Source organism: Neobacillus vireti (genome assembly GCF_036962465.1).
Lineage (GTDB): Bacteria > Bacillota > Bacilli > Bacillales > Cytobacillaceae > Neobacillus > Neobacillus vireti_B.
The window spans coordinates 52,641-110,154 of record NZ_JBALNF010000002.1; the positions used below are offsets into that span (position 1 = coordinate 52,641).

General features: G+C 38.7%; 66 protein-coding genes (1 of these 66 running past the window's edge). 14 read left to right on the forward strand and 52 right to left on the reverse strand.

Features of this window, described 5'->3' with window-relative positions; all coding sequences use genetic code 11:
• Window positions 1-28: 28 nt before the first annotated feature.
• From V7077_RS00790 to V7077_RS00805, 4 genes are read right to left on the reverse strand one after another with little or no spacing between them, the layout of a single operon-like run.
• Entirely contained in the window at window positions 29-928 is a 900-nt protein-coding gene (locus V7077_RS00790) for a 4Fe-4S binding protein (RefSeq protein ID WP_335497919.1), read from the reverse strand.
• 23 nt (window positions 929-951) lie between these two features.
• Window positions 952-1,539 (reverse strand): DMSO/selenate family reductase complex B subunit, encoded by a 588-nt coding sequence (locus V7077_RS00795; protein WP_335497920.1) that lies wholly within the window; start codon window positions 1,537-1,539, stop codon window positions 952-954.
• Between the two features lie 11 nt (window positions 1,540-1,550).
• The gene (locus tag V7077_RS00800; protein WP_335497922.1) at window positions 1,551-3,947 is read right to left on the reverse strand and encodes a DMSO/selenate family reductase complex A subunit; all 2,397 of its coding nucleotides are present in this window, start codon (window positions 3,945-3,947) and stop codon (window positions 1,551-1,553) included.
• Window positions 3,940-4,611 carry a TorD/DmsD family molecular chaperone gene (locus V7077_RS00805; protein ID WP_335497925.1) on the reverse strand — a complete coding sequence of 224 codons (672 nt, stop codon included), beginning with the start codon at window positions 4,609-4,611 and terminating at the stop codon, window positions 3,940-3,942. The genes V7077_RS00800 and V7077_RS00805 overlap by 8 nt, the downstream gene beginning before the upstream one ends.
• 210 nt (window positions 4,612-4,821) lie before the next feature.
• Between V7077_RS00805 and V7077_RS00810 the strand changes: the two genes are divergently transcribed.
• Entirely contained in the window at window positions 4,822-5,118 is a 297-nt protein-coding gene (locus tag V7077_RS00810; RefSeq protein ID WP_335497926.1) for a DUF6509 family protein, read from the forward strand.
• Window positions 5,119-5,153: 35 nt separating this feature from the next.
• On the opposite strand, the gene V7077_RS00815 is transcribed toward V7077_RS00810, so the two are convergent.
• Together V7077_RS00815 and V7077_RS00820 are read right to left on the reverse strand one after the other, a co-directional pair.
• Window positions 5,154-5,357, reverse strand: coding sequence for a cold-shock protein (locus V7077_RS00815; RefSeq protein WP_235740070.1), 204 nt, complete (start codon window positions 5,355-5,357; stop codon window positions 5,154-5,156).
• Between the two features lie 456 nt (window positions 5,358-5,813).
• Window positions 5,814-6,704 carry a Ku protein gene (locus tag V7077_RS00820; RefSeq protein WP_335497927.1) on the reverse strand — a complete coding sequence of 297 codons (891 nt, stop codon included), beginning with the start codon at window positions 6,702-6,704 and terminating at the stop codon, window positions 5,814-5,816.
• Between the two features lie 128 nt (window positions 6,705-6,832).
• Here V7077_RS00820 and V7077_RS00825 point away from each other — a divergent pair, with 128 nt between their 5' ends.
• Window positions 6,833-8,674, forward strand: a complete 1,842-nt coding sequence (locus tag V7077_RS00825) for a DNA ligase D (RefSeq protein WP_335498093.1) — start codon at window positions 6,833-6,835, stop codon at window positions 8,672-8,674.
• Window positions 8,675-8,693: 19 nt separating this feature from the next.
• On the opposite strand, the gene dapF is transcribed toward V7077_RS00825, so the two are convergent.
• The 4 genes from dapF to V7077_RS00845 all read right to left on the reverse strand — a co-directional run bounded on the left by dapF (window position 8,694) and on the right by V7077_RS00845 (window position 12,164).
• Window positions 8,694-9,671, reverse strand: coding sequence for a diaminopimelate epimerase (dapF, locus tag V7077_RS00830; protein WP_335497928.1), 978 nt, complete (start codon window positions 9,669-9,671; stop codon window positions 8,694-8,696).
• A gap of 71 nt (window positions 9,672-9,742) precedes the next feature.
• A complete protein-coding gene (locus V7077_RS00835; protein WP_335497930.1) occupies window positions 9,743-10,528 on the reverse strand; it encodes a hypothetical protein in 786 nt (261 codons plus the stop codon).
• Between the two features lie 105 nt (window positions 10,529-10,633).
• Window positions 10,634-11,488: a patatin-like phospholipase family protein gene (locus tag V7077_RS00840; protein ID WP_335497931.1), complete on the reverse strand. Its 855-nt coding sequence runs from the start codon at window positions 11,486-11,488 to the stop codon at window positions 10,634-10,636.
• Between the two features lie 352 nt (window positions 11,489-11,840).
• Window positions 11,841-12,164 (reverse strand): DUF4870 domain-containing protein, encoded by a 324-nt coding sequence (locus V7077_RS00845; protein ID WP_335497932.1) that lies wholly within the window; start codon window positions 12,162-12,164, stop codon window positions 11,841-11,843.
• A 178-nt stretch (window positions 12,165-12,342) separates the two neighbouring features.
• On the opposite strand from V7077_RS00845, the gene V7077_RS00850 reads away from it, so the two are divergent.
• Together V7077_RS00850 and V7077_RS00855 are read left to right on the forward strand one after the other, a co-directional pair.
• Complete coding sequence (locus V7077_RS00850; RefSeq protein WP_335497934.1) at window positions 12,343-13,470, forward strand: amidohydrolase; 1,128 nt, start codon at window positions 12,343-12,345, stop codon at window positions 13,468-13,470.
• Window positions 13,471-13,773: 303 nt separating this feature from the next.
• Window positions 13,774-14,331 carry a GNAT family N-acetyltransferase gene (locus tag V7077_RS00855; protein ID WP_335497936.1) on the forward strand — a complete coding sequence of 186 codons (558 nt, stop codon included), beginning with the start codon at window positions 13,774-13,776 and terminating at the stop codon, window positions 14,329-14,331.
• A 43-nt stretch (window positions 14,332-14,374) separates the two neighbouring features.
• On the opposite strand, the gene V7077_RS00860 is transcribed toward V7077_RS00855, so the two are convergent.
• Entirely contained in the window at window positions 14,375-14,530 is a 156-nt protein-coding gene (locus tag V7077_RS00860; RefSeq protein ID WP_335497938.1) for a hypothetical protein, read from the reverse strand.
• Window positions 14,531-14,637: 107 nt separating this feature from the next.
• Window positions 14,638-15,411, reverse strand: a complete 774-nt coding sequence (locus V7077_RS00865; protein WP_335497940.1) for an SDR family oxidoreductase — start codon at window positions 15,409-15,411, stop codon at window positions 14,638-14,640.
• A 169-nt stretch (window positions 15,412-15,580) separates the two neighbouring features.
• Between V7077_RS00865 and V7077_RS00870 the strand changes: the two genes are divergently transcribed.
• The 4 genes from V7077_RS00870 (at window position 15,581) to V7077_RS00885 (ending at window position 17,060) form a co-directional block, all read left to right on the forward strand.
• On the forward strand, window positions 15,581-15,823 hold the full coding sequence (locus tag V7077_RS00870) for a spore germination protein (protein WP_335497941.1): 243 nt from the start codon (window positions 15,581-15,583) through the stop codon (window positions 15,821-15,823).
• Window positions 15,824-15,836: 13 nt separating this feature from the next.
• A complete protein-coding gene (locus V7077_RS00875) occupies window positions 15,837-16,079 on the forward strand; it encodes a spore germination protein (RefSeq protein WP_335497943.1) in 243 nt (80 codons plus the stop codon).
• A gap of 22 nt (window positions 16,080-16,101) precedes the next feature.
• Complete coding sequence (locus V7077_RS00880; protein WP_335497944.1) at window positions 16,102-16,575, forward strand: Hsp20/alpha crystallin family protein; 474 nt, start codon at window positions 16,102-16,104, stop codon at window positions 16,573-16,575.
• A gap of 104 nt (window positions 16,576-16,679) precedes the next feature.
• Window positions 16,680-17,060 carry a hypothetical protein gene (locus V7077_RS00885; RefSeq protein WP_335497945.1) on the forward strand — a complete coding sequence of 127 codons (381 nt, stop codon included), beginning with the start codon at window positions 16,680-16,682 and terminating at the stop codon, window positions 17,058-17,060.
• 77 nt (window positions 17,061-17,137) lie between these two features.
• Here V7077_RS00885 and V7077_RS00890 read toward each other — a convergent pair whose 3' ends face one another.
• On the reverse strand, window positions 17,138-17,599 hold the full coding sequence (locus tag V7077_RS00890; protein ID WP_335497946.1) for a FixH family protein: 462 nt from the start codon (window positions 17,597-17,599) through the stop codon (window positions 17,138-17,140).
• A 121-nt stretch (window positions 17,600-17,720) separates the two neighbouring features.
• Here V7077_RS00890 and V7077_RS00895 point away from each other — a divergent pair, with 121 nt between their 5' ends.
• Window positions 17,721-17,963 (forward strand): DNA alkylation repair protein, encoded by a 243-nt coding sequence (locus V7077_RS00895; RefSeq protein WP_335497947.1) that lies wholly within the window; start codon window positions 17,721-17,723, stop codon window positions 17,961-17,963.
• Between the two features lie 45 nt (window positions 17,964-18,008).
• Here V7077_RS00895 and V7077_RS00900 read toward each other — a convergent pair whose 3' ends face one another.
• From V7077_RS00900 to deoD, 5 genes are all read right to left on the reverse strand, one after another.
• Window positions 18,009-18,830 (reverse strand): hypothetical protein, encoded by an 822-nt coding sequence (locus tag V7077_RS00900; RefSeq protein WP_420489596.1) that lies wholly within the window; start codon window positions 18,828-18,830, stop codon window positions 18,009-18,011.
• A gap of 85 nt (window positions 18,831-18,915) precedes the next feature.
• A complete protein-coding gene (locus V7077_RS00905; RefSeq protein ID WP_335497948.1) occupies window positions 18,916-19,836 on the reverse strand; it encodes a CobW family GTP-binding protein in 921 nt (306 codons plus the stop codon).
• Window positions 19,837-19,896: 60 nt separating this feature from the next.
• Window positions 19,897-21,408 (reverse strand): S41 family peptidase, encoded by a 1,512-nt coding sequence (locus tag V7077_RS00910; RefSeq protein WP_335497949.1) that lies wholly within the window; start codon window positions 21,406-21,408, stop codon window positions 19,897-19,899.
• 231 nt (window positions 21,409-21,639) lie between these two features.
• Window positions 21,640-24,036: a heavy metal translocating P-type ATPase gene (locus V7077_RS00915; protein WP_335497950.1), complete on the reverse strand. Its 2,397-nt coding sequence runs from the start codon at window positions 24,034-24,036 to the stop codon at window positions 21,640-21,642.
• 216 nt (window positions 24,037-24,252) lie between these two features.
• Window positions 24,253-24,957, reverse strand: coding sequence for a purine-nucleoside phosphorylase (deoD, locus tag V7077_RS00920; RefSeq protein WP_335497952.1), 705 nt, complete (start codon window positions 24,955-24,957; stop codon window positions 24,253-24,255).
• Between the two features lie 139 nt (window positions 24,958-25,096).
• On the opposite strand from deoD, the gene V7077_RS00925 reads away from it, so the two are divergent.
• Window positions 25,097-25,222, forward strand: a complete 126-nt coding sequence (locus V7077_RS00925) for a hypothetical protein (RefSeq protein WP_335497953.1) — start codon at window positions 25,097-25,099, stop codon at window positions 25,220-25,222.
• A gap of 56 nt (window positions 25,223-25,278) precedes the next feature.
• On the opposite strand, the gene V7077_RS00930 is transcribed toward V7077_RS00925, so the two are convergent.
• The 5 genes from V7077_RS00930 to V7077_RS00950 form a co-directional block, all read right to left on the reverse strand.
• A complete protein-coding gene (locus V7077_RS00930; protein WP_335497954.1) occupies window positions 25,279-25,587 on the reverse strand; it encodes a YodL domain-containing protein in 309 nt (102 codons plus the stop codon).
• Window positions 25,588-25,737: 150 nt separating this feature from the next.
• A complete protein-coding gene (locus V7077_RS00935) occupies window positions 25,738-26,508 on the reverse strand; it encodes a sporulation protein (protein WP_335497955.1) in 771 nt (256 codons plus the stop codon).
• A gap of 11 nt (window positions 26,509-26,519) precedes the next feature.
• A complete protein-coding gene (locus V7077_RS00940; protein ID WP_335497956.1) occupies window positions 26,520-27,233 on the reverse strand; it encodes a serine/threonine protein kinase in 714 nt (237 codons plus the stop codon).
• Between the two features lie 96 nt (window positions 27,234-27,329).
• Window positions 27,330-27,512 carry a hypothetical protein gene (locus V7077_RS00945; protein ID WP_335497957.1) on the reverse strand — a complete coding sequence of 61 codons (183 nt, stop codon included), beginning with the start codon at window positions 27,510-27,512 and terminating at the stop codon, window positions 27,330-27,332.
• 184 nt (window positions 27,513-27,696) lie between these two features.
• Entirely contained in the window at window positions 27,697-27,870 is a 174-nt protein-coding gene (locus tag V7077_RS00950) for a YozD family protein (RefSeq protein WP_215042916.1), read from the reverse strand.
• A 161-nt stretch (window positions 27,871-28,031) separates the two neighbouring features.
• On the opposite strand from V7077_RS00950, the gene V7077_RS00955 reads away from it, so the two are divergent.
• Window positions 28,032-28,199: a hypothetical protein gene (locus tag V7077_RS00955; RefSeq protein ID WP_335497959.1), complete on the forward strand. Its 168-nt coding sequence runs from the start codon at window positions 28,032-28,034 to the stop codon at window positions 28,197-28,199.
• On the opposite strand, the gene V7077_RS00960 is transcribed toward V7077_RS00955, so the two are convergent.
• The 11 genes from V7077_RS00960 to V7077_RS27700 form a co-directional block, all read right to left on the reverse strand.
• Entirely contained in the window at window positions 28,200-28,895 is a 696-nt protein-coding gene (locus tag V7077_RS00960; RefSeq protein WP_335497960.1) for a hypothetical protein, read from the reverse strand.
• Window positions 28,896-29,026: 131 nt separating this feature from the next.
• Complete coding sequence (locus V7077_RS00965) at window positions 29,027-29,248, reverse strand: YozE family protein (RefSeq protein WP_335497961.1); 222 nt, start codon at window positions 29,246-29,248, stop codon at window positions 29,027-29,029.
• 141 nt (window positions 29,249-29,389) lie between these two features.
• The gene (locus V7077_RS00970) at window positions 29,390-29,674 is read right to left on the reverse strand and encodes a YokU family protein (RefSeq protein WP_335497962.1); all 285 of its coding nucleotides are present in this window, start codon (window positions 29,672-29,674) and stop codon (window positions 29,390-29,392) included.
• 35 nt (window positions 29,675-29,709) lie between these two features.
• Complete coding sequence (gene ablA / locus V7077_RS00975; protein WP_335497963.1) at window positions 29,710-31,125, reverse strand: lysine 2,3-aminomutase; 1,416 nt, start codon at window positions 31,123-31,125, stop codon at window positions 29,710-29,712.
• Between the two features lie 128 nt (window positions 31,126-31,253).
• Complete coding sequence (locus V7077_RS00980) at window positions 31,254-32,636, reverse strand: sigma-54 interaction domain-containing protein (RefSeq protein ID WP_335497964.1); 1,383 nt, start codon at window positions 32,634-32,636, stop codon at window positions 31,254-31,256.
• A 74-nt stretch (window positions 32,637-32,710) separates the two neighbouring features.
• The gene (gene ablB, locus V7077_RS00985; RefSeq protein ID WP_335497965.1) at window positions 32,711-33,565 is read right to left on the reverse strand and encodes a putative beta-lysine N-acetyltransferase; all 855 of its coding nucleotides are present in this window, start codon (window positions 33,563-33,565) and stop codon (window positions 32,711-32,713) included.
• A gap of 168 nt (window positions 33,566-33,733) precedes the next feature.
• Complete coding sequence (locus tag V7077_RS00990; RefSeq protein ID WP_335497966.1) at window positions 33,734-35,008, reverse strand: peptidase; 1,275 nt, start codon at window positions 35,006-35,008, stop codon at window positions 33,734-33,736.
• A gap of 30 nt (window positions 35,009-35,038) precedes the next feature.
• On the reverse strand, window positions 35,039-35,704 hold the full coding sequence (locus V7077_RS00995; protein WP_335497967.1) for a 3-oxoacid CoA-transferase subunit B: 666 nt from the start codon (window positions 35,702-35,704) through the stop codon (window positions 35,039-35,041).
• Entirely contained in the window at window positions 35,689-36,381 is a 693-nt protein-coding gene (locus V7077_RS01000) for a CoA transferase subunit A (protein WP_335497968.1), read from the reverse strand. Before V7077_RS01000 ends, V7077_RS00995 begins: the two co-directional genes overlap by 16 nt.
• Window positions 36,382-37,737 carry an aspartate aminotransferase family protein gene (locus tag V7077_RS01005; protein ID WP_335498095.1) on the reverse strand — a complete coding sequence of 452 codons (1,356 nt, stop codon included), beginning with the start codon at window positions 37,735-37,737 and terminating at the stop codon, window positions 36,382-36,384. It abuts the gene before it with no gap.
• Between the two features lie 176 nt (window positions 37,738-37,913).
• Window positions 37,914-38,072, reverse strand: a complete 159-nt coding sequence (locus tag V7077_RS27700; RefSeq protein WP_420489597.1) for a YjcZ family sporulation protein — start codon at window positions 38,070-38,072, stop codon at window positions 37,914-37,916.
• A 119-nt stretch (window positions 38,073-38,191) separates the two neighbouring features.
• On the opposite strand from V7077_RS27700, the gene V7077_RS01015 reads away from it, so the two are divergent.
• Window positions 38,192-38,788: a DUF502 domain-containing protein gene (locus V7077_RS01015; protein ID WP_335497969.1), complete on the forward strand. Its 597-nt coding sequence runs from the start codon at window positions 38,192-38,194 to the stop codon at window positions 38,786-38,788.
• A gap of 40 nt (window positions 38,789-38,828) precedes the next feature.
• Here V7077_RS01015 and msrB read toward each other — a convergent pair whose 3' ends face one another.
• Window positions 38,829-39,260, reverse strand: coding sequence for a peptide-methionine (R)-S-oxide reductase MsrB (gene msrB, locus V7077_RS01020; RefSeq protein WP_335498096.1), 432 nt, complete (start codon window positions 39,258-39,260; stop codon window positions 38,829-38,831).
• Window positions 39,250-39,741 (reverse strand): peptide-methionine (S)-S-oxide reductase MsrA, encoded by a 492-nt coding sequence (gene msrA, locus V7077_RS01025; RefSeq protein WP_420489601.1) that lies wholly within the window; start codon window positions 39,739-39,741, stop codon window positions 39,250-39,252. The genes msrB and msrA overlap by 11 nt, the downstream gene beginning before the upstream one ends.
• Window positions 39,742-39,969: 228 nt before the next feature.
• On the opposite strand from msrA, the gene V7077_RS01030 reads away from it, so the two are divergent.
• On the forward strand, window positions 39,970-40,722 hold the full coding sequence (locus tag V7077_RS01030; protein WP_335497972.1) for a DUF4397 domain-containing protein: 753 nt from the start codon (window positions 39,970-39,972) through the stop codon (window positions 40,720-40,722).
• A gap of 24 nt (window positions 40,723-40,746) precedes the next feature.
• Here the strand turns inward: V7077_RS01030 and V7077_RS01035 are convergent, their stop codons facing one another.
• The 3 genes from V7077_RS01035 to V7077_RS01045 all read right to left on the reverse strand — a co-directional run bounded on the left by V7077_RS01035 (window position 40,747) and on the right by V7077_RS01045 (window position 42,925).
• Window positions 40,747-41,325 (reverse strand): YpmS family protein, encoded by a 579-nt coding sequence (locus V7077_RS01035; protein ID WP_335497974.1) that lies wholly within the window; start codon window positions 41,323-41,325, stop codon window positions 40,747-40,749.
• Window positions 41,326-42,156, reverse strand: a complete 831-nt coding sequence (locus V7077_RS01040) for an SGNH/GDSL hydrolase family protein (protein WP_335497975.1) — start codon at window positions 42,154-42,156, stop codon at window positions 41,326-41,328. It abuts the gene before it with no gap.
• 193 nt (window positions 42,157-42,349) lie between these two features.
• Window positions 42,350-42,925: an SCO family protein gene (locus V7077_RS01045; protein ID WP_335497976.1), complete on the reverse strand. Its 576-nt coding sequence runs from the start codon at window positions 42,923-42,925 to the stop codon at window positions 42,350-42,352.
• A 242-nt stretch (window positions 42,926-43,167) separates the two neighbouring features.
• On the opposite strand from V7077_RS01045, the gene V7077_RS01050 reads away from it, so the two are divergent.
• Entirely contained in the window at window positions 43,168-44,058 is an 891-nt protein-coding gene (locus V7077_RS01050; RefSeq protein ID WP_335497977.1) for an MBL fold metallo-hydrolase, read from the forward strand.
• A gap of 159 nt (window positions 44,059-44,217) precedes the next feature.
• Here V7077_RS01050 and V7077_RS01055 read toward each other — a convergent pair whose 3' ends face one another.
• From V7077_RS01055 to V7077_RS01115, 13 genes are all read right to left on the reverse strand, one after another.
• Complete coding sequence (locus tag V7077_RS01055) at window positions 44,218-44,442, reverse strand: hypothetical protein (protein WP_335497978.1); 225 nt, start codon at window positions 44,440-44,442, stop codon at window positions 44,218-44,220.
• 215 nt (window positions 44,443-44,657) lie between these two features.
• A complete protein-coding gene (locus V7077_RS01060; RefSeq protein ID WP_335497979.1) occupies window positions 44,658-45,179 on the reverse strand; it encodes a hypothetical protein in 522 nt (173 codons plus the stop codon).
• A 123-nt stretch (window positions 45,180-45,302) separates the two neighbouring features.
• Window positions 45,303-49,229: a fibronectin type III domain-containing protein gene (locus tag V7077_RS01065; protein WP_335497980.1), complete on the reverse strand. Its 3,927-nt coding sequence runs from the start codon at window positions 49,227-49,229 to the stop codon at window positions 45,303-45,305.
• Between the two features lie 644 nt (window positions 49,230-49,873).
• Window positions 49,874-50,875, reverse strand: coding sequence for a hydrogenase expression/formation protein HypE (gene hypE / locus V7077_RS01070; protein WP_335497981.1), 1,002 nt, complete (start codon window positions 50,873-50,875; stop codon window positions 49,874-49,876).
• On the reverse strand, window positions 50,875-51,987 hold the full coding sequence (gene hypD / locus V7077_RS01075) for a hydrogenase formation protein HypD (protein ID WP_335497982.1): 1,113 nt from the start codon (window positions 51,985-51,987) through the stop codon (window positions 50,875-50,877). Before hypD ends, hypE begins: the two co-directional genes overlap by 1 nt.
• Window positions 51,959-52,195, reverse strand: coding sequence for a HypC/HybG/HupF family hydrogenase formation chaperone (locus V7077_RS01080; RefSeq protein ID WP_335497983.1), 237 nt, complete (start codon window positions 52,193-52,195; stop codon window positions 51,959-51,961). Before V7077_RS01080 ends, hypD begins: the two co-directional genes overlap by 29 nt.
• Window positions 52,168-54,477: a carbamoyltransferase HypF gene (hypF, locus tag V7077_RS01085; protein WP_335497984.1), complete on the reverse strand. Its 2,310-nt coding sequence runs from the start codon at window positions 54,475-54,477 to the stop codon at window positions 52,168-52,170. The genes V7077_RS01080 and hypF overlap by 28 nt, the downstream gene beginning before the upstream one ends.
• Entirely contained in the window at window positions 54,462-55,121 is a 660-nt protein-coding gene (hypB, locus tag V7077_RS01090; RefSeq protein ID WP_335497985.1) for a hydrogenase nickel incorporation protein HypB, read from the reverse strand. Before hypB ends, hypF begins: the two co-directional genes overlap by 16 nt.
• Window positions 55,118-55,477, reverse strand: a complete 360-nt coding sequence (locus V7077_RS01095) for a hydrogenase maturation nickel metallochaperone HypA/HybF (RefSeq protein ID WP_335497986.1) — start codon at window positions 55,475-55,477, stop codon at window positions 55,118-55,120. Before V7077_RS01095 ends, hypB begins: the two co-directional genes overlap by 4 nt.
• Window positions 55,470-55,913 (reverse strand): hypothetical protein, encoded by a 444-nt coding sequence (locus tag V7077_RS01100; RefSeq protein WP_335497989.1) that lies wholly within the window; start codon window positions 55,911-55,913, stop codon window positions 55,470-55,472. The genes V7077_RS01095 and V7077_RS01100 overlap by 8 nt, the downstream gene beginning before the upstream one ends.
• Complete coding sequence (locus tag V7077_RS01105) at window positions 55,910-56,398, reverse strand: HyaD/HybD family hydrogenase maturation endopeptidase (RefSeq protein WP_335497990.1); 489 nt, start codon at window positions 56,396-56,398, stop codon at window positions 55,910-55,912. Before V7077_RS01105 ends, V7077_RS01100 begins: the two co-directional genes overlap by 4 nt.
• Complete coding sequence (cybH, locus tag V7077_RS01110) at window positions 56,388-57,182, reverse strand: Ni/Fe-hydrogenase, b-type cytochrome subunit (protein WP_335497991.1); 795 nt, start codon at window positions 57,180-57,182, stop codon at window positions 56,388-56,390. Before cybH ends, V7077_RS01105 begins: the two co-directional genes overlap by 11 nt.
• A gap of 11 nt (window positions 57,183-57,193) precedes the next feature.
• Window positions 57,194-57,514, reverse strand: the end of a protein-coding gene (locus V7077_RS01115) for a nickel-dependent hydrogenase large subunit (protein WP_335497992.1). It continues 1,401 nt past the right edge of the window; 321 of the gene's 1,722 nt are visible here — the last part of the coding sequence; the start codon falls outside the window, past its right edge; it ends in the stop codon at window positions 57,194-57,196.

The window sequence follows — 57,514 nt, forward strand, 5'->3', positions numbered from 1 at the left end:
TTAAAGGGAACCTCTTTTTTATAGAATATTAAGGACTTAACCATTCTGGATCTCGATCGTGACAAATAGGGCAGTTGTCTGCTTTTAGTTGGAATGTGTAGAATAATTTCCCGCAATTTGTACATTCATGCATCATAAGCGGGTAGTTTTTGTGTTGTTTTTTTGTAATTTTTTGTTTAATTTCTAAGGCACCTTCCGGGCAGATATCCATACAATCACAACAGTTTACACACTTTTCATTATCAACCCGTATTAAATGATCCTCTAAAGTAAATACCTTTTGAGTACAGAAGGAAAAGCACTGTTGACAAAGTGTACATTGGTGAAGATTGATTTCCACCTGATAGAATTGATAGTCACAATAATAACGAGTTATTTTCCATTCGTTTGCTTCTAACTTCCAAGCCGCAGGTGCCAAAGATTTTGCTAACTGTCTGCTCTCTGCTTGTAAAGAAGATAAAAAGGCTCTCCTAGACAATCCCTCATCTTTACGTATCTCCCTTATTTGGATGGGGCTTTCTTCCAGCATCTGCAGGATTTTATTGGCCTCATTAATAACCTCCATCCAATTTCGGTTAAGAGGGATGCTATCTGCCTTAATTTTGTTTACCCCTCTCTGTTTGTAGATAAGCAATTCTTTTATCTTTGGAATATAGGACTCATTATAGAGCAAGGTGTCCTGTTCATATTCCCTTGATGCAACAACACCTTCTATAGCGGAAAGCGGACAGGCAATCATACACTCTCCGCATGAATTACATTTCTCTGTATCTATCCTAATTGAAGTATGAGTCATGGCTAGCGCCCCAAATTGACAGGCATCAATACAAGCCGTACAAGTGGAGAGAAGGTGTTTCTTCCTAGAACATTTTTTGGTTATTTGGGCATCTACATGCATACTTTCAAGCCAATTAACAAGGAGCGACATATTATCACCTGCTGTTTTTTTTGTTAACTGCCAGACAGCTTTGCATCCTTATGCGGTGTAATGACAAGGTTTGGATGTGTAATGGCGCCACTCGGCATCCCTTTAATTTGATTGACGCTGTCATACTTTTTTCGAAGCTCTTCAATTGGCCCGAATTCAATTGCCCGCATTGGACAAGCAGCCACACACACTGGATCATCGCCTTTTTCTTGTAGATCCATACAAAAATCACATTTATTTGATTTAAACACCTTTTTATTGTATTGAGGAGATCCGTATGGACAGGCCTTAATACATAATTGCGCCCCTTGGCATACATCCTGATCAATGGTTACGACACCGTTTTGTTTATTTTTTACAACCGCACCGGTCGGACAGCTTGGGATACAGGCAGCGTTCTGACAATGATTACATGAAATGGAGAAATAAAATGCTTTTATATTTGGAATAAGTCCACTATTGGACTGTCTTATAAAGGTTCCTTCTTCATATGAGTAAACCCTGCGGAAATTGATGCCAACTTCAAGGTTATTTTTATCTTTACAAGCCACTGTACATGCCTTACAACCGGTGCAGAGGCTTTGATTAATATAAAATCCGAGCTGTTTCAAATTCCTCACTCCTATAGTTTTTTAACTTCAATCAGGTTTGATAACTGCGGATTAGCCTTTGCTAATGCCGTCGGCCTTTGTGATGTCAGAACATTTACGGAGCCTCGTTGATCAAGTCCATTTTTATCAGGAGTATACCATGCACCTTGAGGAATTCCAGCAACTCCAGGAGTAATCCTTGGTGTGACTTTGACATCAATCACAAGTGATCCGCGGTCATTAAATACCTGTACCCGATCCCCATTTTTAATCCCTCGTTTTTCGGCATCCTTTGGATTTAACCACATCTCTTGCTTGGCTGCTTCCTCAAGCCACTCTTGATTATCATAGGTGGAGTGGCAACGCCGCTTATAATGCCAGCTTATCAGTTGAAGTGGATACTTCTTAATAAGCGGGTCTTCAGGTCCTTCCCATGAAGAAATGTACTTAGCAATTGCAGGTATTTCATCATGTTGGTTCATATCCCACAAGGCCTTTGAAAACAGCTCAATCTTTCCGGAAGGAGTTTCGAATGGATTTTTTTCAAAGTCATCGATTTGCTTTTTAAAACCTACTAATGGCTCACTATATGTAAAGTGATATACTCCTTTTTTACGAAATTCCTCAAATGCTGGGAAATTTGGGTCAAGCTCGTGTTTTGTCCTCTTGACGCTTTCCTTTACGAGATCAAGAATGGTCTTTCCTTCTGTAAACCGATCCTTTAGTCCGAGCTTTTCAGCGATATCTGCAAACACATCATATTCATTTCGACATTCATAAAGTGGATCAATGGTCTTATCCCCGAAGACCACATAATCTCCAAAACACCATGGTACACCAATATCGTACCGTTCAAAAAAGGTTGTTCCCGGTAATAATATGTCCGCATATTTTGCACTTGGGGTCATAAAGAGATCGCTGACAACAATAAACTCTACTTTACTTTCATCCTCAATCAGTTTACGTGTTTTATTGATATCGGCATGCTGATTTATCAGCATATTACCTGCCATATTAAAAATCATTTTTATATTGGTATTTAATTTATCCGTTCCTTCTAACCCATCAGCAGCAGTCATTTCTGTCCCTTTTTCTACCGCAGTAGTCCATAGAAAACATGGAATGGAAGCTTTTACTGGGTTTTCGTCAAAAAATGGATAAACAATATTACTGCGGCTCCAATAGCCAGTCCCAGCTGCCCAGCCTCCCAGTTTACCAATATTTCCTGTTAGACAGGCCAATTGTGCACCGCCGCGCATGAATTGCTCTCCAAATGCTTGTCGCTGTGCAGCCCAGCCTTGAATTAGTGCGGCAGGTTTGGTTTGAGCATAAGCACGGGCTATTTCCCGAATTTTATTAGCGGGTACACCACAAATCCTTTCGGCCCATTCAGGAGTTTTAGGGATGCCATCGTTTTTCCCAAGTAAATAGCTTTTTAGTGATTCATCTTTCGAAACACCATCAGGCATGTGATTCTCATCAAATCCAAGACAGTATTTATCAAGGAAACCCTGATCGTGAAGTTTTTCACTAACAATTACATACCCCATGGCATCCATCATCGCAGTATCTGTTGTTGGAAGAATGGGTATCCACTCATCAGCGAAAGCAATGGCGGTATCGGTATACCTAGGGTCAATTACGACTATTCTTGCCCCATTCTTCTTTGCTTGCATTAAATATTCACGATACGGTGTGGAGAAAATCATTTCAGAAGGGTTTTGCCCCCATAAAATAATATATTTAGAATGAAGCAAAGAATCAAAGCTGCTTCCCGAGTTATTTGTTCCGTAAGTATAAGGAGTGGCAACATTACCAGCACCAGAACTGTAGTCATTTCGGGAATTCAAATATCCACCAGTTAAGGCTAAAAGTTTTTTGGCAGCACTCACGCCGCCATGTAATCCCCAACATTGACCAGATGCATAGTTAACATACCTAGATTCAGGGCCATATGTATCTCCAATTCTTTTTACTTGTGCAGCAATAGACTCAATCGCCTCATCCCAAGAAATCCTCTTAAATTTACCTTCGCCTCTTTTACCCACTCGTTTCATAGGGTATTTAAGACGGTCAGGATGATAAAGCATGCTTCGATAGTTTCTTCCTCTTATACACGCCCTTAGAGGAGGATGAGAGAGGTCTCCACCCTCTTGAGTATCTGTACTAACTCGGACTACAACTCCATCTTTTACATGTGCTTTGATGATACAACGTCCTCCGCAGTTAGTAACACTACAAGTTGAAATAATCGTCTCTGAACTTTCTTCTTTAGCACTTACTGGTTTAGTTTCTTTGTTTCGTTCGACAAGCATCTTTGTTCCTATTCCACCGGCAATAACCGGGATACCAATTGCACTTGACCATTTTAAAAAGGTTCGTCTCTCCATTTTATTTTTCAACAAGTTCTTTAAGTGGTCTTCAGACATTTTCTACTGCCTCCTTTATTTCTAATAAAGACGTCAAATCAAAGTTTAAAAAGTCTTCAAGAACCATAGCAGCGCCCAGGTATAGGCGGCTAGTGGTATGATCCATAACCCGTTTACAAAATTCTGGTATCCAAATAGTTAGGTGCTCTTGGAGTAAGTCAATTTGTTTTGAAATCAGTTCCTGAATCTTTTCAATATCTAAAGCTTGCAGACTTAACTCGATTAGAAAAATCATAAACTCAAATTCCAGTAGTAAATGATCTTCCGGCTCATTATTTTCTTGAATCGATTGCAGCCCAAATTGGTGATATAGCTCTCTGACTTGGAGTGTCCATTCTTCAAATAAAAGATGTTCCTTGCTTCGATAATACGACTCCCAAGGCGGAGCCACTAATACACCCGGACCAACAAATAACCGCCAGTATTCTTCTCTTTCAATGTTCACTTTCTCATTTGAAGTTAAATGTTCAAATGCGTCAGCCAGAATTCTCCCACCTTCATGGACCTCTTTTAATTCGTCAAAATTTCTCACAAGCCCCTCATCAAATAAAAAGTTGTCCTTGGCTGGTTCTAAGAATAAAGTATGGAGAATTTGGTAAAAATTTTTTCTGGCTAATAAAAATGGATATAATTGTATATGTATTGAATCTTTCGTTGTTGTCATAGCCTTCTCTCCTCATGTATGAATTGTGACACCAACATCCTTCATTGTAAGCCCTTATAAATTAATCTTACCGTAATCTAGTATAGTTCGGTTAACTTTGTGCAATTATTCACATTAAATTCAAAATCCTTGATATTACAGTAACCAATATCACTTTTTTGGGTTATTCCTGAAAATGTGTATAATAAGAGAGTCAATAAACAGAAAAGGATGATAGAGTTGAACATTACAGGCCATGAAGTGGAAAAATTAGAGGATCCGTTTGGTTTACTATCTGGAGACCGTTACGAGTTTTTTCTAGAGCTCGAAGTCGATGAGGAAGATGAATTGTATTCTGAGAAAGGTGTCGGTTTAAAGTGTATTTTTGTACACGATGAAAGCGGAGATAAAATAACCAGCTATCACTTTTTTGAACGTGTGACCGAAAAGGTACTTGATTTTGAATTTGAGGAAGATGAAGAAGAGCTAGTATTAAATTACTGTAAAAACATTGTAGAAAACGAATAAAGCAGGGAGCAAATGCTCCCTGCTTTATCCGTTTTCTACATGAAATTTTTACTATGGTTATGAATCACTTGCAGTTCTTTCGTTGATTGCCTCATTTCACTCTTACAAATTGGGCAAAGTGGGACTTCACTGCTTTTAAAATTATCACGAACCCAGCACTTACAAGTTTCAGAGGTACATTCCCAAATCTTTGTTTCTTCTAACTTAATTTCTTCTTCATTTTTTCTGCCAAACGCCAAAACGATCACTCCTTATAGGTAGTTATGCCTGTTTTTAGCTTAAAACGAATTCCCATCTATTATTCTAGTAATACTAATACATAAAAAAGTGATGCTTTACACTTTTTGCATCACCATTTTACCTTTGTTGACCATTCTACAAAATAAAAAAGACGTATCCTACACGTTAGGTAAAAGAGCTTTCCCCACTTTCGTGCAGCTACGACCACTTAAATCAGATAATACCGAAACATTAAAACATATTTAAATTTTAACATAATTTTTACTCCCAGTCAATTTTAGAAGCTAATTCAGTATTAAAGAAAGACCAAGTACTATGAACCTGGTCCTTCTCTTTTTATTTAGGCAGTGTTAATCTTGAATGTTGATTTCCGCTCCAGGCGGCTTCGCTCCAATGAACATGCTGAAATCAACAATAACCTTTAACACAGCCTATATTTAAACTGTCAGCTGTCGCTAGGCTTCTTTTTTTACTTTGGAAGGGGCCTTTTTTCTAGGCGCTGCAGCTGCTTTTTTAGGTGTTTTTAACTCAGGTTTTGAAGCCGCCTTTAGAGCAGTTGTTGTTGTTTTATTTGGTTTCGTTCGATCAATGGACGCTTGTAAAGCTGCCATTAGGTCTGTAACATTGGATGCCACTTCTTTAGTTGATGCTGTTACGGTCTCCTGCCCTGTCCGTTTTGACTCAATTAATTCTAATAATGCTGTACGATAGTCATCCGTGTATTTTTCAGGCTCAAACTTGGTCGTTAACTGATCTATAAGTAAGATCGCTGTTTCTAATTCTCTCTCCGTTACTTTATTCTCTGCTGGAACATTAGGAACATCTCCAGCTTTACGGACCTCGTCTGGATAATGAATTGTTTCCATCACCAATGTATTTTCGTATACGCGAATAACCGCGAGCTGTTCCTTAGAACGGATAATTATTTTAGCAAGTCCTACTTTTTTGGACTCTTGTAATGCCTTACGCAGTAAGGAGTATGCCTTACTGCCACCCTCATTCGGGGACATATAGTACGTTCGATCAAAGTAAATAGGGTCAATTTCTTCAATTTTGACGAAGTCAATGATTTCTACAGCTTTTTCTTCATTTTCTTTGCGCAGCTTTTCTAACTCATCCTGATCAAGAACGACAAACTTACCTTTTGTATACTCGTAAGCTTTTACAATATCCTCAGGTTTTACTTCTTCTTCACAGACAGTACAGATTTTTTCATATTTTATAGGAGCATGACATTTATTGTGCAGGGTGCGAAGCTTTATATCCTTGTCTTCCGTTGCGGTATGGAGCTTGATGGGAATGTTTACAAGTCCAAAACTAATGCTGCCTTTCCACATCGTATGCATAGGTAGTTCTCCATTCTTTTTTTGTTTTTATTTTGTGGTAAAGTCACATCTTCATTCCTTAAAAGATTTGGAAAAGGATGAAGTGAAATAAATTGAAGCAAAATAAGCGAAAAGAAGGGACTGTACCGATGAAGCCGATGCTGCCAAGTTTAACCTTTGATCTACCCGTACGGCCAGATTGGCAGTACGAGGTCAAATATGATGGTTTTCGGGCCATGTTAACCTGGAATCAAAAGGGGATTGAACTCATTAGCAGAAATGGAAAGAATTTATTGCCTCAATTTCCAGAAATCAAAAAGTTCCTTTTGCAGTATGAAGCCCTGTTTAAACCCTATTTACCGTTACAATTAGATGGTGAGCTTGTTTATTTGGAAAACACACATAAAGCTAATTTTTCCGCGATTCAGGTTCGGGGACGACTAAAGTCCGAAAAGAAAATTGCAGAGCAAGCAGCTCGTTTCCCCTGCCGTCTAATGGTTTTTGATCTATTGTTGGTAAAAGGGAATGGGATCTATTCAGAACCCTTTTATAAAAGAAAAGATGCGTTAGAAGAATTATTCCAAGCGGCTGGTTTTAAGCTAAAAGCTGATCCGTATAACGATCAATTACTTCAATACGTAAAAGCTCATGATGATTTTAATGAATTATGGGAAAACGTGGTCCTGTATGATGGAGAAGGCATTATTGCTAAATTTAAAAATAGTTTTTGGGAGGAAGGAAAACGCACACTGCAATGGTTAAAATATAAAAATTGGAAATATGTCAGCTGCTTTGTTACCTCATATGAAAAAACAAATGGCTATTTTTATATAAGTGTTTATCAAGACAAAAAAGTATATTCGATCGGCCAAGTTCTATTTGGTTTTAAACCTGAAGAAAAGAATGCCTTAAAGCAAACGATAAAACAGAACATGATTAATGAGGATAATCAATTTATTTATGTTGAACCGGCTATCTGCCTTGAGGTTAAATATTTAGAACTGTATGACAACCAATTGCGTGAACCTCATTTTGACCGTTTTCGATTTGATTTACAACCAGCTGACTGTACCTATGACCGCTTTATGTTCGCTCAAAAGAATCTGCCACAAGATTTGGAAATAACCCATCCTGATAAACCCTTATGGGAAAAGTTCAACATTCAGAAGGCCGATTATATTCTTTACTTGCGGGAAGTTTCACCATTTATGCTGCCCTTTTTAAAGGACCGGCTCTTAACGGTTATTCGTTATCCACATGGAATGTTTGGAGAGGCTTTTTATCAAAAGAATTGTCCTGATTATGCACCAGAATATGTGCAGACAAAAGAGGCAGAAGGCATTCAATACATTTTGTGTAATAACCTTAAAACCCTTGTATGGCTGGGGAACCAACTGGCAATTGAGTTCCATATCCCTTTTCAAACCACAAATAGCATTGGACCAAGCGAAATCGTTTTTGATCTGGACCCGCCCTCAAAAGATGCCTTTCAATTAGCGGTCAAAGCCGCATTATTGATAAAAGAAGTACTTGACCAATTAAATTTGATTGGTTTTATAAAGACCTCAGGCAATAAAGGTTTGCAAATTTACCTTCCTTTGCCGGAAAATGTCTATACCTATGACGATACACGATTATTCACCAGTTTTATTGCGGAATATTTGATCTCTAAAGATGCCGATTCCTTCACGATTGAACGGATGAAAAAGAATCGGAATAACAGGTTGTATGTTGATTATGTACAGCATTCTGAAGGTAAAACAATTGTCTGCCCCTACTCGATGAGGGGAAACGAACATGCCGGTGTCGCCACCCCTCTTTACTGGGAGGAAGTGAATGACAAACTTGAATTATTCCCCTTTAATATGGAAAATGCGCTAAAGCGAATCCGCAGTCAAGGCGACCCTTTTATGGACTATTTTCAAACAAAGCAACTGCAGCCCTTTGCTCCGGTCCTTGAGTTTTTAAAAAACAGCAGCAAAAAAGGATAAGGTGGTATACCTTATCCTTTTAAAGGAATTGCTCTATTTTTTCCTGAGCAGCCGCTTGGAGCTTCTCATAGGTCACTTGTTCTGCAAAGTTTGTTTTTGATGAAATGGAAAAAGTTTTTTCATTAAGTGATAACTGAATGGAACCACTATAAAGATAGGTAGCATTTCCAATTAGATCAATGGTATAGGTGTCCTCCATTTTATGAACGATACATTGGACTTTACCACCATTATTATATACGTTGATGACCTTTTCATAGTCATTTAAATCAGTTAAGCAAGTAACCAATGAAGATGCTGACATGGCTGTACCACATGCATTTGTAAATCCTACTCCGCGTTCAAAGGTGCGGACGTAAATAGAGCCTCTTTCGAGCGCCTTTACAAAGCTGACATTTACCCCATCCGGGAATAAATCATTGGGACCATTCACTTTTTCACTAAGTTGTTTTTGGAGATCATTTTTTAGCTGCTCGGTTTCTACCATCGCGATCAAATGCGGGTTGGGTACCGCCAGAGCGGTAAACCTTAACTCATCTGAAAGCTCTTTAATTCTTTCGTTAAAAAGAGTAGGTTTATTTAGGTTTAATGGGAGTGCCTTTAGTTCAAACAGGACCGGTGAGATCTCAACCTGGTAGGTGTGAACTTGAGGAAATATGTCCTCTTGTTTTCTAACCTTTAGATTTGCTTTCATTGTTTCAATAACTGCCTGCTTAATTCCTTTCAGTTCACAGATATATCTGGCTACAAGACGAAGGCCATTTCCACACATGGATGCTTCAGAACCATCTGCATTAAAAACTCGCATTCTTCCATCCGCTTGCTCACTTTTCATGATAAACAAAATTCCATCGGCTCCGAGCTCCGAGTCTCGGTTACACAAAATCTTAGCAAGGTTCGCTCGATCTTCTTCGGTAAACGCATAGTTATTTGAGACTTCATCGATGAGGAGAAAATCATTTCCTGATCCATGACCTTTAATTATATCAATTTGCACAATTTTTACCCCCATAATTATAGCTTAAATCCATCATATCAAACATTATTATGGAAGGAAACTGTCTTGTATTATCGCTCAATAAAGTATTCATTAATTAAGAACGACATTCTAAGCAGCCTGTCCTCTTGCGAAGAATCTTCTGTAAGCGACAGTACCGGTGTATTCGGCTCTGGAAATAAAGGACTCCATTCAATCGGCATCCACCCTCTTCGCAGCCGCCCCACATTCTTAAGACCACGATCATAAACGAGTTCATCCATAAAGAATGAGGATCCTTCTACCCCGCCTATGAACCTTCCGTTACGGTCAAACAGCTCCTTTTTTGCTTTCCGAAACCCGATATTCCTTCTTTCAAATCTTCCTAAATATATCCGATTTCTATCAAATACATTAATCTTGACCACTTTCCTGCCTTTTAGCTTAAAATATCCCAGTACTTGGTCTTCTATATTATATAAAGCATAAGTTCTCGACGGCTTTAACCTCTCAATACCAGTTCCTCGAAACTTTTTTATGTGCCCAGCCAAATGACCATTGGGAAAATAAATGAACAATCTAGAGGACTGTGAGTTCCTGTAAAGTATTAAAAGATGACGGGCATTAAATATAGAAGTGGAAATATCCCTAGAAGCGCCCATATTGCGTTTAATCGTAATAGATTGTTTCATTCTAAATAGGTAGATTTGAAAACTAATCAGGCTATAAATCATAAACGGAAGCACAAATAGCATGATTTCCCTTTGCTTTAAAACAGAAAGATTACCAATTATGATAATTGTTGTCGGAACCAGAGCGGCAATACTACCATTTAAGTTCATATTAGCTGTATCCCGGTAATATTCATTTATTTTCATCCAGATAACCCCTTATCAATTCCTCTACTAAGAGTTTATTTAATAGGCTGAAAAAAAATGATAGGAGTTTTGAAAAAGTAAAAGGAGAGCCTGCTAGACTCTCCACTAACCTTCTAAATAAGAATTAATTTTATTCATTGATGCCTTTGCATCCCGGTAGCCTTGGCGATATAAATCTTCTAACCTTTGTGGTTTTCTTTCCATACGTCCCACTTTTAATGGCTCAGATGGCCGAATAATCAGCACATTACCAGCTGCTTCTTCTTTTTCTAAATAATCCAGGGTATCATTATAAACTTGATACCTTGTCCGTAATGATTGCCGTAACCCCTTGTAATTCGGGTACTTCCTGTCCACCAGGAAGTGAAACTTTGAAGGTTTCTTTGAATAACCCTTATTTCTAGTTAATATGACAATATTTTTTTTAAAGCCATCACTTTGCGCTTTTTTGATAGGAATAGGATCACTAATCCCGCCGTCTAGGAGAATTTTATCTTGGTATCGAATTTCAGGAGCGATAAATGGAAGCGAGCTTGATGCCCTTAATACGGTTAGTAAATCTTGTTCATAATCCTGCTTTTTAAAGTACACTGGCATCCCAGTTAAGCAATCAGTTGCGCCTACCACAAACTCGACTGGGCTGTTATAAAAGACATCATAATGGTAAGGTACATGTTGATTAGGGATTTCATCAAAAATAAAATCCATTCCAAAAAACTGCCTGTTTTTGAAATAATTTCTCCACGAAATATATCTTGGATCACTAGCATATTCAACTGTTACCGTCTTATTTCTGCCTTTTTGTTTTGATAAATATGACGCTGCATTACAGGCTCCTGCAGAAACCCCTATAACGTAAGGAAAAAATAATTCCTGTTCTAAAAAATATTCGAGGATCCCAGCAGTATAAACCCCACGCATCCCGCCGCCTTCTAAAACTAATCCTGTTTGGTTTAACAAATTGCCTCACCCCTTAAAAAAAATAAGGCTGTGATAAAGGTTATAGTTGATTATTAGCATGTTGATTGGAGCGGAAGGCGGCGGAGACTCCTGCGGGAGTACGGGGCCGAAGAGACCCCGCAGGCGCAGATGCGCCGAGGAGGCCCCCTGCATGCCCGCGGAAAGCGCAGCCGCCTGGAACGGAAATCAACAGTAAGATTAACACAGCCAAAAATTAAAAATACATCTCTTATTATAGAACATGGGCTACTGTATGCAAACAAATAGACTTTTACTAATTCCAGACAACACTTATGTGATAATAAGCCAAAAACCCGACAAATCTTTGCCGGGTTCTCTTTCCTGACTATTATTATTTTATTAATCTAAATATCCATGGGAATCGATATTCTTTTCCTTCATAAGCTTTAACTGCAGCGATAATGCTAAAAATAAGCGCTGCAATCCCTAACGCCCATAATAGAAAAATACCAATAAGTACAATGGTCAAGATACCTGCCACAATGGAATAAACAAAATAAGAAATAAAAAAGTTAAAATATTCTTTCCCATGAACATCGATAAAAGTGGACTCTTCTTTTTTTAATAACCAAATAATCAGTGGTGCTATTATAGGAAAAAACAAGCTCAGGACATACAAACCTGCCGCTAATAACCTTTCTTCACTCTTTACCATTTCATTTCCCCCATTAAATAATTTTTCTTTACGCTAATATTTACGCTTTGACACTATAAAGGTTTCGTGATTTTAAAATAAATCAACAAAATAAATTATCACTAGCTGACTTTCCCTGTGACACATATGTTGCTAAAATAGATAAAATACTATTAACAACATATAGAAAGGTATTACTATGGATAAAATACTTTTGAAAAATGCGACTATTTATCCGGTTACCTCTAAACCGGCAAAGTATACTGATCTCCTTATCGAAAATGGTAGGATTAAAAAAATCGGCAGGAATTTAAAGTCAGATTTAACAGTAAAAATAATCGACTGTTCGGGCGCTTATTTATTTCCTGGTTTTATTGATGTTCATACACACTTAGGTTTATATGATGAAGGGACTGGCTGGGCCGGTAATGATGCCAATGAAACAGTTGAAGCCCTCACACCGCATATCCGAGCGATAGATGGCGTATATCCATTAGATCAGGCTTTTAGCGATGCGATTAAAAGCGGAATTACAACCGTTCATGTGATGCCCGGCAGTGCAAACGTTATTGGTGGTACTACTTCCGTTATTAAAACAACTGGGAAAAACATTAAGAAAATGATAGTCAAGGATATCGCAGGCTTAAAAATTGCCCTAGGAGAAAATCCAAAGCGGATCCACAGCCATGGTAATAGTGATTCCATTACTCGAATGGGGATTATGGGAATGCTTAGGGAGGCTTTCTACAAAGCTATCCATACAGATAATCCTGAGGATCTTCGAATTGCACCGCTTGTAAGGGCTTTAAAAAGGGAAATACCTGTTAGAATCCATGCACACCGTGCCGATGATATTATTACTGCCCTGCGTTTTGCGGAAGAATTCCAGCTTGATTTGCGTATTGAACATTGTACAGAAGGACATTTGATAGCAAATGAATTAGCCGGACATGATCTAAAGGTTTCTGTAGGACCTACACTAACCAGAAGATCTAAAGTTGAATTAAAAAATAAAACGTGGAAAACGTATGAGATCTTGACTAATCACGGTCTGGAGGTATCCATTACAACAGACCACCCTTATACACCCATCCAATACTTAAATATTTGCGCGAGCCTTGCCGTCCGTGAAGGGTTACCAGAACAAAAAGCTATTGAAGGAATTACCATTCTCCCGGCAAGAAACCTAAAAATTGACGATCAAGTCGGCAGTATTGAAGAAGGTAAGGATGCAGATTTAGTTCTCTGGACCCATCATCCATTCCATTATTTAGCCAAGCCAAAATGGACGATGATTGGCGGTGAAATCGTTTATTCAGAAGGCTAAAAAAGTGTAGAAAATTGGTAAAAAATATTAGCGAAAAACCGCAAAAAACCTATTTCCTTTTTTCGATTTTTCTTGTATTATACTCTAAGTAAAATGATTTTGGACCTGTTTGATATGGGGGTTTATAAACATAATCTGGTAACAAAAAAATGATATAGGGAAGGCAAATGGTGCGCCACCAGTTTACTGGTTCTAGTGGGTTCGATTCCCACCCCGAAATTTTTTACGCAATTCTATAAAAAATTTCGAGGGTGGACCGCTTCTTTACACATGGGATCGGAATGCCCTAATGGAGGGATTTTCATGTTGAAAAAACGTGATCTTCATGACAGTCACACACTGTACGAATTAATGACGCATCCAGATGTCTTCCCTTTTGTACGTCAGAAAGCTGACTCATATGAAGAGTTTTTATTTATGACGAAACAAACAATCGAGGCAGAAGAACGGGGTGAATTAATTTCACGAACCATTCTTGATGAATGGGGCAACCCAATCGGTACCATCAATTTGTTTGACATCCAGGATAACGCTGGCTTCTTAGGGACTTGGCTGGGCAAACCCTATCATGGGAAAGGATATAATAGCCCTGCTAAAGAAGCATTTTTCAACGAACTCTTTTATGAAGCCGGGATTGACACTATTTTTATGCGAATTAGAAAAGTGAACATTCGCTCGATTAAAGCTGCTGAAAAACTGCCTTATGTTGTAAAAGCAAACGAAACTCGAGCATCTCTTTACGAACAATTAAATGCAAATGAAGTTGTTTATGACTTATATGAAATACCAAAAGACCTGTATACCTTCCATCTGTTACGTATAGGAACAGATGAAGCAGATTCTAAGTTATTAGAAGCCTAAAAAAGCAATCGGCTAGCCGATTGCTTTTCATTTTTTATAAAAATCATGATTCAAATGCATTTTGATCATAATTCAATTCACTAATCCCCATATGGAGCAAAAATTCGTCTAATTCCTCATTTGTTAACGTTTCAAAGCGGCCATCATGAAAAAAAACCTGGGTTTGATTTGGATTAATTCGGTTCATGTTAAAACTCATTCTATTCTTTGCTCCTTTCATAGATGAATAAATTCTATTATCTACAAAAGCTGCCAAATCCATTCACAAAATCAAATTGTTCAAAAGTTTTAGAACTTATTTACTCTTTACGTTCTTAATGCCTTTCCGAGGACATCAAACCCGCCGGTTACTGGTATAATGCTTCCAGTAATAAAATCTGATTTCTCATCAATTAGAAATTGGATAACACGAGCAATATCTTCACCCGTTCCCGGTCTTCCTACCGATTGCCGTTCACTGCTTAATAAGAGGGAATCTTTAATGTTTTTTTCCTTCCATTCATTTGTGATATCTCCAGGGCAAATCATATTTGCGGTTATTCCATGCTCCCTTTCTTCCATTGCCATGGTTTTAGTTAAGGATGCTAAACCAGTCTTAGCCGCAGCAAAGGCGGATCGAAAAATCCAGCCTGGTGCAGTTTCAACCCGATCGAACCCTAACGTAATAATTCTCCCCCAGTTTTGTTTCCTCATTAAAGGTATTATCAATTTTGACAAATAAAATACGGCTGTTAAATTACCTTGGATTAAATAATCCCATTCCTCGAAAGAGTAATCTGTCAGTTTTTTTCGTTCATGTATGTATGGACCAGCATTATGAACTAAGACATCTATACCCGAATAAGCTAGAATAGTCTCATTCACAATTCGTATACAGTCCTCTTTGTTGGCAACATCGCCTTGGATGGCAATATTTTTCGTCCCGTAATGATCACTTAATTGCTTTGCTAAGAAAACAGCGTCTGATTCACTTTTTCGATAGTTGATCACAAGTTGATACCCATTTTCCGCAAGCAGTTCTGCCGTTTTTTTGCCGATACCAGAAGCTCCGCCTGTAATCAATGCCGTTTTCTTGTTCACAATCATTACCTCTCTATAAAAAGATTCTCTCTTTATATATATGTTAAAAAGAAATGTTTATATATGCAAATTTTATCTCCTGTCCCGTTTTATGGGTTAGGAAGTTTTAATAACGGATGGGCGAGTAGTTGCATATGATACGGATAACAACAATAAAGGATGTGACAGGATGCAGACTGTAATTAATATCTTCAGCCTGAAAATCAACAGTGTTTCTAACAACGGGTCTGTCAACATCGGCGAAGCCCTTCATAATGCACATACAGCTAATTCTAAATCCCAAGGTCAAAATTCATCCTATGGAGATTTTGCACCGCCAACTGCGGCCATGGAGAATGTTTTTATTGATCCAGATCTGAATGATATGGGTGATATCGCAAATCCAGCGAATGTCTATAGTAATTCGAGATAAAGGACTGAAAAAAATGCCTTTTCAGATAAACATTTTTAATATCAAGACGAATTCCATAGCGAACAATGCAAATATTTCATTAGGGCCCTCTGTCCAGAATAGCCATACCGCCAACCAAAAATGGGTAGGATCCAATTTTGCCTTAGGGGATTTATCTCCTTCGAGTTCTTTTTCTTTAAATGGCTTTGGTGACACAGATATTAGTGACCAAGACCAAATTGCAAACCCTTCCGCACCAATTGCAAATCAATTTTAGTTTTTAGAGAGGTTGAACGAGAATGTTTCCTTGGAATATGTTTCCTTTTACAAAAGATATGAAAGATTCATTACAAAAAATGAAACCAGATGAAATTAACAATTACGTTCAGGAACTTATTGGAAAAATAATGCCCAACAATATGGGCGACATGATGAATCATCAAGATTTATTTCGCAACTTCCAAACTTCTGATACAAAACAAAGGTCAGCCAATGTATTAAATTCCACCGCCTTTGAAACACATGATTATGTTTTTGTAAGAATACCCATTCGTAACGAAGAATGGTTGAACCAGCTTCGTATCTACCATACTTCCAATCAGCTTATTGTTGAGCATATTCCTGACCGAGAAGATTCTAATACGATTACTCTTCCGGCTATTGTTAAAAAGAAAGGCGGCACAGCAAATTATAAAGACGGGGTTCTAGAAATAAAAATTCCTAAAAATATTGATATGCAATACTCACAAATCGACGTGACAGAAATTCTGTAACGTTGATTTTTTTTGCATGTTTCCGGTAATTACAAATAAGATTAATTAAAGGAAGCTATCCCGTTTCGGTTTGAGAATAAACCAATTCTGAATAGAGGGTTTTTATGCAATTCTTCTTTCGCTTGTTCACTTCAAATAAAACTTTTACGAAGAAAATATCGGAATTGGAAAACAAGCTTTCATCACTAGAATCAAAAATTAATGATGTCAACAACGAGGTAAAATCCATAAGTATCCCTACAGCAAAAAAAGAAAATGACAATCCTCCAATGGTTCAAATTAACCATTTGCAGGTTGATCAAATCGTGATTGAACACTTAGATTATGCTAATAATTTTGGCCAAGTAGGTATAAAGGAGTTATCAGGAAGGCTGAACATTGGTTCAACATATGAAGGAGATATTTCTGAAAAAGTAAATGAAATTGTAAAACAGAAATTAGGAAAGGAAGCAACAGTAAATATCAAGGCAAAAAAAGAAGAATAACACACACAAACTTAAACTTCTTTTTACTAGTAAAGACAGCCAAATGGCTGTCTTATCCTTTGTATAATCAATAATGATTAATTATTTTTATGGTCATCCATGTTCATGCCGTCCATTGAGTGATCAGCTGCCGCATCTTCCTTCTCACTCGGTGACCCAACTGTAAACTCCTTCTTAGGCATATTATGCATATCCCTTGCAGTTACATGTGAGACAATATAATAAGTCCCCTCTTTTTGGAACGATTTTTCTAACCGATAGACCCCATCTTCTGAGTGTTTAACAGCAATCTTCTCATGATTTGTATCTTTAGACCGCCAGACCTCAAAGGTCACTTCCGCATCATTGATTTTTTCCTTTCCTTGCGTAACTTTTGCCTCAAATGTAATAGGTTTGTTCGGTTCTCCTGGATTAGGATTCACGGACAAATTTACATCTACCATTTTTGGCATATCACCTGTGTGATTCTCTTGCTTGCTGCAGGAAACGACTAAACCTAAAAACAAGGTGACAATTAACATCAGGACTAGCTTTTTCACAGTATTTCTCCCCTAACATAGTTCGTTCTTTATGGATTTTGGACCTTCATTAGCATTGTTACATATTTACCAATATTTTTGCAAAAAATAATGTTTAACAATAGTATGAAAGGAGAAACTTATGTCAACTCCCTACAAATGCCCTAATTGTAAAACCAACCGAAGTCGTTTTAACATTATTCAACAGGTCTCTCAATCAGTTAAGCTCGATCCTCAATCAGGAGATGTTATTCACGAATATAGTAAGAATGAGCTTGAGCCATTTCATCTTCCTTATAACGGACCTGAATATCGTGTTCAATGCGGTGCCTGCGGCTTAATTGAAGATGAATTGACCTTCATCAAGTTTGGAGAACAGCGTTGAAAATTTTAAAAACACCTTTAGCAGACCTAAAGGTGTTTTTGTTTATTAGAAGTCATTTTCTTTTAGAAATGACTTAGAATCCACTTTCCATGCATCTCCTGGAGAAAAACGAATTAAGTGAATCTCTCCTTGAAAAGTTTGCCTGCCTATGCCTTTAAGGTGCCAATCGATCACAGCAGGCACGTCTAAACTTATTTCTTCAGTAAGGTCTTCAGGTGGCAGCTGCTCTAGTCTAATTATCCGAACATTTTCAACTTTGTCGAGAATTGGGATCCATTTTACTATTTGCAATGAAGTTTTTGAGACAATGGCAGAATCCTGCTGTTTAAAGCCTGCAACATAAGCGTTAATAACCTGATAGGGATCAGCTTTTGCCAGGTATTGATTTAAATGGCCTGCTGCCTTATAGATCATAAGCATATGAGACAAGTCCATTGAATTGGTGCGATGGGTTGTACTACCGTAGAAGTGAATACAAAAATGGCCTGGAAAGTTATTTTTTAATGCCCCCGCTCCATGAGGCATTCCATGCATAGATGCGGCAATTCTCTGCTTATTATGAATGACATAAATAGCCCGGCGCTTCCAGCTCCATTTTCCCCCATAAATTTTTTTCATAATATTTGTATCCTTTTCGGTTAGCGGCTGGACATCGGCATGCTGACTTCCGGCACGTCTTTGTACCTTAAACCTTTTTCCTGTTTCCAAATCTTGAACAATAAACTTTGAGTATTTGGGTAATAACTGATTCACTTTTTTCCAGTCCGGCATTTCTATGTTGTCTTTTTTCTCGTTTGCGGCTTCTACCCCATATCCATTTAGGAGGATTTGTATAACAACTAAAAATAAACATACTGTCTTCTTCACTGATGCTCCTCCTTTAATGGTTTTAGCTACATTAAAAGAGTTACCTGAAGTGGAATGAATCATTCATTCATCACCCATTTTTAGTCTAGTTAATCTTCTCTGGCTCATTTTCAAGTACAGCAAGTTGCTCTTTAATGATTCCCCAATCAACGTTTTCCCCGATAAACACCAAGTTCAACCGCATATTCATATATTCCTTCATGTAAATTGGCATCCCATATGCATATTGGAAAAGAAATGGCTGTTTCGAATAGTGAAACTTTATATATCCTTTAATCCTGTAAATGGTATCTGGTAAATTTTTTAAAAACTCTTCAAAGCCAGTATCGCTAATTGGTTTATGAAATTGATAAACGAACGTCGATAAGTTTAAGTGGATATGGCTAGATTCCTTTTGAGAAGTAACAGACAATTCTCTAAGCTTTTCAATTGGAACTTTCGAGTAGTGGGTTAGTATACACTGCGCATTTGAGTTTAACCCATGCATTTCAAATATTAATTGAGCCTGCTCATCTTCTTTTAGTTCATCTATTTTGTTTATTAGAATAAAGTCTGCATTCCTAACCTGTTCAAGGATCAATTGCTGCAGCTGGGGGCTTAACGCTTTCCTATCCTTCCACCTCGTACCATCAACGGTTGTAATAATTCCTTTTATCCATAATTGATCGGCAAACAAGGGGGAAAGGATGGAATCTAATACCTCAACTGGATGGGCCGCACCCGTTGTCTCAATATAGATTACCTCCGGCTGCTCCTTCATTAATAGTCCTTGAAGCTGTGCTTCAAGTTCGTCCTGTATGGAACAGCAAACACAGCCTCCTAATAACTCTTTTAACAAAACATCTTCTTCTACTGCATCTGAGTCTATTGAAACTTGACCAAGTTCATTCATTAAGACAGCCACTTTTCTCCCACGGCTGCGCTCGTCCTCTAACAATCGTTTTAATAATGTTGTCTTACCACTTCCTAAAAATCCTGACAATATGTATACTTCTGCCTTATTCATACTTGTTTCCCTTCTATAATAAAGTTTAACCCGACTCCAATTGGAATCGGGTTACCATTTTTATTTCATACGGCCTTTTAATACCTCAACTGCTTTTTGTAATTGAGTATCGCTGTTTTTTAACTTCTCACGCAATGCATCCATCAGCTTTAAGGTAGAATCACCCTTTAACACACCGCTAGCTGGAAGCTTCTGAGCTGTCTGAAATTTGATAACAGCTTGTTTTGTCTTCTCGTCAAAGAATCCATCTACCCTGCCTGGATCATATCCAATCGCCTTTAACATCTTCTGTGCCGTTTGTACCTCTGTCGAAGAAGAGGACAACGCCAGTTCCTTATCTGGATCAATAATCGGTAATGACGCATATTCAGGCAGCCCCACTTCTACATCGGGAACAATACCCTTTTTATGAATCCAATTGCCATTTGGTGTTAACCACTTTGCAATCGTGTACTTTAAATTGGAGCCGTCTTTAAAATCAGCTGCTGTTTGAACGGTACCTTTTCCAAAGGACTTTTCACCAACCAATGGAACACCTGCGGATTCTTTTACAGCTGCAGCAAATATTTCAGATGCACTAGCACTTCCTTTATCAATTAAAACAACGAGCGGCAAATCAGGATTGCCTTCATTTTGGGAAGCAATTTCCTTAATTTTACCGTTACGATCTTGTTCTTTAACAATAATTTTCCCTTTAGGAACAAACATGCTAGTTATACTTACGGCTTGATCCAATAATCCCCCGGGATTTTGGCGTAAGTCTAGAACCAGCCCTTTCATCCCTTTTTTCTGTAGATCGTTTAAAGTAGTGACTAATTCTTTAGATGTGTTGCTAGAAAAACTAGTTATTTGAACCTTGGCGATCGAAGCATCAACCATTTCCCCATACACTGTTTCGATCGGAATCGTATCACGCACAATCGGCACATTCATTGGTGCACCCAAACCTGGCCTTTGAATCGAAAGTGTCACCTTTGTTCCTTTTTTTCCTCTTATCAGTGTTACAGCCTCTGTCGAATTCATGCCCTGAAGGCTCTTTCCGTTTACCGAAATGACCATATCATTGGGTTTTAAACCTGCTTTTTCGGCAGGGGATCCTTTAATAGGAGAAACAATGATAATATGGCCATCCTTTTCCTGTATTTCTGCCCCAATCCCCTCAAATGAAGAGGAGATGCTGCTATGAAAACTTTTTGCTTCTTCATTGCTCATATAGTCAGAATAAGGATCATCAAGTGATTTGACCATGCCGTCAATTGCACCATTAATCAACTTCTTCTGATTAACATTCTTGTAATAACCATTCGTTATGGTATCAAACGCCTCATAAAATTTATTAAATTCAGTTCTCTCCGGCGCAACCGTTACTACTTTATCTTTTCCAAACGCTAGAGCGAAGGTTGTAATCCCAGCCGACAGGAAAACAAGGAAAAATAGCAGCATAATAAAATGAAACTTTTTCAAGCGTATATAACCTGATTTATTTTCGGTCACTTGCTCTTGTTCTACTTTTTGTTCTTCAGCCTTCAGTTGATCTCCATTATTTTCTTCCAAAGCCTTCACCACTTTCATTCACCATAAAAATATAAAATGTAAACCAGCAATAAAACGGGGTAATCTTACCTTTTTTAGAAGCCTATTTTAAAATAGTAAACCCTTAGTGATTAGAATAACATCTTTTATATAAAATTAACAAAGAAAAGTTAATGAATATAAATTTTTCGAAGAAAAACGGCATTACCTGGTGGTAATGCCGTTCATTTTAGGCTAAATCACAGCCTTGGTCCTCCACTGCTTTTCACATTATATTTTAACCCTCTTCAAGCGAAGCGAGTTGGTTACAACAGATACCGAGCTGAAGGCCATTGCTGCACCTGCAACCCATGGAGCAAGTAATCCGATTGCTGCAATCGGAATACCTCCAGAATTGTAAATAAGTGCCCAAAACAGATTTTGCCGGATATTTTGCATCGTTTTTTTACTTAAAGAAATGGCATTGGAGACCAAAGTTAGTTCTCCGCCAAGAATGGTAATATCAGCTGCTTCAATGGCGACATCTGTTCCGGTACCAATCGCAATCCCTATATTGGCCACTGCGAGAGCAGGGGCATCATTAATCCCATCACCTACCATTGCTACCTTTAACCCTTTAGACTGTAAATCCTTTACATGGATGGCTTTTTCTTCAGGCAGGACCTCGGCAATAACGTTTTGGATTCCAACTTGATTGGCAATTGCCTTAGCTGTCCGATCATTATCACCGGTAAGCATATATACGTTGATGCCTAAATCCGTTAATTGCTGAACGGCCTGAGCGGCGGTTTCTTTTACTGTATCCGCAACCGCCACCATTCCCATGATCGTATCATTAATGGCAATAAACATTGCCGTTTTTCCTTCTGATTCAAAACGCAGTAAGTCTTCTTCCGAATTTTGGTAATAAATGCTTTTTAAATTCATAAGTTTCCGCGTTCCCACATAAACCTCATCATCGCCAATTTTCGCCTCAATTCCATACCCTGGTATCGCATTAAAACGCTTTACAGGCAAGGTGCTTGAACGTTTTTCCCTTCCATACTTTACAATTGCCTCCGCTAGGGGATGTTCAGAAGACTTTTCCGCAGAAACAAGATACTGAAGGACCTTTTTCTCATCTTGGTAGGCAATAAAATCGGTAACCACAGGTTCTCCCTTTGTAATGGTACCTGTTTTATCAAATACCACTGCATTGATTTTGTGGGCGGTCTCAAGATGTTCCCCACCCTTAAAAAGAATTCCCATTTCCGCAGCTTTTTCCGTTCCTACCATGATGGAGGTTGGGGTTGCAAGACCAAGAGAACACGGACAAGCAATAACGAGAACCGCAATCGCAGTTTCTAGCGCAGAAGGAAAATCATTTGGTCTAATAAGTAAATACCAAATAATGAACGTTAAAACGGATATGGCTACTACTACAGGGACAAAATAGCCTGATATCGTATCTGCAAGCCGTTGAATTGGCGCTTTACTGCCTTGTGCTTCCTCGACAATTCTAATAATCCCAGCAAGAGCAGTATCCTTTCCTACCTTTGTTGCCAGCATGGTAAGTGTCCCATTTTTATTTATGGTCGACCCAATGAGTATGTCACCAACCGTTTTCTCTACAGGGATAGATTCACCCGTAATCATCGACTCATCAATTGAAGATTGCCCTTGGATTACTTGCCCATCAACGGGAATTTTCTCTCCAGGCTTTACGATTAATTGATCGCCTGCTTTTACCTCATCTATTGGAATCTGAGTTTCTTTCCCATCTTTTATCACCGTTGCTTCCTTGGCCTGAAGGTTTAACAGTTTTGAAATAGCAACAGTTGTCCTTCCTTTTGCGATTGTTTCAAATAACTTACCAAGTAGAATTAACGTAATAAGAACTGCGCTCGTTTCAAAATAGAGATGTGGCATATAGAAAGGGTTTCGAATCGTCTTTATCCCTTCTCCCAAACTATAGAAATAAGCCGCAGAGGTACCCAAGGAAACAAGGACATCCATATTTGCACTTTTGTTTTTAAGCGCTTTAAAGGCAGCAATATAAAAGGGACCACCAATATAGAACTGAATCGGTGTGGCTAAAAGAAATTGAAACCAAGGATTCATTAATAAATGCGGCATTGGCAGGCCCAAATCGATTGGGATATGGCCCAGCATTGTATACAAAAGCGGAATAGATAATATTACAGAAAGGAGGAACTTTTGTTTCTTTTGTTTGATTTCCTCTTCTTTATGCTGTTGTTTTGATTCCCTTTTCCCTTTCTCCTTCGCTTCATAACCAAGTTTATTAATTCTATCTTTAATGCCCTCTATCGTAACTTCCCCCGGGTTATATTCAACACGTGCTGATTCAGCTGCTAAATTTACGGTCGCTAGTTTAATGCCGTCCATTTTGTTTAGCACTTTCTCAATCCTTGTTGAGCATGCTGCACAAGTCATCCCATAGATATTAAATTCGGATTTCTCAAACCGAACGCCATAGCCCAGATTTTCAATTTTGACGATAATATCATGACTCGTTACCTTGTTTTTCTCATATGAAATGACGGCTCTTTCCAACGGTAAATTAACATTGGCTTCAACGCCATCCATTTTATTTAGCACTTTTTCAATTCGGGTGGAACATGCTGCACAGGTCATACCCGTAATATCTATTTTGAGCTGCTCTTTCACTTCTTTCACCTCTTTTATACAATACCCCAGCACCCTATTTAACACAACATGTGTATGAATTTTGTCACTTATTTGCCTTTTTTCCTTATCATATTTTAAATTTCGATGATATTTTCACAATCTATTCATTTGTATATTAAATTCTCCATTTTATTATGGAGTTCCTTTATAGACAAGAAAAAACCTCTTCCATTTTGGAAGAGGCGTAAACCTTTATTATTCCTTGATTGCAGCTTCTAATGCCACTTCAATCATATCATTAAAGGTTAATTGTCTTTCTTCTGCTGTTGTTTCTTCTCCTGTTAAGATATGGTCACTAACAGTAAGAACAGAAAGCGCCCTGCGATTAAACTTTGCAGCTAACGTATATAGAGCCGTTGTCTCCATCTCAATCGCAAGAATTTGATATTTAGCCCATTTTTCAAGGTCAGCATTATCATTATAAAATGAATCAGCTGTGAAAATATTTCCTACTTTTAGATTAAGTCCTTTTGCAAGTCCTGCATCATAAGCCTTTCTAAGCAAGTCGAAATTTGCTGTAGGAGCAAAATCAACATGTCCAAAAGTGAGACGATTGATATTAGAGTCGGTTGAACTAGTCATCGCTAAAATGACATCCCGAACTTTTACGTCCTTTTGGATCGCACCACAAGTGCCGACCCGAATTAAATTTTGAACATTGTAGCTTTGCATTAATTCGTTGACATAAATCGAAATAGAAGGAACACCCATTCCTGTTCCTTGCACAGAAATTCTTTTCCCTTTATAGGTACCAGTAAAACCAAACATATTCCGAACTTCATTGTAACATTTTGCATCTTCTAAAAATGTTTCCGCTATATATTTTGCCCGAAGAGGATCGCCAGGAAGTAAAACTGTTTCTGCAATTTCATTCTCTTTTGCCCCAATATGTACACTCATAAATAAACCTCCTAAAAAAGTAAGTACAGTAATAAGTTTGTACCATAGACACTATATCATAAACGTATTTTATTGAAAACGAGGACATGATTTTTTAAAAATGTGGGAAGCTATTTTTAAGGTCAAAGGAGGGGTAATGATGGGAAAAAAACACCGAGCACGTATACGTGGGAAAAAGAAGAACAATCACATCCCACCTGAAGCCATTGTGGCAGAGCATGATGCACATGCTAAAGAATTCAGTGCTGCAGAACGTAAAAACTAATCGACCAACTTCCAAAAAAATTAAAAACCTAAGGTCACTCCTTAGGTTTTATGTATTTATCTAATATTAATTCGGTTTACTGGTACCCATCCTCCAGGTTTTAATTGATAGTAAAATTGGCCGCTGCGGCCTTCATCGATTAAAATAATATCGCCTGTCGCCATAAACCTTCCTTTATAATTATTTGGAATTCTGTCAGTCACATTAAAACGGCTAAAGGCTTCATCTAAACATTGCTTGCGGCAGTTAGCGGTAATGATTGTCCGATGAACCTCTTTATAACCTCTATGTTCACGATACTTTGGAGTTTGAAAGATCGTCACATCGTAAAGAATACTTGTCTTTTTCGTCAACATTTTGATCATCTTATTCCTCCAATTATTTGATTATCTTACTTAAAATAATTGGCGATAAGGGATGGTTTATCCTCCCTTGAAAATCAACTATTTTTGTCGATTTTCATTTATCTTTCAAAAAAAAACAATAGAGTCCCAAGACTCTATTGTGCATCTTCATTATGAATACCTTTGGATGGCGTTTTGAATTTTCTGCTGTAATGATGGTATATCTCCGTTCGTTACCGTTAATCTTACATTGGTCTCATCTGTTCCCAATGCCTCAGAGAACAATCCTGATAATCCTCGAGCACGCCGATCAACTTGGAACATAATGTCAAGAGTACCATTACCAGCGGGGAAGAAAACTACTTCTAATTCATCCAATCTTCCACGAAACCGGCCAGAAGTAGGAATAAACTCAAATTCCTGAACAAAGGGTAATCGCCCGCGGAGTCGGCGTGGTGCTTCCTCACAATCAGCTTCACGGATACTGAATCCCATCTGTTCAACTGAGTGGAAAACAGCCGACATTAACGGATTTGGTATCACTTTTATATAGTCCTTATCACTTGGGTCAACAGCACCTTTAATATCAAGCCCAGTGGTTACCCATACTTTTGACCGGCCAATCGAAAGCGGCGTATCATACGGAAGCTGAAAAGAGAAAGGAATATCCTTTTTCTCTTTGGCTCGTATCGTGAAAGGTGTTGTTAAGCGAAAACGGTCTATGGTTGCTGTTACTGAGTATTTACGGTCATCCGACTCTCTTAAGTAAGTGGTATTCAAGGCAAGATAAATCTCATCAATCTGTTGATCAATCTTCCCTCCTTTAATAACGACCACACCCTGAACTGTTTCTCCCGGCATGTACGTATCCTTTTCAAGCTTCGTGTCCACCTCAGCAGCTCCAATGCCTACACTAGCAAATACTTTGTTAAAAAATGACATCATTTCTCCCCCTAGTAACTCAACTTTCCTATATCTTCTCTGATTTGTGAACAATCGTCATATGCTGATTCAATTTGTAAGAGTCTTCTAATAATGTGTTTTGCCCAAGATGAAACATCTAATTCCTCTTCCCAGCTTTTTTCTTTTTTGTGCGATTCAAAGGAAAAATTAGAATATAGCAAAAACAACAGGAAATGGCCAAGTCCATAAAAATCGGCTTGGAAATTAACCCCTCTTCGCAAATCTATCTGTTTTGTTACTATTTTATCTACTTTTTCCTGTCCTATATATCTCCCTAACCCGAGGTCAATAAGCCTGACCTTCGACCCATCGAAGATTACATTTGGAATCCGTATATCCCGATGGATAATGTCTCTACTATGCAAATATTCGATTAAGGTTAGCAATTCTTCAACAATTTTAAAGGCACCCAATTCTGTTATTGTCCAGCCCTCAGAAAAAATAAGCTGTTCGAAATTTTTACCCTCTATATACTCCATTGTATAAAAAGGTTTTTCCTTGTCTGATCCCTCTTCGAAAAAATGAGGGAATCCTGGATGGTTAATAGACTTTAATAATTCCTTTTCCAGTTCAAATCCTTTTTTGCCTGACTTTGTCATTCTCTTGTGAATCCTTAATGCTTTTAAAACCTTCATTTGCTGGGTGAAGAGATCCATTACTAAATAACTGTGCCCATAGCTGCCCATGCCTAGATGTTTTATCACCTTAAATTTTCCAGCGATCACTTCTTCCGAGGGTAAGGGTTTTTCCAACAAATTCGCCAAGAACAAAACGGACCGCTTTAGCATCCAAATACCTTTTTAGCTGCTAAAAAAACTAGATAAAAAACTGCCGCTTTTATATTTTTTCTTTTTGTAATGGTGGTGTCCATAGTGACTATGCTTATGGTGATTCATTTTTTTCCATGCATCACTAGAAGATGAATATTTGTGATGATGGGTAAGTTTACTGTTAAAAAGAGACTTAAGGATTTTCTTTAACATTAAAACCCCTCCTTAGATTCGTATTCATATATACGAGGCAGACAGATAAAGGTTTCAGCAAAGCAAAAAAAATAATCCATACCTCATAGTCGTAACGGTCCATATGTAATACAAACAAAAAGCGAGCAGCATGCTCGTCTTTTGCCATTCTATCATTAATGAGGAAGACTCCTTTAAGAGATTGTTAGTCATCCTCTACTTCTTCATCAATAATACTCTTTTCGATAAGATATTCGAAGGTTATATCTGCGAGTTCTTCTAATTCATCTTCGCTAGGAACGTAACCCCGCTTCACCAGCTCATGAAAGAAAAATTCGGCAATTTCCTCCGTATCAATAAACACTTCGATTTCTCTCATAGCATCGCCCCCCCTTTTTAGAGAATGTATGATGGTCACTGCTTTTTCATGCTAGTTACTTTTAAAAGGGATAATCATATAAAAAATTTCACTAAAATTTTTTTGTCTTATTTTTGATGGACAAGCATAGGATGTAAAAAAAGACTTAATGAGGTGGTTGAATGTCAAATTTCCAATTGAAGTTAGAGGCATTTATTGAAGATGTTAATAAGGAGGATGGATACACCCTCCGACTAGTTGACAAGTTGACTAATTCCATGTTTTCGTTTATTAAATGGGCTGGAATTCCCTTTGTTCTCTATTTATTGCTCGAGATCTCAAGATGGTAGTTAAACATGGCTTTTCCCATCGTTATTTACCAGACTTTCTAATTTCCTAAGTATTACCCGCATCACTTGATAGTATTCTTGGTCTTGAAACATTTCGTATAAAATTCGGTAATCATTAAAGATGTCCAATAGATTGTCAATTAATTCCTTTTTTTCTTTTTTTCGTTCTATTTCCTCATATTCTGCCTTTCGGACCATGCTCTGAACTTTAGGATTTTTATCCGTTTTTTCTTGTTTATTGACTAAGTATAGGAGACCCAGCTTTTGGATGAAGGTATCTGCATTCTCAGCATCTGCGACAAGGGTTAATTCCTCTTCGCCTGCTTCGAGCCATTCTCCATCGCTCACCCGAGATAGTTCGTAAATGACATCTTCCCAGGCATCTTCTTTGTAACGCCAAATTTCTGTTCTAAAACCGACTACCTTAAACAAATCTGCACCATATCCACTCACTTGAACTAAATCGCCAAAAAAGAATTTATACTCGATATCAATCTGTTCCTGTTCTACAACAGTACCGTCATATTCAGAGAGTAACTGCAGGGCTTCTTCTATATAAAGGCCCTCACTCTTATTTACTTCATAAACATAATTACCGTCTAATAATTTGATATCGGTAACCTTTCCAACCGTACCATAAATGGTGATCACGACAGTATCACCGATCTTATACTTTGGTTTCTTTCGCTTTGCCATATCCTCCCATCCCCTCAAATGGATTAGTCGTGTATGATGATTACAATATTATATGCACGGTTAAAAATATCGCGCATGACAATTTTTGAAATGAAAAAATCGCCTCCTCGAGGCGATCAATTAGCGCTTATTTAACTCTCAGAATGAATATAATCTTCCCAGGCTTCATCAAAAACCGTCATTGATTTCAAATATTGCCCGTTCATTTCGAGATAGGAACTTATTTCATGATAGTCAGCAGAAGTTTTTGGAAAACTATGATCCAAAAACGCATTGTTTGCAAAAACACTAATATCATCCTTTGGGGCAGGATGTCTATATTTCATTAAAAAATGATAAAATGATTTTCTCATACTTTCGAACGCCTTTCTTGTCCAATTCGGAAACAAGTCATTTTCCTTATGAATTACTATAACGGATACAAGTAGTGTCGTCCAGTTGGACTTACTGAAAGTGGAATAACAAAAAACAGCCTCTTAAGGGCTGCTCTTTTGCTAACTCGAAAAATCAAAATAATTCTTTTTTAATAATCTTGGTTTGTTCATTAACTCTTCGTAAGAAATTACTTTTCCAATTTTCCTGCAATCAATTAAGAATAATTGATCCTCTATTTCTTTTACAATCCTCTCGCTCTGGTAGATCATATTACAATCACAGCAATGCTCAGTAGGTGTTTCTGTTATTTCAATTGCTCCTGAGCCGTCCGGTAATTCCCAGAAAACAGAGTCATGAGCAGCTTTCACATTAGAACTATTACACCATTCACATTCCACTTTCATCACACACTCCTCCTAGTCCTCATTGGTCTGATTGTCTAATTTGAATTTTGACTAGTGTTATTATCCTTTTCTTTCTCTGTCAAGGCTTTGAATTTTTTTTCCTTTAATTCATCCCGTTTACTCCGTTTATCTTTTAACGACGAATGAGCAGGATCCTGATGGTATTGCTTTCGGCGATTGAGTCTATTTAAACCTTCCGGAACTAAATTAAAGTGCTGATCATTCATAATCCCGGCGATCCCAGCATGGGATTTTTTCTCTTCCATGTCTGGATACACTTTCGCAAAATATTCCTCGGCCTTGCCGGGAACGTAGTTTTCAGGCTCCGGATAAGAGGTAATCACGCCTTCAAAATTTCGGAGAACGACCTTTTCTGGACTTTGCGAAATTAAATAGTTCGGCTGCAAAGCAATTTTCCCGCCTCCGCCTGGAGCATCGACAACAAAGGTTGGCACAGCATATCCGCTCGTATGCCCCCGCAATCCCTCGATAATTTCTAATCCTTTAGAAACTGGAGCACGGAAATGCCCAATTCCCTCTGATAGATCACACTGATAGATATAGTAAGGTCGGACACGGATTTTTACCAAGTCATGCATGAGTCTCTTCATAATTGGGACACTATCATTAATTCCTGCAAGAATGACAGATTGGTTTCCAACAGGCACACCAGCATTTGCCAGCATTTCACACGCTTTTTTTGAGTCTTCTGTAATTTCAATCGAGGTATTAAAATGAGTATTCAACCAAATTGGGTGATATTTTTTTAAAATATTGCAAAGGTTTTCGGTAATCCGCTGCGGAAAAACCACTGGTGCCCTCGTTCCAATTCGGATAATTTCCACATGATCAATTTCACGTAAATTTTTCAAGATATATTCTAAAATATTATCATTAATCAACAATCCATCCCCGCCGGAAATTAATACATCGCGCACCTCAGGTGTGTGTCTGATGTAGGAAATTGCGGAATCAAGCTGTTTCTTAGGTACACCCATGCCAATTTGACCTGAAAAACGCCTTCTCGTACAATAACGGCAGTACATGGAGCATTGATTGGTGACGAGAAAAAGCACCCTGTCAGGATAGCGGTGTGTTAGTCCCGGTACCGGGGAATCCTCATCCTCATGTAAGGGATCTTCTAGGTCATATTTGGTTTTGTAGATTTCTTTTGAAATTGGTACCGATTGCATCCGAATCGGACAGCTTGGTTCATCTGGATTCATTAATGAGGCGTAATATGGTGTGATATTTAAAGGAATGGTCTTAGTGGAAATTCTTACCCCCTCTTCTTCATCAGGAGTTAAGTGGATGACCTTTTTTAAATCTTCAACTGTACGAATCGTATTGGTTAACTGCCATAGCCAGTCATTCCACTGTTCCTCGGTCACGTCTTTCCAAAGCTCTATATCTTGCCAATGTCTGTTTGGTTTATATAAAAATGGTTTCATATTAGTTCCCCCTAACTTGCTTTATTAAATAATATGCAAGAATTGTGCCAACTCTACAGTCCGTAAAAAAAGCTGATTCTTGGTTGAGCATCCTTTAAGATTCAAAAAAACCGCCGAAAATTCGGCGGTTAGTAAGGGATCTTTTTTAATTTATATTGAAGAGTTTGCCTTGGAATTTCTAAGAGCTTGGCAGCTTGATTGATATTTCCCCTAGATAGTTCGAGAGCACTTATGATAAGCTTTTTCTCCATATTGACCAAATTCTTTCTTAATGAGAGATTTTCGGGAGAATGGTTATCTCCTTGAACACAGGCAGAATTCGGTTTCAGGATAACCGGCAAATCATCGAACCTTAGGAGATTTCCCTCACATACATTCATCATGTATTCAAGCGTATGTTTAAGTTCCCGGACGTTACCAGGCCATTGATAACCTGTTAGGAAGATCTCTAGATTCTTTTCAACACCTTGAATGGTCTTACTTAAAAGTCTATTAAACTCTTGTATAAAAAAATCGGTTAAATACAAGATATCCTCTCTCCTTTCCCTTAATGGCAGGAGAGAAAAGGTAAACACGTTTAAGCGGTAATAAAGATCATGGCGAATCATCTTTTCTTGGAGGGCCATTTGCGGGTGGACATTCATGGCTGCTATAATTCGGACATTGACGGCAATATTTTGTGAACTGCCAACCCTGCGGATCAATCCGTCTTCTAATACCCGTAACAGTTTCGCCTGAAGCTCTACCGGCATTGTATGAAGTTCATCTAGAAAAAGGGTGCCGCCGTCGGCCAATTCAAACAGTCCTTTACGGTCAACCGCCCCTGTATAACTACCTTTTGCAGTTCCAAAAAGAATGCTTTCAAGCAGCGTTTCTGGTATAGCTGCGCAATTCTGAGCCACAAACGGACCTTCCGAACGATGGGATTCATGGTGAATACCCTGGACCATCAATTCTTTTCCAGTTCCAGACTCTCCGTAGACAAGAATCGGTGCATCTGATTTTGCCAGTTTCCTAGCCTCTTCCTTGGTATTGAGGAAATCTGGGTTAATTGTTCTTATATCATTTAGGGTATACTTTACCTGTTTTGCACGCTTTTTAGAGGTACTTTTAAAAAGACCTTTTTGTAAGTCTAACAGCCTTTCAGCAAGCAGCTTCATTCTAGAAAAATCTTTGGCAATTTCCACTGCACCAACGATGTCTCCTTTAACAAAAATGGGCAGCGTGGTATTAATGGTGTCAATCCTCACTCCGTGAATATTTACGTATACTTGAGTTTGATTAAAAATGGGCTTTCCTGTTTTTATTACCTGTAAAAGGGTGCTCGAGTCTTCTGTCAAGGAAGGAAATACATCCATTAAATGCTTTCCCAACACTTCATCTACATCCATCCCATCATGTTTGGCAGCTACTTCATTATAAAAGATCGTCAGTCCTCCGGTATCGACAACATGGATTCCTTCATCAATACTTTTGAGAATGGCAGTCAGAACCTCTTGTGTTAATGCCATTAATTGTCCTATGTTATTCACCTGCCTTTATATAGAATAAAGGGTGCTGAAAAATTGGCACCTAAGCCAAAATTTTAGCAGTTTGCCAGATTTTTTACCCACATATTCATATTCTCTAGTTTGTCGTAGATGTAGCAATTATTCATGAATCTGCCTCTGTATGAATACCCCAGTTGGAATAATGCAGCATTCATCCCAAACGATAAAGCCCTAGCAATGGAATAAGCACAAAAAATACCATTATTCATTAATTCATTTTCTAGTTCCTTAAGGATTAGTTTCATAAGCCCATATTTCCGATGCTCTGTTAACGTTGCACAATCCGTTAGTTCAGCATTTTTGTAATAAGCGTTTATCTCAGCAGAAGCAGCACTGACTATTTTCCCTTGATACGTAAAAATATAGTAGATTGTCCCATCCTTCATGGTCTTTTTTACATAATCAGGGTTATGCAATGGTGTTGGATAGATCTGAAATACTTGTTTATATAAGGACGAAAGCTCATCAGCACTGTTCTCATCTGCCTTTTTTAATTTATATTCCTTTGGAGGGATTGTTTTATCTTTAGTAGAGCTTAATTGGTAAATACTTTGAATCATTCCATCCTCGGTAATCCAATGGTCACTCCTTCTGCGTTCAGGTGAATAAAATTTAGAAAAGAAGTAGGCGTCTGAGCCAAGAAAATATCGGTCCACTATGGCTTCCGGCTGAAGTCCCGCTTCGATAAACGTTTTAAAGTCTTCACAACGGCCTTTAATAATGAGTTTTTCCGTTTGATGCTGTGTAACAAGCTCTGTTACTCTCTCCAATAAAAGTTTTGTATTTCCACGATAATCATCAACCCTGATTCGTTTGTTAAAAGGATCTACATATAATTCACAAAAATAGTTAGCTTCATTCACGAAGATAGTAGATGCGGTTTGGTTCATAAAGTCACTCCTTAGGCAACTGTCTATAAAATCGGAGCTTCATTATTTATTGAAAACGAAATTCAAGTCTGACTGGGAAATAGCCAGACTAGAAACTTATATTTTCCAAATAATTGCCGGATTTGGTCATTTTCATAATATGATTTTAGCAATCTGGAACCGAACCAATTAGTAAGTTTCCTCTATTTGACACCATCTTAATATGGTTAAGGCTATGATTTTACTTGCTGCAAACAAATCATCCAGGAGGATATGTTCATTAGCATCATGTGCCAGTTCCGTTATACCGGGACCAAAGACGACAACAGGAGTATTACCAACAGTCGATAGGATTCCTCCGTCTGTACCCCAAGGACTTGCTTCAATAACAGGCTGCTCTCCTTTTATTTCTATAAAGCTGTTCGTTAATTCATTGATTAACGGATGATTAGTCTCAAGCGTTCCTGGCTGCCATCTGCCGCCAAACCATTCAAGCTTGAGAGGGTGTTTCTTCAGCCATTCATCTTGGTCACACAGCTTTTCTAAGCACTTTTCCATTTCCAGCTGTGCGGATTGGATGCTTTCTTCAGGAGATACACCCATCCTTCCTTCTATCAGGGCGGTATCAGGGACAGATGAAGGCCACTCTCCACTCATCATTTTGCCAATATTAATGGGGATAGGGATAGGAATTTTATTAAAAAGAGGATCAGTTACTCTAGCATTTCGATCTTTCTCTAATTGTTGCAAACTTTGAATCACTTGAAGAGATTTCTCAATAGCGCTTACGCCTTCATATCTTGTTCCTCCATGTGCCGCTTTACCCGTTATCGTAATACGGAACCACATAGAACCTTGCTGTTTAGGAAATATTTTCATATTGGTTGGTTCTGGTATGAGTGCTCCATCTGCCTGATATCCTCTTAAAACCGCCGCAAGTGTACCCGCTCCACCACTTTCTTCTTCAATAACACTCTGAAAAATAACATCTCCTTTTAGCTTTATACCAGAGGCAATAATCGCTTCCATTGCCATTAATAGGGCAACATTCCCCCCTTTCATATCGGTTGCCCCTCTTCCATAAAGCTTGCCGCACTCAATCGCCCCACTAAATGGATCATCTGCCCAGTTCGACTCATCTCCAACCGGGACCACATCTATATGACCGTTTAAAATAATCGACCTTCCTCCACCAACTCCTTTTAATACAGCGACCAAATTCGGATTTCCTTCAAAACTGTGGCGGTCGCAGCAGTAGGCTGGGTGGCTTTTTAATTCATCACCGCCAATTTCCCATATATCTAGCGTTAATCCAAGCTGGCGACATTTCTCAATGACAATAGCTTGTGTACTGCTCTCATTTCCCCGTGTACTATTTTCTCGGACCAGCAGTTGCAAAAGCCGTGCTGCTCGAGCCTGATTTTCCTTCAGCCATTGCTTTACAAGGTGTTCATATTTTTCCATTGGGTTTCCCCCTTAAGCCAGATTTCCCGATTAGTATGGTATGGTGCGAATACTTTCACAAACGTTAAATTCACAGCCTGTTTTACTGGCCACAAAATCAAGATCATATGGGGCAAATAATTCTGTCAAAAGCAATCCTTCTTTAGATACCTTAAAGACAGCTAATTCTGTAATAATCAAATCCACGCAGCGAGAGGAAGTTAAGGGTAGTGTACATGTTTTAACAATTTTGGGGAGTCCGTGTTTATCACAATGATTCATCACTACGATCACCTTTTTGGCCTTGTGGGCGAGTTCCATTGCTCCCCCCATGCCCGGGACTTTTTTCCCCGGAACAATCCAATTCGCCAAATCACCATATTGACTTACCTGAAGGGAACCTAAGATAGTTATATCCACCCTGCCCCTGCGGATCATTCCAAAGGCAACAGCACTATCGCAATAGGAACCACCCTTTATTAAGGTGACCGGAAAGCCGCCGGCATTACACAAATTCTCATCTTCTTCTCCTTTAAGGGGACTGGGTCCCATTCCAGTAATCCCATTCTCCGCATGAAACATCACACGTGTTTCTTCAGACAGGTGGTTGGGAACAAGCGAGGGGATTCCAATCCCGAGATTAACCACCATTCCAGTGAGAATTTCCTCTGCTGCCCGTTTAGCCATTTGGTTTCTCATATCTACTCCCATGCCCATCGCCAATTCACCCCTTGCGAAGAAATGATATAGTCAACAAATACCCCAGGAGTTATAATTTCATCTGGGTCAAGACTACCCATTGGGACAATTTCCTCAACTTCAGCAATGGTGATTTCCCCAGCCATTGCCACAAGCGGATTCGTATTACGGGCGCTTTTGTCATAAATTAAATTGCCATAGAAATCTGCCTTTTTGGCATAGACAATCGAAACTTCGGCTGTTAAAGCAGTTTCCACAAGATATTCGTTTCCATGAAGCTGATATCGGGGTTTGTCTCTAGATACGATTTCATTGTCCATCCCAATATCAGATAAAATAGCTGGCAGTCCCACCCCTCCAGCACGGATTCGTTCAGCTAATATTCCTTGTGGGGAGAACTCAACCTCCAGCTTTCCATCATGCATGAGCTTGCCTGCAATGGGATTGGAACCAATATGTGAGGCAATAACTTTTCTGGCGCGTCCACGGCTAACTATTTTACCTATACCAATATGGGGAAATCCTGTATCATTGCCAATTAAGGTAAGATCCTGAATACCCTTATCCAAAATCGCATCAATTATGGTTGGGGGCGTACCAACCCCTCCAAAACCGCCGAACATTAAGGTCATTCCATCGTAAAAACAATTCATGACAGCTCCTACAGTAGTTATTTTTCCAAATGGGTTTTCCATCTAATGTCCACCCCCCATTCCTGTACTAATTTCGTTAGAAAAAGCTGTAAAAGTGGTTTTTACCAGTAAGATCAATTCTTCTATCTCCCGTTTAGTAATGGTTAAGGGAGGGGAAATAATTATGGCATCTCCATTTACTCCATCTAATCCAGCACCTGCGGGGTAGACAATTAATCCTTTCTCTTTAGCAAGTTCTATTATTTTTGCTGTAACAGTGGACGTCCTCGGAAATGGGGTTTTCGTTTTTTGGTCTGTGACCAGTTCAATTCCCAGCAATAAGCCTTTTCCTCGAACGTCTCCAATAAATGAGAATTGTGACTTTAACTTTTCAAGCTGATTTTTCAAATAGATCCCCTTCGAATCTACTTCTTTCAAAATCTCGTTTTTTTCTAAGTACTCCAGTACTGCCAAAGACACCGCACATGACTGTGGGTTGGCACTCAAGGTATGTCCGCTCATTACTGACTTTGAACCAGCTAGTATCGGCTCCATGACTTTGTCACTTGCTACGGCAGCAGCTATAGGAGCAAATCCTGCCCCCATTCCTTTTCCAAATGCAACAATATCAGGTACGATTCCCCAGTGTTCACAGGCTAACATCGTTCCTGTCCTCCCAAACCCAGTCATCACCTCATCTGCGATAAACAGGATGCCATGATCGTCGCAGATTTTTTTTATCTGTTTAAAATAGTCCTTCGGCGGAGCAATCGCACCTCCCGCTGCACCAATTACCGGTTCAGCTATGAAGGCTGCGATTTGTTCAGCACCTATTCGCTTAATGGAGGTTTCTAATTCTTGGGCGCACAAATAATTACAAGAGGGGGCTTCCAGATTGTAAGGACAACGGTAGCAATAGGGTGGATGAATGGCAGGAAAATCTTCTAAGAGAGGAACAAACCGTGCCCGCCTTCCTCGATGGCCAGACATCGAGAGCGCTCCCATTGTAATACCATGATAACTAACCCATCTTGAAATAATTTTTGTCTTTGTTTGAATCCCTTGTTCTTGCCAGTATTGGATAGCCATTTTCATAGCAGTCTCGGTTGCTTCGGAACCACTATTCACAAAAAAACTCCAATTCAGCTCACCCGGTATCATTTTTGCGATTTTTTCGGCAAGTTTTTCGGCAGCTTCACTTGTAAATTGTGAACGATAAACAAAAGAGACTTTTTTGGCCTGTTCGAGCATCGCTTCCATGATTTCCGTTACCCCATGACCGATGTTCGCAGTTACAGCACCTGAAGCAGCATCCAGGTATTTTTTCCCTTCCATATCAAATAAATAAACCCCTTTGCCATAATCAATGACCGGGTATAGCTCATCTAACATCGGTTTGATTAGAAATGATTTTTCCACCATGGACACCACTTTCTTTCTCAAAATAAGTAGTAGCTATATTCCATTGTATGAAGTGATTTTTCATTCTATCATCTTAATTCATAAGGTCTGCTAAAGAAATATTGCACTTTTACGAAAAAGTTTAAACCTAAAAAAAGAAAGCTGACCCTCTGGGGTCAGCCATTTCGTTTTTATTAAAAAGTCCAGCTTGCGCCAATAATGATTAACAAAATAAATAGTACAACAATTAACGCAAATCCGCCAAAGCCGAAGCCAAAGCCTCCGCATCCACCTACTGGGTATGCAGGATAACCACAGCCGCCATCAAAACCATAACCGTAACCATGATACATTAACATTCACTCCTCAACAAATATTTCTCTTTTCATAAGTACACTATGAACTAGATGCTTGACCTGTATGTGCATTCGCCTATATGATGAGAGACAATGATAATTTTGTGGGTGATAGGATGAAATCAATATTAAAGAATTTTATTAATGGTATTTTAACGATTGTTCCAATTATTCTGGTCATTTATGTTATTTACAAAACCTTTCTATTTTTAGACAGTATCCTTGGCAACACATTAAGACCCTTTTTCAAAGATGATTACATACCTGGATTTGGTCTTTTAACTACTGTCATCCTAATTACGGTTTTAGGCTGGATGTCCACTAAATATATAACCGGGAAAATCATTAAATTTATTGATTACCTGCTTGAAAAAATTCCTGTTGTTAAGACGATTTATTCGGTTATAAAAGATACCGTTCAATCCTTCCTTGGTGATAAGAAATCTTTTTCCAAAGTGGCTTTGGTGGTAATCCCCGGAACAGAAATGAGAAGTATTGGGTTTATTACCTCAGAGGAATTGGAGGATTTTTATTCTCCCCTAAAGGAACATGTAGCCGTCTATATTCCGCAAACTTTTCAAGTGGCCGGATTTACTTTTTTAATTCCTAAGGATCAAGTAGAGATTATTGATGTAAAGGCAGAGGATGCGATGAAGTTTGTCCTCTCTGGTGGAATGACATCGACCTCTAAACAGAAGTCATCGGAGATGTAATATCTATTCAACAAAAAGGCGTCCTAAATGGACGCCCTAATTATTTGTCATTAAATAGGTTGATAAATTCCCCGTAGCCTGATTCCTCAAGCTTCTCTTTTGGGATGAACCTTAATGCCGCTGAGTTAATACAATAGCGCAAACCTGTTGGCTGTGGTCCATCATCAAAGACATGACCTAAATGGGAATTAGCTGATTTACTTCGGACTTCTGTCCGAATCATAAAATGACTATAATCTTCTTTTTCAATTACTTCTTCAGCTTCAATTGGTTTCGTAAAGCTTGGCCACCCGCAGCCGGCATCAAACTTATCAAGCGAACTAAATAATGGCTTACCAGAAACGATGTCTACATAGATACCTTCCCTTGTTTCATTCCAATATTCGTTTCGAAAAGGCGGTTCTGTTCCATTTTTTTGCGTTACCTCATATTGCATAGGTGTTAATTGTTTTTTTAATTCTTTATTTTCTATGTTTGTTCCCCCAATGTCTTTCAATAAACCCCGCACGACCGGATCCGACATGATATGACTCATAATGAGTTCTATTTTTCTTATAATAGTGCTGATGGTATTCTTCAGCAGGATAAAAAGTTTTTGCTGGCAATATAGGCGTCACAATTGGCTTTGAGAAGCGCCCGCTCTCATCAAGTGCTTGTTTAGATTTTTCAGCAAGCTCTTTTTGGATTTCATTATGATAAAAGATGGCTGTCTTGTAGGATTGGCCGCGATCATAAAATTGACCGCCCGGATCGGTTGGATCAATTTGCTGCCAATATAATTCCAATAATTTTTCATACGGAAAAATATCCGGATCAAAGGTAATTTGAACGGCTTCATAATGTCCAGTCGTATCGGAACAAACCTGTTGATAGGTTGGATTTTCAATTGTTCCCCCTGTATATCCAGACAAAACACTTATAATCCCCGGCTGTTCATCAAATGGCTTGACCATACACCAAAAACAGCCACCGGCAAAAGTTGCTAACTGATGAGTATTATTCACATTCCCACCCCTTCATTAATTTATATAAAAGTATACAGAAAGTTTTTTTAAAAATAAACTTATTGAAACACCTCTCGCTTGTCTAATCCTTTCTACTATCAATAGAAAAGGATTAGACACCTACCTATATCAGCTTGAATAAATTATGGTGTAATCCATAAGTTAGGAGTTAATAATATGTCCGAGAAAAGGAATCAAACTGATTATCTCCAAAAAGCAGCGATGTATGATTTGTTAGCCGAGGTCTATAAATATACCAACCCCAACTTACACATGCATTTCTATTTAAAACATTATAAATATATGAATAAAGCAATGAACTTGATCAGATCCCCTGCTCAAGACTATCCAGGAAATGCTCAAGTCCGATTCTTGCATACATCTACTGATTCCCCTAACGTTGATGTATATATAAATGGGAGTCGTATCATTAAAGATTTGGCCTTTAAACACATCAGCCAGAACCTGCCGTTAAAAGCCGGCAAATACCATGTCGACATTTATCCTGCTGGAAATATGGTCGATAGTGTGTTAAATAAAAATATTTTAATTGAGGAAGGAAACTCTTATACGTTAACCATCATTGATTCCGTTAAGAAGATGCGTCTGCTGGTGTTTTTAAACCAACAGGAGGTACCTGTAAATGAATCAAAGGTTCGTTTTATTCATTTATCTCCTGACTCATCCGCACTAGATATTGCTGTTAAAGATCGTGATGTTATTTTCCCGATGGTTTCATACAAACAAGCTACTGAGTATTTAGGATTAACCCCAATGACAGTCGATTTAGAAGTAAGGACAGCGGGGAGCAAAAAAATCCTGCTTCCATTACCGAAAGTAAGTTTTAAACCGAATGAAAGCTACACGATTATCTTCTTAGGGCTGTCAACTGGTGTACCCGAATTTCAATTTATTAGCATTGAGGATTAAAAAATAGGTGCCTGCAACCGGCACCTATTTTACTGGGACTAATATCGTAAAAGCAATATCGTCCTTCTTTAAATTAAATTTGTCTACCTTAATTTTTAGATCGCTTTTTTGTTTTAATTGCTGCATATGAATGTAAATCAAATGATTATTGGGCTGGATTTCAACACCTTTTGGCAGTTTATAGTTCTCACTTATAAAGTTTAAAACGTACGAAATGGGGAGATGCAATTTTCCGACTGACATCGACTTTTGCTTTAAAATTAAATCGCCATTCTTTTGTGCCGATGGTTCAAAAGTCAACTTCAATTTTAACTTTTCACTAAAAAAAGGCAATGTACCATATAATTCTACCTCATCCCCCAACAGAACCTTATATTCTATAGGGGAGTCAGCGGCTTCTTCTTTCAAATAATGGTTAATCAATCTGTTTAAGTCATACTTGTTTGATCTAACATGAAAAGATACATAGTCTTCATTCGAAGTGGTTGTTTTTACGAGTTCCTTCTCCTTAATTGGAGCTGTGACTAACGAAAAAAGAATAATTGCAATTAATAAATTAATTCCTAACAAAATAAGGAATCCCAGTTTCCATTTATTTTTCATCTAATTCTCCTCATTGCTGACCGTGTAAGCCTTTTTCTCCAAATCAGGTATAACCTGATTTGCCAATGCCTCATTAAGTCTCTCTGCTATTAATTCATATCCTTTATCATTTGGATGGAAATTATCTGTATACAAAACATCTTCATCTGCATTTAAAAAGAGGTCTTCGATTGACACAAAATAAGAATGGGAATATTGGTTAACTACACTTTCACCGATTTGATTCCATTCAGCTACAATTTGATCCATTTCTTTTATATCCGAAAACCACTTAGAGAATGGATTATATACTCCAACTAACACGATGGATACATTTGGGTTTTCTTTGTAAATCACGTCGAAAATTTGCGTTAAATGGCTGCGATAGAATTCTTTTTCCTTACTAAAATCCGATACCTGCAAGTCTGAGATGTTGTCTTTGACAATCTTCATGATATCATTCCCACCGATGGTGAGAATCACCAAATCGGCCTGACGCAGAATGGGCTTCATTTCCAGAGATTGGAGCCTTTTGAGCAGCTGTGTTGTTCGATTTCCTTTGACACCATAATTGTAAAAATCAACTTCCTGAATTCTTTTATCTTTTTCGAGCATCGATTTAAGATATGGCAAATAACCGCCTTGTTCTGTACTATCCCCGATACCTTGAGTGAGAGAATCACCTGCAGATAATACTTTCACCTTTTGTGGAATAAAATCAGCAGGGATGGGTTCAAAAACTTGTGAAGCAACTTTCTTTTCCTGATGAAGAACCATTGAAGCAGACTGACTGCAAGAGCTCAAGAACATCATTGCAAAAATTAGAAGGGGGAAAACCTTTTTCACCTTCATTCACCTGCCTCCTAAGTAACTTATTCCCGGATCATTCTGTTAACTGCCAGATTAAAGTAACCTACATAATTAGTGGTAATTTTACCCTACCGTCACCGTCACTTTAATGTTCTTTTATTATAACACGACTATAAATATTCCAAACAAATATGAACGATATCCCGTTCTGTAAAAAAATAGACCTTATTAAGGTCTATTGTAATGTTTTAATATCGTTAATGATCTCCTCATACGGGACATTTTTATATCCATTGTATGTTTTTTTAATATTCCCTTCTTTATCAACCAAGTAAAGAAAAGTTTGGTGTATCACTTGATTTCCGTCTACTGGTTTCTTAACAATTGTCTTGAAGCTGTCAGATGCAAATTTTTCTATAAACTCTTGTGAATATCCGGTTAAGAACGTCCAATTTTTAAAATCCACTCCAAATTGTTTCGCATAGTTCGTTAAAACATCTGGAGTATCTACTGTTGGGTCAACACTAAAGGAAACTAATTTAACATCTTTCAAATTTTCTTCTTTTAATTTCTTTTGGAGCTTAACCATGTTTGCAGTCATTGGAGGACATACATCTGCACAACTAGTAAAAATAAAAGCAGAAACCCAAACCTTTCCTTTTAGATCCTTTAAGCCTATTTGTTTGTTTTGCTGACTTGTAGCCGTGAAGTCCTTAATGGGCCAATTAACGGCATTTTCAATTTTCTTTCCGCATGCCGATAATAATAACGTAAAAACCAGTACAAATAAGAACAAAAATCGTCTCTTCATTCAATCACCTGCAACCTTTTTCTTTTCTAATTAAGAATAGTTTAACAGAGTTATAAAGTTGTTGAAAGCATTCAGCAATTCCCATTGCAGGTTTTTTGACGCTTCTGAATGACTTATGAGAGGAAAAAGAAATAGGTGAAACTTCATCTTCCTATTGTTTGAAAATTGTGATATTATGAATGAGCATTCACTCGGTTAATGATCAACTGAATTTATCGTTTCATAAAGGTGGGGTATGTAAAATGAATCAGATTGGGCCAATCCTAATTCTAGAAGGGGCTAATTTTAGTAAAGTACCTTATTCCAGAAGTTTATATTTAAACTGTTCTGAAAAAGTGCTGATTGATACTGGGGCAGAGGCTAGGATTCTCGAAAATCTCAACCTTGAACATGGCGTTCAATTAATTATTAATACCCATTATCATCCTGATCATACACTTCATAATCACCTCTTCCAAAATACAACAAAATTAATTAACCCAATTGAGTTTGAAACATCGCTTACGGTTGAAGGGGTTGCTAGTGTTAATGGCGTTTTTCAAGAGTGGGGCCAAGAAGGTGTTGAAAAATGGAAGGCTACTCTTCCCCAAAAATGGGTGAAAAATCTTGGGGAAATTTCTGGCGCATACGATTATGAGGCCATATACCAATTCGGCGATATAAAAGTGCAATTTTTACACACGCCTGGTCATACTAGCGGGCTTTCATGTCCATACTTTCCTGAGTTAGGAATAGTTTTCACAGGTGATTATGATATGACTTCGTTTGGACCTTGGTACAACGGGACTGATGGAGATATTGATGATTTTATTTCATCTGGCAAACGACTGTTGACACTTGATGCTGATACCTACATAACTGGACATCAGAAAGGAATATTCTCCAAGCAAAAATTCTGCCAGGCAATGGAACGTTTTCTGGAGAAGATTGAACAGCGGGATGAATTGGTTACACGGTATGTCCAGCAAGGAATGAACTTTGATGAATTAACCAATGTTGGCATATTCTACCCAAAGAAAAGTTTGGAAAACACCATACTCAAAACGTGGGAAAGAAGTGGGATTCGGAAGCATTTAAACAGGTTAGGTTATATAGTCATGGGAATGGATTGTCAATTAGTCAAGATAAAATAATGGATGATGTCTGGTAGACTCATCCATTTTTGTTCCACTTATTCAAAGTAAGACAATAAGGAAAATGCATCCTTTCCTTTGGGGGTACAAACAAATGACCAGTATTCTGCGCTAATACATTTTATTTTCCCGCCTTGCCTAATTAATATATCACCCGCTTCATTTAGGTGACTCGGCTTCTGCTATTGGATTCACAGGCTGGCCTGAAATAGTTTGAATAACTTGATTAGTTATTATTGGTGACTCCACAGCATTCATAGGCGATTGTTCCGCCCATGTTCTAGCTTGAATCTTTTCTGTTATCTCATGTTTTGCATTAAAATGGGCATTTGTGTTAGAAGTTGTATATCCAATTATTAAAATACTAATATAAATGATTGCCAAAAGTTGAACCACTATACCCACAAGTCTATTACTATTATTTTTTGGGAACTTTCTTATCCTAGAGTATCTAATGTTAATCACACTCCTGCTTACATGGGAGGCTGACATAGTAAAACTAAAAAACAATTATGTAAAATAAAATTTCTAAACAAAATGACTCCAGTATAATACCGGAGTCATCGGTTTATTGCTCTTAAATACCAGCCCCGTAATTATTAATTTCCCATATCCATCGACTGATGTTCATTCACATCAACGGCCTTTAGCGTAAGACTCTTTGTTAGCCGATCTTTTTGTCCATCTTTTATTGCACTCCCGTGTTCTTTCGTAATGGTTCCGTCTTTAACGGCATTATCGACGATTTGACTATCAACATCCTTTAATTGTTGTAAGAATTGGGCTTGTGTCATCCCCTTATCTTTAGCAATCTGAACTAACGTTTTACCTTTATTCATTTCATTAATGATATTAATTGGTAGTACATTTAATACTTTTGCCGCTTCACTAATCACGTTCATTTGCGTTAAACGGCTTCTGCGGATGGTAACCCCTGTTGTACCTGCCATATTCTTGGATTTTGGCGGTGAATACTGAGCCATTATTGTTTTGGCATCTACTGAAGTGGCTTTGGATTTACTCTTTGCATACGCAGTATTATTATGCCAAACAGCCACTCCTGTACCTGTAACCAAAAGCAATGCAATAAAAGCAGAAAGCATGACTTTTTTGTTTTTCATTCATGTACCTCCTTATTGCAATTTAGTTCATACACATTTTCCGTAGAACAACCTTTGTTTAGGCTGCGGCTATAGGATTGGTTAGAGTCGCAGCCCTGTCATGATGATCATTTTTAATTCCTTTTAAGGTGTTAAGATATTAATTGAATTTGACCATGCAGAGTTTCCAATCTGATTTAAAGCTCGAACTCTTACATAGTAGGTATTTTTCTTAATGAACCCTGTTCTCGTATATATTGTTAAATTACCGCCAGTATTGTAGGTTGAAACGTTTGTCGTAAAAGTTGGATCAGTGGAAAATTGAACATCGTAACTGCTAATCGTTCCGGCTGGGGCAGTCCAATTTACCCTAATAGTGTCAGTAGTCTTTCCACTTGTAGCAGTAGCGCTTACTCCCGTTGGTGATGCAGGAACATTCGAAATCGTAACTTTGACAGTATTTGAATAATTCGATGGTGTATTACCATTTACTGCGTTTACACGATAATAATAAGTCCCGCCAGCTTGTACTTTCGTGTCAGAATAGGTAATTGTTGTTCCTCTACCTGTTTTTAATCCACGTGTATCGATCACCATAAAGTTCACTCCATCATTTGAACGTTCAATGGTGAATCCTGTCTCGTTCAATGATTGATCTGTCCATGACAGACCTACAATTGGACCGAATTGTACTGTTGCTTTAAGATTAGTTGGGGCAACAGGTGCAGATGCAGGTGTCGTAATCGTCACACTAGATGTGTTTGAGTAATCTGATGCTAGTGTTCCATTGACAGCCTTAACTCGATATGTGTAAGTAGTCCCTACTGTTAAATTTGTGTCCGTAAACGTGGAAAGAGTTGAGGTTCCAACAAAGCTAAAGTTTATTGAATCGGTTGAACGTTCAACAATAAACCCTGTTGCATTCGTCGCATTGTCTGTCCATGTTAAGTTTACGTTTGTCCCAGATTGTACAGCAGTTAATTTGCTAGGTGCCAGTGGAAGTCCAGGAGCAATCACCGAATTGGAAGGTGTTCCACCAGTCAGATAGGAAATCGGATCAAGCTGATCGGCAGCCGTTGCCGCATTAAATGCATCAATTCTATAAGAATAGGTAGTATTTAGGTCTGCAGTTGTATCGATGTAATTTGTAGTATTCGCTAATACAGATCCTATTTTTGTAAACGCTCCGACTATTCCTTTGTTAACTGGTGCCCGCATAATATTGAACCCTATTTCATTTGAGGAATTACCTAATTTAGTCAAATCATAGTTACCATTATTAAGGGTAACTTGTGTTGGGTCCGTCCATGTTAGGTTTACTAATCCCCCGTTATTCCTTGTTAAGGTTAGCGTAGATGCACTTGGCTTGGTATTCGTAAAGTTAAAACTCATCGTCCGCATCATATCGTTTTCTTCATGTCCTAATAAATGACAGTGCCATACGTATTCCCAAGCAAAATTCGTCATCTTGTTTATGACAGTAACTGGATTTCCTGTCAGTGGGTCGACGTTCATAAACTGGCCAGTAGATCCTAAAGGCATGGTTGGATCAAGCGGGCGAATACTATCAGGTACTCCAAATGGCAACTTTGGTGAAACTGGCCTTAATGCAACGATACAGTCTTCCAATGGATTCATTCTAACGGTATCTTTCCAGCCTAGTTCGTTTGCATCTGGGAACCTAATGGAGCCATCCCAGCCAACTCGATTGATGAGCTGGACATCAAATAAATGGAAGTGTATAGCATGTGTATCGACACCATTATGAGTAATCTTCCAAAGCTGTGTTCCATCACCGGTTGGGGAACCAATAGGTGTCATCGAATCCTGAAGGTTCTCTGAGGTCGGATCAACATATCCCAACATAATGGTAGTTTGATTCTGGAAGTTTGTATTTGGCATTTCCACCCCGAGTGTTGCATTCATCCGCCCAAAAGTTTGTTCAAACTCTTCTGCGATCGCCTTCGGCTTTAGATCCATCGTCACAGAGGTGGTCGTTCCTGGTGGTGTAAAAGTTGATGTGTTGTCTTGAATATTAACCCATTTGCGATTAGGATCGTCGGGCTGATTTGGAAAAATAAGACTATTTTGACCAGTAGCAAAAGCATTTGGGATGGCAGCATTTAATTTATTCAAGGTGTCTTGAGTTGTGTCGACTGCATTTGGGTCCGCTGCAACCTTTATCTGCATAATCGTACGTGTATTGGGTCCAAAGCCTGGCTGTGTTGTAGGTGCTCCACCAGTATTTTCACCCGTCGCTGACTGGTCTGGATCCCCTGTATAATAATCGTAACGAGGGTCAAATGCAGGAACAGGAGCAGGTGCGTCATTATAAAGAATTAAAGTCTGACCAGCATATTTGCTGAAGTCGACCACTACGTCTGCCCGTTCGGCAGGTGCCAATAATAAAGTTTTATCCTTTACATTTAAGACTGTAATACTCCTTCGGCCATATTCATAATTGATCGGTTGATTTTTAAGGACTGCTGGCTTCGGTAAAAATCCACTGTCATTTCCAATTTGAATCATTTCTGGTCCCGCTGTAGTAGGATCCGGAACTCCACCATCACGACCATCTGACGGCCATGTCGATGGATACGCCGTATTACGGACAGCATCTACCATTTTAACTTCACCGGCATTTGCATCGTTTAACGTACCATCAGTTTTCCACATTTCTCCATTTGACTTAGCTTGATAGAATTGTAGATTCCACATTCTATCATTTGATGCATTCAAAACCCTGAACCGATATGCTTTAGGATCAACTGTTAAAGTAGGATAGACTGTTCCATTAATGACAGGCGTATCCATAAATGCTTCAGGAGTGGTCGATACATTCGGTGTTCCAGGATTCATTGGAGCTTGGCCTTGTTCACCATCTAACGGATTCGTAACTGGGCCATTTTTTAGGCCTGTATTTGGTGGCCAGAACCAAGGACCATAATCCCATCGCCCCATTGGATTGGAACCGGACAAATCATAAGGATTTTGGTTTGGCATATAAACGTGTGGGAACCATAGACTACCCTGTCCGCCCCATTTATTCGTATCCCAGGTAGGGTCTGTAGCTTTCAACTGTGTATCAGATGGGACAAAGGTTTTATCTTCAATGATTAATGGTATCTCATTATTACCACTTGGAATAACACCTTGATCAATTAGATTTTGCTCCACCTGATCTCGAATAAGGTATCCCGCAGCCTCTCCGGCATAAACGTTTAACCGAGTAAGCCCATAACTGTGATCGTGAAAAAACATTAGCCTGGCACTTTGCTGATTAGTATAAAAGAATGTTTGGGAACCATCGCCTGGATCAGGCATATCTGGTACATTTCGGACGCTAACTCCTTTTGGATATGGAGTATCCTCTCCCGCTGGAGTAATCCATTGGTGAGGAGTACCATCGCTAATCCATGGGGTTATACCACCATGTAAATGAAGGGTGGCACGGTTTTGAGTATATTTATGTACTCCATCCGGGCCCATACCAGCCCCCATAAGGCTATCATCTACTGGCAGGAATAAATCTCCACCACTTCCTGTAGGCAATTTGTTTGTAAATTTTATTCGGACGGGCCGATCTTTCTTAGCAATAATTACCGGTCCAAGATAATTCGGCTTGCTAACAGCAGGATCTGTTGTATTTGTTTGCATATAGCCCCTCAGCTTTGTTGGCTGCAAGTCACTATGCATTTGTTCTTCATACTCTACTAACGAAATTTCATAATAATCTGACCCTGGATATGTCGTTGTATCCGGAACAGCAACTGGAAGATATTGTCCAAGATTGTTTTTATTAGCTTCACCCAACCCTGGTAAAGTATCAACGAATTTTCTTATTCCCGTACCTGCAATGTGGTTCCCGTTAGAATCATATTCCGGCAGTTGGCTATTTGCATAATTCGGTGTTGTCCAATAATCTGGAGTACCTCCTGGGACACCAGTTGCCGCAAGTGCCTTCAAAGAAGAACTCCCTCCAAACGGCGTTACCCCAACGGCTAACAAACCTGCAAGCATACCCAATTTAAATTTGCGACCCGCTACTTTCGCTTTTTTAAACCTAATCATATCGCATCAGCATCTCTCCCTAAAATTTTTTAATGAGCTATATCTTTTCTATTTAACTAATTGCTCATTAACTATTATTTGTTCCGTGCCTGCTCTCCGAAAGTTTTAAAAGTAAGGTTCGCTGAAATACCCTGTTCTTTTTAAAGAACCCTTTGATGATAGTATATTTGAATTGTAGACTCTAATAAAATTCCAAAAACAGCCATTTCCCCTTAATTAAGAGCCATTTTAAGTACTATCCTAATATTTTCTCTTGTTATCTCAAAATTACTTCTTTATTAAGAAAATTTACGTTCTTTTTTATGCACAAAAAAATAAAATCCTTTTGAACCTATATTAAACTCATTGAAACAGTAGAAATGTTATTTATGTTAAAAGCTATTATTTTATGTTTTTTACCATTAATCATTTTATTGATATAATAATTGTGTTAAAAAAAGTTTTACTGAACAAGAGTACTGAATTTTAATTCATAGGAGAAGATGTATGATAGAAAAAAGCTGATGGAAGTTTTAAAGAATGAAGCGATTGATGAACTCTTAAGAAAATTTGATTTTAAGGATTAGCCCACTAATTTAAATTTTCAAGCTTGATTTGATAATAAGAAGACCCCCATTCAGGTTTAGTCGAATGAGGGTCTCTGATTAACAGATTCTTGGAAACATCGTTCCTGATAATCTAGTTAACAAACGTTTGGAGCCAATAGATGTTTCTAGAAACAATTTTCCTTTTCCTTTATTAATAATACTGCCGATTACTACAGCATCTCTTCCTTCAGTGAACTCATGTAAAATGTCAATTACTTTATCTTTTTCTCGACCGTCCACGATCAGAATAGTTTTGCCTTCATTAGCAAGGTACATTGGATCGAATCCAAGTAAATCACATACTCCATGAACTTCTTTTTTCACTGGAATCTTGCCTTCATCAATTTGCAATATCAAATGGAAATCCTCGGCTATTTCAACTAATGTAGTTGCAAGCCCGCCTCTAGTTGGATCCCTCATGATCCGCACTCCATTACACTGCCTAAGCACACTCTCTAGCATTCGATTCAATGATGCACAATCGCTATTAATAGGTGCTGATATACCAAGCTCCTCTCTCGCAGCTAACACAGTTACGCCATGATCTCCAATTGTACCTGATACAATGATCGCATCGCCTTCCTCAAATTCTAGACTGCAATCAATACCCGGTTCATAGATTCCAATTCCTGTTGTATTGATATATACCCCATCGGCACTACCACGTTCTACCACTTTCGTATCACCTGCTACAATGCTAACACCGGTCTTTTTTGCTTCAGCCGCCATGTCCGAAACGATTTGCTTTAAATCCTTAATTGGAAAGCCTTCTTCAATCACAAAGCCACAAGTTAAAAAAGCTGGGATGGACCCGCTAACAGCAAGATCATTGACAGTACCGGCAATTGCTAGTTTACCAATTGATCCACCAGGAAAGAAAATTGGTTTAATGACAAACGAGTCGGTGGTGACTGCAATTTTATGTGTCGACATCGTAATCGCAGCAGCATCAAATAAAGCAGCATTCCCATCTCCAAAGGCTTCCATAAATACCTCTTTGATTAATCGATGGCTTAACTCCCCGCCATCACCATGGGCTAAACTAATATATTCCTCCATTAAAAACTCTCCCTCATGTATTGATAATAGGCTGCACAACTGCCTTCTGCCGAGACCATACAGGGGCCAATTGGATTAATTGGATGACAGGCTTTACCGAAAAGTGGACATTGGTTTGGAGAAATTATTCCCCTAATTACCTCACCACAGCGGCATTTAGTTTGACGAGTCTCGCTGACTTCAACTGTAAACCTTTTCTTTGCATTAAACTTGTCATATTCTGGTTTTAAATCCAGCCCACTTTTTGGAATTACACCCATTCCTCGCCATGCTTCGTCACATACGTTTAAGTACTTATTAAGCCACTGATGGATTACCGGATTTCCACTTTTACTCACAACGGCAGGATAATTATTTTCAATGGCAACTCTTCCTGTAAGGGATAAGTCTATCAATTTATATATGCCAGTCAACATTTCGGCAGTTTCAAAGCCTGTAATAACTCCGGAAATATGATATTCATCTACTAAGTACTGATAAGAGTCTTCCCCTAAAACAATTGAAACATGGCCGGGAAGCAAAAAACCGTCTAATTTCACTTCAGCTGTATCCAATAAATAACGAAGTACAGGCTCGACCATTTTAGTTGTCATCCAAATCGAGAAATTTTCTAGCCCAAGGTTCTCTGCTTCTCCTACCATGAGCGTTAATATTGGGATTGTTGTTTCAAAGCCAACTCCTAGGAATATTACTTCTTTTCCTGGATTAGCTTGGGCTACCTTCACGGCATCAACAGGTGAGTATAGAACACGGATATCTTTACCAGAAATCTTCGAATCCTGTAGGTTTTTTTTTGAACCAGGAACTCGCATCATATCTCCAAATGTGCAAATAATCCTGTTCTGCCCTTCTGCCAAGGAAATCATTGCGTCAATGGAACCCTGATCTGTTACACAAACCGGACAGCCTGGCCCGGAAATAAGATTTACTACATCCTTCAGGCATTGCTTTACACCTGTTCGAGCTAACGCCATGGTATGTGATCCGCAAACCTCCATAAAAACAGGTTTACGGCCAAACCTTTGCTGAAATTCTTTTGCTTTTTCAATAACTGCTTCCACTAAAGGCTTACATATTTCCGCGTTATTGGACTGATGCAGAGTTTCGAGCATTGATTAGCTTCCTCCATTCCACCATACTCTGTCTTGCATATTCTTCATTCACAATACTCATAGCCTGACCGGCATGTACAATGACATATTCCCCGAGGTTAACCTCCGGAACAAAGATGATCCCTATGGTTGTTTCGGAACCCATCACATCAACCACGGCGCTATATTCCATCTTTTTCACTACTTTTGCTGGCACTCCAACACACATTCGCTAGCCCTCCTTTTTGCTGCTGCAACAACTAATTGCCCATAGGATAATCCACCATCATTACATGGAACCGTTTCAGGAAAGTATACGGGAATGTCACGTGTACCTAATTCCTTCGTAATTCTTTCTCTCAAAAAACGATTATGAATACTCCCCCCTGATAAAACTACTGTCCTATTTGTTAAAGGATTATTTAGTATTACAACTAACAATGTATTAATAATTGCTTGAACAACTGTTTCATGAAATCTTCCGCTTATATGATGAACACCTTTTCCTGCAATGACATCTAACGCAATTTCTTTTAGCGTATTAGAAAAATCGATGATTAAAGTTTCTTGTTTTATTATTTCAATGCTATATGGTTCATTATCCGATAACACGTCTGCTAATTCTGCTAACTGAATGGCAGCTTCACCATCATAACTAGAAATTTTTGTGACGCCACATAATGCACTTACTGCATCAAACAGCCTGCCGCAAGTTCCCGCATAAACGGTATTAATCTTTTTTTCAATCATAATCTTTAATAAATCGATTTCGGCTTTTTTATCAGTAAAAATATTTTTTGCTAGAGTTATGCCTTCCTCACCATGAAGAGAAATGAGCATGGCTACGGCATTTCTCCATGGTTCACGAATGCACTTTTCCCCTCCGGGAAGGGGAGTATAACGTAAATGGGCCAAGCGTTTGAACTCTTGGGTATCACCATATAGGATTTCGAATCCCCAAACATTTCCATCTAATCCATATCCGGTTCCATCAAGAATGATTCCATAGGCTTTGCCGTTTACTTGATGTTCCGCTAAGCAGGCCGCCATATGGGCGTGATGGTGTTGAACTTTAATAACTTCTGTAAAGTTAAATTCTTTTACTAGTTTTTGAACCTGATAGTCTGGATGGGCATCAATGACTGCTGCTGTCTGTGGAATATCAATCCATTTTAAGAGATGATTTAGTTCTTGCTTGTAGTGATTGATTGTTTCGACATTTTCCAAATCACCAATATGTGGTCCTACAAATATCTGTTCATTCCGGCCAATCGTAAAGGTGGACTTTTGCTGCCCCCCGAAAGCGACGATTCCTGTCACATCTTCACTGGCAGTATGTGGGTCTGGTACATAGCCCCTAGATCTACGTAAAAAATCAAGCTTCCCATTATTTAGTTGAACAACAGAATCATCAACAGGATGAAGAATTTCACGATTATGCATAAGGTAATAGTCTGCTATTTCAGCTAAGTAATCGAACGCTTCTTCATCCTTATATAGGATAGGCATGCCCGATGGGTTAGCACTGGTCATAACAAGACAAGAAAGCTCCGAATCAGAAAGCAGCAAATGGTGTAGTGGTGTATATGGAAGCATCACTCCGATTGTATTCATACCTGGTGCTACGCTATCAGCAAGTGAATAATGCTGGTGTTTCTTTAAAATGACAATCGGAGATTCTGGACTTCTCAGCACCTCTCCTTCACCTTCATTAACTTCTGCTATTTCTCGTATTATTGACAGGGAAGCAGCCATCACTGCCAAAGGACGTAACTGACGTTTTTTCCTTTTTCTTAATTCAGCCACTGCTCTCTCGTTATTGGCATTACAGCATAAATGAAAGCCGCCTATTCCCTTTACCGCTAGTATCTCCCCTCTTTTTAACAATTCAATTGCAGCCGTTATTGGGTTATCACAATCTATTTCCCTCTTATTCTTGCTTAATAAACACACCCTGGGTCCGCATTTTGGACAAGCGATAGGCTGAGCGTGATGGCGCCGATTGGCAGGATCTTCATATTCCCTTCGGCAATCAGCGCACATTGGAAAGCTCTTCATAGATGTATATGGCCGGTCATATGGCAGTTCTTCGATTATGGTGTAGCGTGGTCCACACTGGGTGCAATTAATAAATGGATACTGATAGCGAAAATCATTTGGGTCGTTCATTTCGTTTAAGCATTCATCGCAGACGGCAGAATCAACAGGGATCACAAGCATGGAGGTCCCTAACCGTTCGCTCGGTATTATCGAAAAATTAGTAAAAGCTTGAGGATCTGTCTCTTCTACTACTATTTCATTTATTTTCGATAGATTAGGTGCTTTATTCTTAAGATCCCTTAAAAATGATTCAACATCGAAAGCATGTCCTTCTAAGCGAATTTTGACGCCATCCATATTATTCTGAACGGTCCCTGTTAGCTTATATTTATCAGCGAGCATGAAAACAAATGGCCGAAAGCCAACCCCCTGAACCCTGCCCCGTACAGCGATTTTTACCGCTTTACACATTTGGCAAATGCCTCTTCAGTCCATGTGAACCATTCACGGAGGCCTTCTTTTGTTCGGGCAGACAGTGGAAATAGATGGGACTCTGGGTTAATTTCCATTAAATCCTTCCTTGCTTCTTCGACACTAAAATCAAGGTACGGTAATAAATCAATTTTATTTAACAGGACTAGCTCCGTGCGCATGAACATTTGTGGATACTTTGGAATTTTATCATTTCCTTCTGGAACACTTAATACAGCTACCTTATGGTGCTGCCCTAAATCATAGCCGGATGGGCACACAAGATTACCAACATTTTCGATAAAGAGAAGGTCAACTTCCTCAAGATCAATTTCTCCTAATGCTGCGGCAATCATTCTAGCATCCAGATGGCACCCCCCGTGCGTGTTAATTTGAACTGCCTTTGCACCCATGGCACGAATTCGTTCTGCATCCTTTTCAGTCGCTAAATCTCCTTCTATTACTGCAATACGGTATTGACCAGATAAAGCCCTGACTGTTTCTTCTAACAGGGTTGTCTTACCAGCTCCAGGAGAACTCATAAGATTAATCACCAAAGTTTTTGTGTTTAGAAAAAGTTCGCGATTGAACTCTGCAGCTTTATTGTTATTCGTTAAAACATCCGTTCTTAATGTTACTTTCAATATCGGCAACTCCCTTCGTATGAAAGAACCTGAAATGTTTCACCTGCAAGTACTTGCCCGGATGGAATCATGCAGCTTGGGCATAAAGCTATTTTCTGCTCAGGTCTATACTCCTCACCACATAGAATACATTTGGCTCTTGCCTCTTCAAGATGAATGATTAGTTTGGCTTCTTTTGTGAATAGATGCTGATTTTGGTCACGATAAATCTCAAAGGCCAACTGCAATGCATCCGGCATCGCATTTGCAATTTCTCCAACAATCAACTCAACCCTATTTATTCTTTTTATTTGCTTCTTAGCTGCATCCTCATTAACTAGTTCAAGGATATCTCCCATTAATGCCATCTCATGCATAACTCCCACCCAGTTTCTGTTCCTTTTGCAACCCGATAAAATAAGTGCCATCCCCCTTTTTTATCGGATACGACTTAAGCTCTAACTCACCGGATAATGTCTTAAAATTGTATTCTTTTTGACAATTCAAACATTTGCCGCGTGAATATAGTGCTGTAACTATAATAATATTCGAACATACAGGGCAAACTCCATCATATGCCAGCATGTTCGTTCCATTCCGAACCACTATAACGGGGTTACCGACGATATATTTCATTTCCAGGTCGTCGGAACCATCCCCTTCCTTTATTACGGGATACCAAGTAATACCCATTACTCGATCTGCTGCTTTTTCTATCTTTTCCATGTCCTCACCGATGAACGGCTCATAGACCGATTTAACTGTATGAAAAAGGCTGCCTGCCATTTCCCTAATAAAATCAGCCCTTCTCATGGCTCGTATCTCCAGCGTTCTACCTGAGACATCACCGCTTCAAAAAGTTCTCCAAGCTTGCTTTGATTGACCGCTGTTAAACCAACTCCTAATTCGAGTGAGGTTGGCTGCATGCCTAACATAACAATTTGCTTTGGAAAACGATCCCGCATTTTCGCAGCTAGTAAAACCTCTTGGAAACCAAGCTGATGGATGGACATTTTGATCCCAAAATAAGCAGGGATTTCATCCCCTTCAAGCGCAATAACGGTCCCGCCTTCTCTGCCAGCATTAATTGCGTCAATAATAATTAAGTTTTCAGCATCCTCCACTGGTCCAAGTAACCGCATTCCATCTGTTAATCCCTCAATAATTTCTATATTTTCATCTTCCTTTAATGCCTGTTCAAGTAATGGTAAAAGATGAATGCCAACACCCTCATCAGAGAAGAGGGTGTTGCCAATACCAATAATCGTAATCTTTTGCTCATTTATTCTATTTTTCATTCTCTTCACCAACTGATTTATTCGTTGTTGTTTTATAGCCTGTAATCATTGATGAAATAGATCCATTGCGTTCTAAATAATCATCGCGGATGGCCATATAAACATGAATGAGGGTAAATAGCATGAACCCCCATGCCGCAAGGTGATGCCATGAACGCAGCGTATAGCTGTCACCGCCAAATATATACGGAACCCAGACAAATAGCTTTGCCCAAAAAGATTCTTGCTGGGGCTCAAAATACATATAAAACCCTGTTAAGATCACAATCCATGAACCAAGACCAATAAAAATCCAGTAACTTAATTGTGCTAGCGGGTTATGGCCAATATAGTGAGGCTTTTTATTTTTCAAAAACAAATAAAACTTTATTGTTTCAATGACTTCCTTCCAAAATACCCATCGAAATGGATTTGAACTGGCAAATTTATTACCCATTGCCACCCAATACAAACGGAATAGTAAATTTGCCACAAAGATGAACGCAGCGAAAAAGTGGATATAACGCATCCAGCCCATAAGATTCGAATAATAGGCTTCGCCCGGAATGCCTGCAGAGGCAAATGGTTTTCCAATATATAACCCAGTTATCATTAAAGCAATGATGGCAAACATATTTAACCAATGAAAAATCCGCACTGGTAATTCCCAAACATAAGCTCTTACTTCATTTTTTATCTGTTTATAAACGAATGGTCTTTCTGGATGAAACGTATTCTCACTGTTTTTCACCGGAAGATCTGGGAACGGACCAGGCGTTTGAGTCGGTAATTTTGGCGCTGCCATGTTCTCAACTCCTAACCTAAACGAATTTCAGTCGTTTTATTAGTTTCTAAATCGGTTAAGTGAACGGCACAGGCAAGACAAGGATCAAATGAATGAATAATCCTCATGATTTCGAGCGGCTGTTCTTTATTTAACATTGGTGTTCCTTTTAATGCAGCCTCGTAAGCTCCAAGTTTATTTTTATGATCTCGTGGTGATGCATTCCACGTTGATGGAACCACAGCCTGATAGTTATGCGTTTTTCCATCTTTTATATCAATCCAGTGGCCTAGTGCCCCGCGTGGAGCTTCCATCCAGCCCACACCTTGAGCCCGTTCAGGCCATGAGCTTGG

Bases quoted from the DNA above. Each gene is read 5' to 3' on its own strand.
- V7077_RS00790 (WP_335497919.1), bottom strand. From the start codon at position 928: ATGTCGCTCCTTGTTAATTGGCTTGAAAGTATGCATGTAGATGCCCAA.
- V7077_RS00800 (WP_335497922.1), bottom strand. From the start codon at position 3,947: ATGTCTGAAGACCACTTAAAGAACTTGTTGAAAAATAAAATGGAGAGA.
- V7077_RS00805 (WP_335497925.1), bottom strand. From the start codon at position 4,611: ATGACAACAACGAAAGATTCAATACATATACAATTATATCCATTTTTA.
- V7077_RS00810 (WP_335497926.1), top strand. From the start codon at position 4,822: ATGATAGAGTTGAACATTACAGGCCATGAAGTGGAAAAATTAGAGGAT.
- V7077_RS00820 (WP_335497927.1), bottom strand. From the start codon at position 6,704: ATGCATACGATGTGGAAAGGCAGCATTAGTTTTGGACTTGTAAACATT.
- V7077_RS00825 (WP_335498093.1), top strand. From the start codon at position 6,833: ATGAAGCCGATGCTGCCAAGTTTAACCTTTGATCTACCCGTACGGCCA.
- V7077_RS00835 (WP_335497930.1), bottom strand. From the start codon at position 10,528: ATGAAAATAAATGAATATTACCGGGATACAGCTAATATGAACTTAAAT.
- V7077_RS00845 (WP_335497932.1), bottom strand. From the start codon at position 12,164: ATGGTAAAGAGTGAAGAAAGGTTATTAGCGGCAGGTTTGTATGTCCTG.
- V7077_RS00850 (WP_335497934.1), top strand. From the start codon at position 12,343: ATGGATAAAATACTTTTGAAAAATGCGACTATTTATCCGGTTACCTCT.
- V7077_RS00855 (WP_335497936.1), top strand. From the start codon at position 13,774: ATGTTGAAAAAACGTGATCTTCATGACAGTCACACACTGTACGAATTA.
- V7077_RS00860 (WP_335497938.1), bottom strand. From the start codon at position 14,530: ATGAGTTTTAACATGAACCGAATTAATCCAAATCAAACCCAGGTTTTT.
- V7077_RS00870 (WP_335497941.1), top strand. From the start codon at position 15,581: ATGCAGACTGTAATTAATATCTTCAGCCTGAAAATCAACAGTGTTTCT.
- V7077_RS00875 (WP_335497943.1), top strand. From the start codon at position 15,837: ATGCCTTTTCAGATAAACATTTTTAATATCAAGACGAATTCCATAGCG.
- V7077_RS00880 (WP_335497944.1), top strand. From the start codon at position 16,102: ATGTTTCCTTGGAATATGTTTCCTTTTACAAAAGATATGAAAGATTCA.
- V7077_RS00885 (WP_335497945.1), top strand. From the start codon at position 16,680: ATGCAATTCTTCTTTCGCTTGTTCACTTCAAATAAAACTTTTACGAAG.
- V7077_RS00895 (WP_335497947.1), top strand. From the start codon at position 17,721: ATGTCAACTCCCTACAAATGCCCTAATTGTAAAACCAACCGAAGTCGT.
- V7077_RS00905 (WP_335497948.1), bottom strand. From the start codon at position 19,836: ATGAATAAGGCAGAAGTATACATATTGTCAGGATTTTTAGGAAGTGGT.
- V7077_RS00910 (WP_335497949.1), bottom strand. From the start codon at position 21,408: ATGAAAGTGGTGAAGGCTTTGGAAGAAAATAATGGAGATCAACTGAAG.
- deoD (WP_335497952.1), bottom strand. From the start codon at position 24,957: ATGAGTGTACATATTGGGGCAAAAGAGAATGAAATTGCAGAAACAGTT.
- V7077_RS00925 (WP_335497953.1), top strand. From the start codon at position 25,097: ATGGGAAAAAAACACCGAGCACGTATACGTGGGAAAAAGAAGAACAAT.
- V7077_RS00930 (WP_335497954.1), bottom strand. From the start codon at position 25,587: ATGATCAAAATGTTGACGAAAAAGACAAGTATTCTTTACGATGTGACG.
- V7077_RS00935 (WP_335497955.1), bottom strand. From the start codon at position 26,508: ATGTCATTTTTTAACAAAGTATTTGCTAGTGTAGGCATTGGAGCTGCT.
- V7077_RS00945 (WP_335497957.1), bottom strand. From the start codon at position 27,512: ATGTTAAAGAAAATCCTTAAGTCTCTTTTTAACAGTAAACTTACCCAT.
- V7077_RS00950 (WP_215042916.1), bottom strand. From the start codon at position 27,870: ATGAGAGAAATCGAAGTGTTTATTGATACGGAGGAAATTGCCGAATTT.
- V7077_RS00955 (WP_335497959.1), top strand. From the start codon at position 28,032: ATGTCAAATTTCCAATTGAAGTTAGAGGCATTTATTGAAGATGTTAAT.
- V7077_RS00960 (WP_335497960.1), bottom strand. From the start codon at position 28,895: ATGGCAAAGCGAAAGAAACCAAAGTATAAGATCGGTGATACTGTCGTG.
- V7077_RS00965 (WP_335497961.1), bottom strand. From the start codon at position 29,248: ATGAGAAAATCATTTTATCATTTTTTAATGAAATATAGACATCCTGCC.
- V7077_RS00970 (WP_335497962.1), bottom strand. From the start codon at position 29,674: ATGAAAGTGGAATGTGAATGGTGTAATAGTTCTAATGTGAAAGCTGCT.
- ablA (WP_335497963.1), bottom strand. From the start codon at position 31,125: ATGAAACCATTTTTATATAAACCAAACAGACATTGGCAAGATATAGAG.
- V7077_RS00980 (WP_335497964.1), bottom strand. From the start codon at position 32,636: ATGGCATTAACACAAGAGGTTCTGACTGCCATTCTCAAAAGTATTGAT.
- ablB (WP_335497965.1), bottom strand. From the start codon at position 33,565: ATGAACCAAACCGCATCTACTATCTTCGTGAATGAAGCTAACTATTTT.
- V7077_RS00990 (WP_335497966.1), bottom strand. From the start codon at position 35,008: ATGGAAAAATATGAACACCTTGTAAAGCAATGGCTGAAGGAAAATCAG.
- V7077_RS00995 (WP_335497967.1), bottom strand. From the start codon at position 35,704: ATGGGCATGGGAGTAGATATGAGAAACCAAATGGCTAAACGGGCAGCA.
- V7077_RS01000 (WP_335497968.1), bottom strand. From the start codon at position 36,381: ATGGAAAACCCATTTGGAAAAATAACTACTGTAGGAGCTGTCATGAAT.
- V7077_RS27700 (WP_420489597.1), bottom strand. From the start codon at position 38,072: ATGTATCATGGTTACGGTTATGGTTTTGATGGCGGCTGTGGTTATCCT.
- V7077_RS01015 (WP_335497969.1), top strand. From the start codon at position 38,192: ATGAAATCAATATTAAAGAATTTTATTAATGGTATTTTAACGATTGTT.
- msrA (WP_420489601.1), bottom strand. From the start codon at position 39,741: ATGGTCAAGCCATTTGATGAACAGCCGGGGATTATAAGTGTTTTGTCT.
- V7077_RS01030 (WP_335497972.1), top strand. From the start codon at position 39,970: ATGTCCGAGAAAAGGAATCAAACTGATTATCTCCAAAAAGCAGCGATG.
- V7077_RS01035 (WP_335497974.1), bottom strand. From the start codon at position 41,325: ATGAAAAATAAATGGAAACTGGGATTCCTTATTTTGTTAGGAATTAAT.
- V7077_RS01040 (WP_335497975.1), bottom strand. From the start codon at position 42,156: ATGAAGGTGAAAAAGGTTTTCCCCCTTCTAATTTTTGCAATGATGTTC.
- V7077_RS01045 (WP_335497976.1), bottom strand. From the start codon at position 42,925: ATGAAGAGACGATTTTTGTTCTTATTTGTACTGGTTTTTACGTTATTA.
- V7077_RS01050 (WP_335497977.1), top strand. From the start codon at position 43,168: ATGAATCAGATTGGGCCAATCCTAATTCTAGAAGGGGCTAATTTTAGT.
- V7077_RS01060 (WP_335497979.1), bottom strand. From the start codon at position 45,179: ATGAAAAACAAAAAAGTCATGCTTTCTGCTTTTATTGCATTGCTTTTG.
- V7077_RS01065 (WP_335497980.1), bottom strand. From the start codon at position 49,229: ATGATTAGGTTTAAAAAAGCGAAAGTAGCGGGTCGCAAATTTAAATTG.
- hypE (WP_335497981.1), bottom strand. From the start codon at position 50,875: ATGGAGGAATATATTAGTTTAGCCCATGGTGATGGCGGGGAGTTAAGC.
- hypD (WP_335497982.1), bottom strand. From the start codon at position 51,987: ATGCTCGAAACTCTGCATCAGTCCAATAACGCGGAAATATGTAAGCCT.
- V7077_RS01080 (WP_335497983.1), bottom strand. From the start codon at position 52,195: ATGTGTGTTGGAGTGCCAGCAAAAGTAGTGAAAAAGATGGAATATAGC.
- hypF (WP_335497984.1), bottom strand. From the start codon at position 54,477: ATGTGTAAAGCGGTAAAAATCGCTGTACGGGGCAGGGTTCAGGGGGTT.
- V7077_RS01095 (WP_335497986.1), bottom strand. From the start codon at position 55,477: ATGCATGAGATGGCATTAATGGGAGATATCCTTGAACTAGTTAATGAG.
- V7077_RS01100 (WP_335497989.1), bottom strand. From the start codon at position 55,913: ATGAGAAGGGCTGATTTTATTAGGGAAATGGCAGGCAGCCTTTTTCAT.
- V7077_RS01105 (WP_335497990.1), bottom strand. From the start codon at position 56,398: ATGAAAAATAGAATAAATGAGCAAAAGATTACGATTATTGGTATTGGC.
- cybH (WP_335497991.1), bottom strand. From the start codon at position 57,182: ATGGCAGCGCCAAAATTACCGACTCAAACGCCTGGTCCGTTCCCAGAT.